The sequence below is a fragment of the Pseudomonas sp. NFACC32-1 genome, from assembly GCF_900101215.1.
Classification (GTDB): domain Bacteria; phylum Pseudomonadota; class Gammaproteobacteria; order Pseudomonadales; family Pseudomonadaceae; genus Aquipseudomonas.
In genome coordinates, this window is sequence record NZ_FMUL01000005.1 from 55,292 (window position 1) to 112,433 (window position 57,142).

Consider the following 57,142-nt stretch of genomic DNA (forward strand, 5'->3'; position numbering starts at 1 on the left):
ATGCTCTGTGAGCGCTTGTCCGGGCGCAAGGTCGAGATCGGCCTGGTGCCGTTCGGTTCGTTCGGCCTGACAGTGTTCGGGCTATTGCTATGGTGGCATTCCGGTGCGATCCCCGACAGCGTCGACGGCCACGGTTGGCTCCAGGTACTGGGATTCGGACACGCCTGGCTGGTGCTGATGGACATCCTTGGCCTCGGCATCTTCGGCGGTTTCTACATTGTGCCGCTGTATGCCCTCATTCAATCGCGAACCGTTGAAAATGAACGGGCACGGGTCATCGCCGCCAACAACATCCTCAATGCCTTGTTCATGGTGGTTTCGGCGATTGTATCCATCGTCCTGTTGAGTCTGGCCAAGCTGTCGATACCGCAGCTGTTTCTCGTGGTTTCGCTGCTGAACGTCGGCGTCAACGCCTACATCTTCAAGATTGTCCCCGAGTTCAGCATGCGCTTCCTGATCTGGCTGCTGAGCCATTCCATGTACCGCGTGGAGCATCGCAACCTGGAGGCGATCCCCGATGAGGGGGCGGCGCTGTTGGTCTGCAACCACGTGTCTTTCGTCGATGCGCTGTTGATTGGCGGTGCAGTGCGTCGGCCGATTCGCTTCGTGATGTACTACAAGATCTACAACCTGCCGGTGCTGAACTTTATCTTCCGTACCGCCGGGACGATTCCGATTGCCGGGCGTCAGGAAGATATCCACATCTACGAAAAGGCCTTCACCCGAATCGCGCAGTACCTGAAGGACGGTGAGTTGGTGTGCATTTTCCCTGAAGGAAAACTGACGGCTGACGGTGAGATCAATGAGTTCAAGAGCGGGCTGACACGCATCCTCCAGGAAACCCCGGTGCCGGTGATTCCCCTGGCATTGCAGGGCCTGTGGGGCAGCTTCTTCAGTCGCGACCCGGCCAAAGGGCTGTTTCGTCGGTTCTGGTCGCGGGTGACGCTGGTGGCGGGTTCGGCGGTCGCGGTCGAGGCGGCAACGCCTTCGAGTTTGCAGGCGTTGGTGGGCGATTTGCGCGGCACTGTCCGCTAGGGCAGAAAAACTGTGGGAGCGAGCTTGCCCGCGATTGCAATCTGTCTGGCGTTGATGTCACAGGCAAACCGCTATCGCGAGCAAGCTCGCCCCCACGGGTCGATCAGGCGCTGACCTTGAGCCCGATCAACCCCGCAACGATCAATGCCACGCTGGCCAGGCGAACCAGCGCCATTGATTCGCCGAACAGAATGATCCCGGCGATCACCGTGCCCACGGCGCCTACGCCCGTCCAGATCGCATAGGCTGTGCCCAGAGGCAACTCCTTCATGGCAAGGCCGAGCAGGCCCAGGCTGATGGCCATGGCGGCAATTGTCAGTGCCGTGGGGAGAGGACGACTGAACCCGTCGGTGTACTTCAGGCCTACGGCCCAGCCGACTTCGAACAGGCCAGCAAAAAATAGAATGATCCAAGACATCAGACACCTCATCGATGGATGGGGTCGTCCCCGGATTCAAGACTCAATCGAGTAGCGGGGTCGTCCCCGCAGTGGAAGGATAGAGTGCCCATGATCGGGCACTCGATCAAGCCTGACTTAATCGGCTGTTTGCCGGGTGCCGAGGGTTTCGCCGTCGCGCTTTTCGCTCATGCGCCGGAAGTACGTCGAGAGCAGCGCTCCGGAAATATTGTGCCAGACGCTGAACAGCGCACTGGGGACCGCCGCCAGTGGCGAGAAATGCGCACTGGCCAGGGCCGCGCCGAGGCCGGAGTTCTGCATGCCCACTTCCAGCGCCAGGGTCTTGCGCTGGGCCAATGGCAGGCCGAACACGCGGGCGGTGAAATAGCCCAGCAGGTAACCGAAGCTGTTGTGCAAGATCACGATAGCCATGATCAGCAGGCCGGATTCGGCAATCTTCGCCTGGCTGGCTGTCACCACCGCCGCCACGATGATCACGATGCTTACCACGGATATCAGCGGCAGCACTTCTACGGCATGGCGAACCCGGGCGCCTAGCAGGCGTTGCGCAACGATGCCCAACGCGATCGGCAACAGCACGATTTGCAGGATCGACCAGAACAATGCCGAGAACGATACCGGCAGCCAGGCCGAGGCCAGCAACCAGATGAGCGCTGGGGTCAACACAGGTGCGAGCAGGGTTGTGATCGCGGAAATCGCCACGGCCAGGGCCAGGTCCCCACGAGCCAACCAGGTCATGACATTGGACGACGTGCCGCTTGGGCAACATCCCACCAGAATCACGCCGACCGCGATCTCCGGTGGCAGGCTGAACACCTGGCACAGCAGCCAGGCGGTACCGGCATGATCACGAACTGGGCAATCACCCCCAGGGCCACACGGCCTGGATGACGGGCCACTTCGGCGAAATCCTCCAGCTTCAGGGCCAGGCCCATGCCGAACATCACCAGGCCCAGCAAGGGGACGATGGCAACTTTAAGGTCGACGAACCATTGCGGTTGGAAGAATGCCAGCACCGCGAAAAACAGTACCCAGTAAGCGAAGGTATTGCCGACAAAGCGACTCAATGCAGCCAGTGCGCGCATGACCTGATCCTTATTATCAAGAGCATCGAATACTGATGTGGGAGCAAGCTTGCTCGCGATTACGGAGTGTCAGTCAACATATCGGTGACTGCCATGTCGCTATCGCGAGCAGGCTCGCTCCCACAAGGGTAAGCCGTTGCGTTTTAGATCCCCTGCGCAATCTCTTCCCCGCCCAGGGCTTCGACCAGGGCCGGCAGGAATTCGCCGAACGTCAGCATCATCAGTGTGAAACTGGCATCCAACTGGCCCAGGGCTTCGTCGCCGCCGTCCTGTTCCGCCTGGTCTTGCAGCAGATCCTCGAACTTCAGGCGCTTGACCACCATCTTGTCGTCGAGCACGAAGGACAGCTTGTCCTGCCAGGCCAGCGACAATTGGGTCACCACCTTGCCAGTGTTCAGGTGCAGCTGGATTTCGTCGCTGGTCAGGTCCTGGCGCTTGCAGCGCACGATGCCACCGTCCTCGTGGGTGTCGCGCAATTCGCATTCGTCCAGCACGAAGAAATCGTCCGCGGCTTTCTGGGTCTTGACCCAGTCGGTCATGATGGCGGTGGGGGCTGTCTTGACCGTCAATGGACGCACTGGCAGCGAGCCGATGACTTCGCGCAGGGTGGAAAGCAGGTCTTCGGCGCGTTTCGGGCTGGCGGAGTTGACCAGGATCAGGCCCTGCTTCGGTGCGATGGCGGCGAAGGTGGACGAACGACGGATAAAGGCGCGAGGCAGGAACGCCTGGATGATCTCGTCCTTGAGCTGGTCCCGCTCTTTCTTGTAGACCTTGCGCATCTGTTCGGCTTCAATTTCCTCGACCTTTTCCTTCAGCGCATCGCGCACGACGCTACCGGGCAGGATGCGCTCTTCCTTGCGCGCGGCGATCAGCAGGAAGTCCTGGCTGACATGCACCAGCGGCGCGTCCTCGCCCTTGCCGAATGGCGCGACGAAACCGTAAGTGGTCAACTCCTGGCTTGCACATGGACGCGCCAGTTTGCTGGCCAGTGCAGTTTCCAACGCCTCGGCATCAAAAGGCAGATCTTGGGTCAGGCGATAGATAAGCAGGTTCTTGAACCACATGGGGTGAATCTCTCCTTTATACAAAGGGGGGCATTATTCTCTTCGCGGCGCCATAGGCCAACCCTTCGCTAAGCCTTTGGAAGGCCTGAGAAAATTAATTTAAAAAGTGCTTGCCAGTCGTGAGGGCGCTCCGTAGAATGCGCGCCACACCGAAAGCGAAGGGTGATTAGCTCAGCCGGGAGAGCGTCTGCCTTACAAGCAGAATGTCGGCGGTTCGATCCCGTCATCACCCACCATTTCGCTTCAAGTGTTACGCGCAGCGGTAGTTCAGTCGGTTAGAATACCGGCCTGTCACGCCGGGGGTCGCGGGTTCGAGTCCCGTCCGCTGCGCCATATTCGGTTACCTGGAACACTGAACGCCAGGTCACCACGAAAAGCCCGCTAACGCGGGCTTTTTGCTGTTTGCAGTTCCTGTGGTGCGCATCGATCGCGGTTTTTATTTTTTGCTAATTAAATCAGCACATTACGAAAAACTGTGAGAAAATGCGCCCCGCATCGAAAGTACAGGGTGATTAGCTCAGCCGGGAGAGCGTCTGCCTTACAAGCAGAATGTCGGCGGTTCGATCCCGTCATCACCCACCAAGCTTTCAATGTTACGCGCAGCGGTAGTTCAGTCGGTTAGAATACCGGCCTGTCACGCCGGGGGTCGCGGGTTCGAGTCCCGTCCGCTGCGCCATATTCGATTACCTGGAACGCTGAACGCCAGGTCATCTGCAAGAAGCCCGCTTAACAAGCGGGCTTTTTGTTGCCTGGCGTTTGGCGCGACCGGCCCTTATTGCTCGGCATTACGGGTGTGACGGTAATCGCTGACCGCCTCGTATACCGCCTTGCGCAGCCGATTGATCCCGCCGATGGGGCGATGGGCCTCGATGCCGAACCAGGGATTGAAGGACAGGTTGTCACAGGCCAGGTTCTGCTTGGGGGTGTCGAAGTCCTGGGCGGGCACCTTGATCCGTGCCACCGTCTCGAACGGGGCGTCGCTCTCCCGCCATTCGATACTGGTGTCTTCGATCGGCATGTATTTGCTTGGGTCCTGGCGCTGGATCTGCAGGACGAAGCACGCTGGCACACGGTCCGTGGACAGTTGCTGGTTCAATGCACTGCGTAGAAAGTTCGGCAGGTCCTGGTTTTGTGGCGGCAGGGTGTATTCCGGGCAGTTGCCTGGATCCGGCGCGACACGGAACTTCGCGTTGGCCTCGCCGAACTTGTAGGGCGATACCGAGAAATACGTTGTCTGGGTCGGGCTGGCGGGCGGTGGCGAGAGGGTTGCCAGGGCGATGAACAGATGGCGAATCTGCCACGTGCGTGGATCGATGCTTGGAAAAAACGCCATGGCCTTTTTGCCGTCGGCCTGGGCGGCTACGTTCTGACGGTATTCGGCGACATCGCTGACGAAGAAGTTCGGATGATTGAACATCACGAAATCCTGTTCAGCCTGGGATTGCCGTTCTGCCAGCAATTGCCTGCCCGGCACGTTCAGCAATTTGATGGCCATTCCGCGGGCATCGCGCAAGCTGTCGAACTGAGGGTAGGCGTTGCCGTTGGACAGCCGCATGGTTGCCTGCCAGACCTTCCCCGGTTCGGCGAATACGCCCTGGCGCAAGGGGGCGGCCAGGTCGGTCGGTACCTGGACTTCGGCCATCACGCAGCCGTGGGCCTTGGCATGGGCGTCCCGCAGATAACGAGTGCCTTCGCGATGCTGATCGACGATGCGAATGGCGGTCTGGATGATGTCCTGGGTCATGGCGGTTTCGCCCGGCGGCATCTGTTCCTTGTCCGGGACCGGTCCGCTGTGTTGCCAGGCGAACCAGGCCGTGGCCAGGGCCCAGCCGAGCAGTCCCATGCCCAGCAGCCACAGGAGCATCTTGCCCAGAAAGGCGCCGAGGCGCAGCCAGAGCGTGATCAGCATGGGTCAATCCTTTTGCCTGAAAAGTTCATCATCACAATTGCGACTCCAGTGGCCCGCCGAGCACCTTGAGGTATTCCAGCAGCGCCCAGCGCTCTTGCGGCTGCAGCAGGCGGCCAATCACACCGTTGCCGCGTTCGCCTGCGCGGAATTCGTGGCCGCTGTTGTGGTTGCCGGTGATCCGGGTATCGAAGACAAAACCGTTGGTGAAGGCCTCGGTGCGATAGCCCAGGTGCCGTGGATCGTATTCGAAGCTGCCTTTATAGAAGGTGGTCGCCCGCTCGGCCTGGGGCGAGAGCAACTGATAGATCGTCGGTACCGAGCCGTTGTGCAGGAAAGGCGGCGTGGCCCACACGCCGGCCAGCGGACGAGCCTTGTAGGCGCGCAGTTCGCGCACGCCAATGGGCAAGCCGAAGCCATCCAGTGCCGGACGCTCCTCTGGAGTCACGCCGGCGTCGCGGTAAGCCCGGTTTTCGACGAATGCCGTGACGTAGGCCAGGCCCTTGGCGACCGAGAGCTGGCTCATGTCCAGCGGTTGCGTCGGGGTAGGGTGCAGTTGCACTTCCAGTTTCGCCAGTTCGGCCGGGTCCCATTGCAGGCTGGTCAGGTCGAAGCGGTGATCGGCGATATTGTTGGCGGTGCCCGGGTCGGTGCCGATGACCTTCACGGGCAGCATGTGCAGTTGCTGGACCGGCCTGTCGGGACCCTGGACCACTTTGGGCACGTGGCAACCGGCGCAGTTTTCGGCGAACAGGGCCCGGCCTTTGGTGGCCAGGGGTTTATCGACCGGGCCCAGCAATGCTTCCGGCCAGACCGGCGGCTTGAGCAGTTGCAGCGTCTCTTCGATGGTATGCAGGTCGCGCACGCGCACGCTGGACGGGTAGCGCGCATCGCCCTGCAGCGGCTTGCCCTGGGCGTCGAAGAAATTCAGCGTGGCACCGACGCCCAGGGCTTCGCCGACGTTGCGGGCCATTGGCTGCTGGGCCGAGCCATTCCACTGCACCCAGTCGAATGTCCACATTTCCCACAGTTGCGGGTAATCCACCGGCGCGTCCGCGACGCGGTAGTTCTTCGCCGAAATGGCATCGCCGAAGCTGGCGTTGGCGATACGGCCAAAGGCGTCGGTACGGCCGGGCCCTTCCTCGGTGGGATAGAGGCCACGATGGGTGTCGTTCCATGCGGTGCGCACGAAAGTGTCCAGGGAGTCCTTGAAGGCCTCGCGTAGTTCGTCCTTGCGGGCATCATAGTCCTGGCCCAGCACCTTTCGGGCGAAGCGTTCGAATTTCCAGGGGTTGTAGTAGGTCGACGCCAGGCTGGCGACCAGGGCCTGTCCAAAACTGCCGCCGCGCAATGTCGGGACGCTGGAGGGCAATACGTGCTGGGCCGAGCCGCCATCGATCCTTATTGCCTGGCCCTTGAAATGCAGTTCACCGGTGTGACACGCGGCGCAGGTGATATCCAGGAACTGCTCGCTGCTGCCAGCGTTCTGGTGCCGGGTGAAGCCCACCGGCAGATTGCCTGGGTTTTGCGGCGAGGGCTTCTGCGCCGGGTCCACCAGAAAGCCGAAGCGCGCCAGGTATTGCGGCGAGGCGAAGCGCTCTTGCGAAAACGGCAGCTCCAGCGCGGTGAACCAGTCGTAGCGCAGGCCTTTGACCTGGGTTCCCTGCGGAGTGAAGTAATACGTCTGGCGCTCGGCGGCGCTCCACTGGTCCAGGTAATGCACCTGTTCGACCGGGGTATAGAAGGGGAGGCGAGGGTTGGCGACGTAATAAAGCACTACGGCCACTGCGACAAAAAGCAGCACGAGGATCAACAATAGGATGCGGGAGAGAAGGCGCACGGTAACGTCCTTGTTTTTTTGATAAGCCCTTATGCCTCAGAGGCGCGTGGCCGGCAAGTGGCCATTATCGTAGGGTTGCGAGTCGCGGTGATTTGTCGCTATGCGCCCTGGATAACGGAGCCTTAATCGGCCCAGGATCAAATTGCGTTTGCACGCCTGAACTTATCACTGGTTTGTGGCTCACATGCCGGTAGCCATTGGTCGTGGCCGCCTGATAAGCTCGCGGCTTTACTCGATTGCCCTTTAGGCGCATGAACAAGGAAATAGCATGAAACAGCATCGGTTGGCGGCGGCGGTTGCCCTGGTTGGCCTGGTCCTCGCAGGTTGCGACTCGCAGACCAGCGTAGAGCTGAAAACCCCGGCGCAGAAAGCTTCCTACGGTATTGGCCTGAACATGGGCAAGAGCCTGGCTCAGGAAGGCATGGATGACCTGGACTCCAAAGCGGTCGCCCAGGGCATCGAAGATGCCGTCGGCAAGAAAGAACAGAAGCTGAAAGACGAAGAACTGGTCGAAGCCTTTGCCGCGCTGCAAAAGCGTGCCGAAGAGCGCATGGCCAAGATGAGTGAAGAGTCGGCGGCCGCCGGCAAGAAATTCCTCGAAGAGAACGGCAAGAAGTCGGGTGTAACCACCACCGCTTCTGGCCTGCAGTACGAAGTGGTCAAGAAGGCCGACGGTCCACAGCCCAAGCCGACTGACGTGGTGACTGTCCACTACACCGGCAAGCTGATCGACGGCAAGGTGTTCGACAGCTCCGTTGAACGTGGCAGCCCGATCGACCTGCCGGTCAGCGGCGTGATCCCGGGTTGGGTCGAAGGCCTGCAACTGATGCATGTCGGCGAGAAGTACAAACTGTACATCCCGAGCGACCTGGCTTACGGTGCCCAGAGCCCGAGTCCGGCCATCCCTGCCAACTCCGTCCTGGTGTTCGACCTGGAACTGCTGGCAATCAAGGATCCGGCAAAAGAAGACGCAGCCAAGTAACCGCGTCTGATCTCAACGAAAACGCCTCGCTCATGCGGGGCGTTTTTGTATGCGGGCGCCGGCAACATCAAAAAAACGAACGCATGCCGCAGGCGGCAGTCATAGGCATTACAGGCGCCGCGCTAGCCCCAGTCGGCCGGTCAAGTCAATGAAATATTGGGTTTTTTTAGTGAGTAAAAAACGCCCGATCTAAGCCGGGCCCTTGTGCAACGGGGGCTTCAGCGGTGAAATGCAGGTCTGTTCACAAGGTTATCCACAATTTGTGTGGATAACATTTCAGTGGGAAGAAGAAATGAAGGCACCGTGGAATTTTGCCCGATTCCTGCCTTTGGCGGGGCGCTTGCTGGCTCGCGGTCGATTGCCGACGCTGTTGTTTGCCGTGGCCAGCAAGAGTGCCCGGGAGGGCGGTCGCCTGGGTCGGCTCAAGGATGACCTGCGTCTGCTGCAGGCCTTGTGCCTGGCTTACTGGCGTGGTGAGTACCGGGCCGTGAGCGCCAAATCGCTGCTGTCCATCGTGGCAGGCCTGATGTATTTCCTCAGCCCCCTGGACGCCATACCGGACCTGCTGCCTATGTTCGGCATGTTCGATGATATCGCCGTGCTGGCATGGATCATGAAAAACCTCGATGCCGAGCTCAGTGCCTTTCGTGCCTGGCGTGATCGACAACTGCCCGAGAAGCTCGTGCGGGTCGAAAGGCTTCCGGACACCCCGGAGCAGCTTCAACTCGAAGGTCAGAAAAAAAACTGATCCTGTTGCATTTTCCTCATGGATTCATCGCCCCGCGACCTTAGCCACTATTTAGGATTACACTTCCTAGGAAAAAAGCTGACTCGCTAAGTGTTGTTGTCCTACGGGGTAGTCATGGATATTCAGATAATCACGCGCGACGGAGAGCCCGAGTATGCGGTTTTACCGTGGGATCAGTACCAATCATTGTTGAAAGCCGCAGGCATCCATCAAGCACCGCCGCACGAAGCCACGGTCCATCCGGCGGCGACACCCGGTCAGGACCTTCCTGGTCTGGATCAATTACGCAGTTTGCGCGAAGGGAAGGGCATCGCCATCGAGGCGCTGGCCCGCACGGTAGGAATCAGCCCGTCTTATCTGGCCATGATCGAAAGCGGCGAGCGTCAGCCCGATGCCGCGATTCGGCGTAGTCTGGCCTGGGAGTTGACGGTGCCAGGTTGGAGGGATGAATCGTGAGTGTACGCATCAGTCGACAGCATTGGGATGGATTGCTGGGGGAACTGGACCAGGCGCGCCGCCAGCGCCATCTGTTGACGTATCGGGCGTTGCTGGAGCGCTTGCAATTGCCCAGCCCGGCCATGCAGACCCTGACCGCGGCCCTCGAGCATCTGGCAGCGCTGGATGCCCGGGCCGAGCAGCCTCTGCGCAGTTCGCTGGTCATCAGCCAGGGCGCCAGCCGGTTGCCACGCACGGGGTTCTTCGAGTGCGTCGAGCGCCTTGGGCGCTTCTCCGGTCCTTCCGATGGTGTGGCCGCTGCCTCATGGCATGCCTCCGAAGTGGTCCGGGTGTTCGAATACGAGTATCCCGAGTCGGCGGAGGCCTGATGTTCTGGCGTATCAAGGCACGGGCCGGTTACTGGCTGGCGCGCCGACTGTTCCACTGGCCATGGTTCGTCCGCCAGCCTCGCGGCTGGGCGTGGCTCGAGGGGCAATTTTCCCGCATGGCGAACCTGGGCGATGTCGGTGCCCAGAGTTTCTATGGCCATATCCTCACCTTTCGCGGCCAAGGGCTGGGCGCCCGGGCCGAAGGTATTCGCCTGTTGCGGCTGGCGGCCTTGGCGGGGGATGGCAAGGCGGCCTATCAGGTCGGCGTGCTCAGCATGACCGGAACGGTCGGCAAGGCGCCGGACCCGGTCGAAGCGGCGCGCTGGTGGGCGCTGGCGGCGAAGGCCGGACATCCGTTGGCCGAGGACCGGCTCCAGAAGCTCGAAGGCCACGACCTGTAGACTTATCCACAAGGCAGGCGCAGCGTGCGAGCCTCGGTGGATGGGTCGTTGTTCGCTCTGGTGAATTTAAAGAATCGCCCTACATCCACCGCTTCTTTCGCTGACTTATTTCCCCTGTTATCCACTGCAAAGTCTCGCCCTTCCTGAGTGCTGCGAGACCTTTGCCCATGTTCGACCGGTTTTCCCTGCGGGCCCTTTTTCGAGCCGCGTCCTGATGGAACAGATGCGTCGTATCGAGGAAGCTGTCGACAGTTCCCAAGGCACCCTGACGGTTTGCCACGAGCAGCCTTCGCTGATGGGCATGGAGCGGCTGATCCGTTTCGCTGGACGTCCCCCGATAATCAGCACGGCGGCCTTGCCTTGCACCCGCGGCGGCCAGCTGTCCTTGGTCACGGGCGAGGGATTGCTGAGCCTTGACGACGGTCAGCTCGATGGCCGGATGCCGTTTGTCTTCACTCGCATGTACCGCAGCGGTGCCGCCGATCAGGACCTGGGCCTGGGACGTGGCTGGAGCCATGCCCTGGCGCATCGCTTGCGGCTTGAAGACGGGCAAGTCATCTGGATCGACCACGAAAACCGTCGGACGACCTTTCCCCTGCCCAGCGTCCAGCGCCCGGCGATTCAACATGGCCTGGTCCACGCGGCGATTTACCTGGGGGGCGAACCGGATGAGATGATCATTGCCCAGCCGGGTGGGCAAGCACCTTTCCTGCATTTTCGCGACGGCCAACTGATCGCCCTCAGCGACCGCTACGGCAACCGCCTGACCCTGCAGCGCAACATCCATGGCGATATCAGTCGCCTCGACAACGGTGTCGGACGCTGCCTGCGCCTGCGTTACGAGCAGCGCCACCTGGTGGCCATCGACTACCAGAGCTTCCATCCGGCCCTGACCCTGGACGACGCCTGGCGTACCGAGCAGACCTTGATGTCCTACCGCTATGACGGGCGCCTGCGACTCATCGAAGCGACCAATGCCGCCGGTGAGAGCGAGCGCTACGACTACGACGACCAGCACGTCATCCTCCAGAGGCAACTGGCCGGTGGCGCGAGTTTTTTCTGGGAGTGGGAGGGGGCCGGGAAGTCGGCCCGCTGCGTGCGGTATTGGGCCTCGTTCCCGCAGTTGGACATCCGTTATCGCTGGGGCGAGGGCGGTTGCGTCACGGTCCGACACCTCGACGGCAGCGAAGAGGCGTACATCCACGACGAGCAGGCGCGTCTGGTGCGCAAGGTCGATCCCGATGGCGGCGAGCACCTCAAGGCCTACGACGAACAGGGGCGTTTGATCGCTGAGCAGGATCCCCTGGGCGGCGTCACCGAATACCGTTACGACGAGGACGGACGGCTGGCAGCGCTGATTCCACCGAACGAACTGCCTACGACCTACGAATACCGCAACGGTGTCCTGTACGCCAAGGCGCGCGGTGATGCGAGATGGACCTACCGGTGCAATGCCCAGGGTGACGTGATCGAGGTCATTGACCCGGGTCGACAAAGTACCGGTTATGCCTATGACGCTCACGGACAGTTGTCGGCGATCCGCTATCCGGACGGCGGCGAACACCGCTTCGCTCGCGATGCTCTGGGGCAGTTGGCTGAAGAAACCTTGCCAGATGGCAGTCGACGGGCGTTTACCTACGACCTCCTCGGGCGTTTGCTGACCTGCCAGGACGAACACGGTGGCTTGACCCATTATCAATGGGACGCCGTGGGGCGCCTGCTTCAGGCGACCTCGCCAACCGGTGCCAGCCGCGCCTGGCACTACAACGCCTACGGCAAGATCACCCGTGAACGCGACGAACAGGGCCGCATCACCCATTACGAATATGCCGATGATTGGCCCTTGGTCAGCCGACGCATCAACCCCGATGGCAGCGAGCTGCACTACCGATATGACTCGGCGCGGTTGCTACTGACCGAAATCGAAAATGAATCCGGGGAAAAATACCAGCTGGACTACACCCCCGGCGGCCTGATCCGACGGCAAGTCGGCTTCGACGGCCAGCGTACGGACTACGTCTATGACCTCAACGGAGGCCTGCTGGAAAAAACCGACTTCGGCGTCGATGGCAGCCAGTGGCTGACGACCTACCAGCGCGACGCGGCCGGGCGGCTTCGGGTCAAGACCTTGCCCGACGGACAGTCGATCCAGTACCGCTACGACAGGCTGGGACGGCTGGCGGAGGTCAGCGATGGCAGCGATCACCCGCTGGTCTTCGAGTACGACGCCCAGGACCGGCTGGTCGCCGAACATCAAGGCCAGGGCACCCTGCGTTATCGCTACGATACCTGCGGGCGGCTCGATCGCATGGGCTTGCCGGACAACAGCCAGGTCGATTTCCATTACGCCGCAGGGGGGATGCTCACTGCCATCGACCTCAACGGTGAGCGCCTCACCGAACATCGTTACCGGGCCGGTCGCGAATGGCAGCGTCAACAGGGACTGCTGCTCAGCCACTATGACTACGATGACCAGGGCCGTCTCAGGGCTTGTACGGTGCAACAGAACCGGCAGTCCTTGTTCTGGCGCGCTTTTACCTACAGTGCCAAGGGAAACCTTGAGGTCATTTCCGACAGCCATGATGGACAGTGCACTTATCGGTACGATGGCTCGGATCGGCTGATCCGCATCGAGCGTGGCCAGGATGAGCCGCCGCAACCCTTCGGCCACGGCCCGGTTGGCAATCTGCCGCAGGGCCCTTACCCGCCCAGCCTCGAGGACAACCGCCTGCCCAGCGAAGGCGACCACCACGCCGACTACGACGCCTTTGGCAACCTGATCCGCGAGCGTCACGGTGAGGCTCACGTCCTCCTCACTGAATACCGGTATGACACTCAGCATCGCCTGATCGGCGTCACCACGCCGGAAGGTCGCGAAATGTCCTACCGCTACGACGCGTTTGGCCGACGCATCAGCAAGACCGTCGAAGGCCTGACCACTAGGTTTTTCTGGCAGGGGGATTTCCTCGTCGCTGAAAGCAGTCCGCGCCACTACCGCAGCTACCTCTACGAGCCCGGCACCTTCCGCCCACTGGCGATGCTCGACGGCAAAGGCCTGAACAGCTGCCCGTTCTACTACCACCTCGACCATCTGGGGCTGCCCCAGGAACTGACCAACTATGGCGGCCAGATCGTCTGGTCGGCGCGCTACACCGGCTACGGCAGGGCCTGTGCGATCGAGCACGGCGGCGGCGAAGAGCTGGAGCAGCCGCTGCGTTCGCACGGCCAGTACTTCGACCCCGAGACGGGTCTGCACTATGATCGGCACCGCTACTGCAATCCTGAAACCGGCCGCTACCTGACAGCCGATCCGAGCCAACTGGCGGCTGTGTTCGGTGGGGTGTCGCTATACGGTGGCCACGTCCACATCCTTCGCAGGCTCTGCCTCGACCAGGTACACGCTGCCTCCGGCCATGTCCTTGGCATGATGCTTGGCCTGTGAAGCCAGTTCCGCCAGCTGGCTGGCGTCCAGCTCCTCGCACGCCTCCGACCGCAGATACACCACCCCGATGGACAGTGACAACAACGCAAACTCCTGGCGGACCCCTTGCCGGTTCAGTGCGGTAAAGCATCCCGCTTCCAGGTGTTCGGGGCGATAGAAGCGCCGGCAGTGGGTCTGGAAGTCGCTCAGAAGCTGGTCCAGGCGCTTGCGCCAGTCTTCCGGGCCAAGGACCAGCAGGAAGTCGTCGCCGCCGATGTGGCCGACGAAGTCGCGGCTGGGGTCGATGCGTTCGTTCAGGCATTGGGCCAGGCACAGCAGGACTTCATCGCCTCGGCCGTAGCCATAGATATCGTTGAAGGGTTTGAAACTGTCGATGTCCACGTAGCAGATCACCGATTCCTGCCGTTGCTGCAGCAGGCGGGTCAGGCATTGCTGGATGGGGACGTTGCCCGGCAGCAGGGTCAGGGGGTTGGCGTAGCGGGCCTGCTGGATTTTCAGCTCGGTGATGAGCTTGAGCACGTCGATCACCCGCCCCAGTCCCAGGTAACCGCCGTTGAGGGTGATGATGAAGTCTTCTTCGATGCGTTGCCGGGCGCGGCTGGTGATGAGGCGGCTGACCTGCTGCAGCGACTGGTTCAGCTCCACGGCCAGGAAGTCATCGCTCATCAGGCGGCTGATGGGTTTGCGGGCGAACAGGTCGGTGGCGAAGGGCTTGAGCAGGGCGTCCGAAAGCGAATGGCGATGGACGATGCCACAGGGGTGGTTCTGGTTGTCCAGTACCGCCAGGGAATTGAGGTTGGCCTGGCGCCGAAAGGCCTCCAGCACTGTGGCCGTGGGAGTGTCGTGAGCCACGGCCGGTTGTTCGTTGAGCAAGGCCCCGAGGTCGTTGACCTCATCGTTCAGCGATACTGCGCCGCTGTCCTGCCTGGGCATGAGCGCCCTGGCGTCCCGGGACGGCTGCTCCTGGGGGCGGGCCAGCAGGTAACCCTGGACCAGGTCGACGCCCATCTCGATCAGTACCGCCAGTTCCTCGGGCAGTTCGATGCCTTCGGCGATGACCTGCGACCGTGAGGTGCGGGCGATCTTCAGGATCGAACCGACGAATTCGCGCTTGAGAGCGTCCTGGTGAATGCCATCGATGAAATGCCGATCGATCTTCACATAGTCGGGCCGCAATTCGGACCACAGTCGCAGGCTCGAATAACCAGCCCCCAGGTCGTCCAGGGCGATGGAAAAGCCCATGGCGCGATAATGATGCAAGGCGGTCTGCAGGAGCTGGAAGTCGTCGATGGGGGTTTGCTCGGTCAGTTCGATCACCACCTGGCTGGGTGGAATGCCGAAATCCTGCAACAGCTGCAATGTGCGGCCGGTCTGGTGCGCCGACTCCAGCAGCGATTCGGGCGAGACGTTCAGAAACAGTTTGCCCGGCAGTTTCTGCTCGTTGAAACGCTGGCAGGCGCTGCGCCGGCAGGCCAGTTCCAGTTCACTGAGCCGTCCGGCCTGGCGTGCCACGGAGAGCAGGGCGATGGGGGAGTGCAACGGGCTGTTGGACGGTCCGCGGGTCAGGGCCTCATAACCCACGATGCGTCGTTCGGAAAGGCAGATGATCGGTTGGAACAGGCTGTGCAAACCGCTTTGAGTCAGGATTGAACTCAAGGCACCCAGCTGTTCGGTCGTGGTCATGGCTATCTCTGGCGAAAAAAAAGGACTGGGCGCCTCCCGCTGGGGGCGCCCGGTCCTGTATTTCACGACAGAATGATGTCAGTTTGATGACGCTCCGAGGAGCGGTAGCATTAAATGGCTATCACCTTAATGTTTCGCGACCGCCGTGTTGAGTTTCAGGTAATCCAACAGGATTCGCCCGGTCTCGCTCAGGTAGGCATCGTCTTCCGGCTTGGTTTTTTCCGGCTCGGTGATGAGGTCTTCGTCCTCTTTCTTCAATTCCTTGAGCGGTTCTTCACCCTTGGCCTTGCGGCGCAGGTTTTCCATCGCCAGTTGCTTGGCCTCGATGTCGGTGTGTTGCGCGCGACGCTCGGTTTCGTTGAGGGTGACGGTCTTCTCGGTCATCAGTTTCTGCGCCAGGGCCAGCTTGTCGCGGATGAACACGAATTCCGCGTCCTGGGCCGTGCGGGCGTCATGCTCGGACTTGAGCTGGGCCAGGAACGGCTTGAACGGGTCCACCGCCGGTTTGATCGCCGGCCGGATGGTGTCCCACGGCATGGCTTCGGGCAGGGCGCTTTCGCCGATTTCCTTGGTGTCGATGATCGACGGGTAATCGATATCCGGCAGCACGCCCTGATGCTGGGTGCTCTGCCCGGAAACCCGGTAGAACTTGGCCAGGGTCAGTTTCAGCTCGCCATGGTTGAGCGGCTGGATGGTCTGCACGGTGCCTTTGCCGAAGGTCTGGCCACCGATGATGAGCGCCCGGTGGTAGTCCTGCATGGCGCCGGCGAAGATCTCCGAGGCCGAAGCCGACAGGCGATTGACCAGCAATGCCATCGGGCCCTTGTAGAACGCGCCCGGGTTTTCGTCTTCGAGCACATCCACCCGGCCATCGGCGTTGCGTACCAGCACGGTCGGGCCCTTGTCGATGAACAGGCTGGTCAGCTCGGTTGCTTCCTGCAGGGAACCACCGCCATTGTTGCGCAAGTCGATGACCACGCCGTCGACCTTTTCCTTCTGCAATTCGGTCAGCAGTTTCTTGACGTCGCGAGTGGTGCTCTTGTAGTCCGGGTCACCGGCGCGGAAGGCTTTGAAATCCAGGTAGAAGGCCGGGATCTCGATGATGCCGAGCTTGTAGTCCTTACCGTCCTGCTTGAGTTTGAGGATCGATTTCTTCGCGGCCTGTTCTTCCAGCTTCACCGCTTCACGGGTAATCGACACGACCTTGCTGGTCTGGTCGTTCGGGGCATTGCTGGCCGGGATGACTTCCAGGCGCACCACCGAGCCTTTCGGACCACGGATCAGCTTGACCACTTCGTCCAGGCGCCAGCCGACCACATCGACCATTTCCTTGTCACCCTGGGCGACGCCGATGATCTTGTCCGCCGGGCTTACCTGCTTGGTCTTGTCGGCGGGGCCTGCCGGCACCAGGCGCACGATTTTCACCTGGTCGTTGTCGCTCTGCAGCACCGCACCGATGCCTTCCAGGGACAGACTCATGTTGATGTCGAAGTTTTCCGCGTTATCCGGCGACAGATAATTGGTATGCGGGTCGTAGGACATGGCGAAGGTGTTGATATACGCCTGGAAGATGTCCTCGGCGCGGGTCTGGTCCAGGCGTGCCAGCTGATTCTTGTAGCGCTTGATCAGGGTTTCCTGGATCTGCTTGGGTTCCTTGCCAGCGATCTTCATGCGCAGGACTTCGTCCTTGACGCGTTTGCGCCACAGGTCGTCCAGTTCGGCGGTGTTTTTGAGCCAGGGGGCGTCCTTGCGATCCACCAGCAAGGTTTCCTTGGCATTGAAGTCGATTTTGTCGACGCCTTTGTTCAGTTCGGCAAGGGCGTAGTCCAGACGCGCTTTCACGCGATCCAGGTAACGTTTGTAGATGATGAACCCTGCGTTCAGGTCGCCGCTCTTGAGGAAGTCGTCGAACTGGGTTTTCCACTTGTCGAATTCGGCGATGTCGCTGGCCAGGAAATAACTGCGCGACGGATCGAGCAGCTTCAGGTAGCTGTCATAGATGATGACGGAGCGTGCATCGTCGAGGGGAGGCTTGCTGTAGTGATGGCGCTTGAGCAACTCGACGACGTTAAGGCTGGCAATGACCTCGTCGCGATCGGGTTGAAGCTTGTCCCAGCTGTTGGCTGCGAACGTATCGCTCGACAGCGGCAACAGACCGAGGCCAATGACAAGCGCAAGGGCGGTGCTGGGGAACAGGTGCTTCATACTGATTCGACGCAGGGACAATTGATAACGCATATTAGGCCGTCTTTGAAGTCGCCGGTTCCATGTGGCCCGGGCGCATAATGCAAGAAAGCCCGGCGTTGCGGCAACGGGCCCAGTCGAGACTCACTATGGAGGCACCGTGAAAGCATTGCAAGGCGTTGAAGGCCAAGTGGTATGGGCTGATGAGCCAAGTCCGGCATGTGATGCCGGCCAAGTTCGCATCCGCGTGGCGGCTGCCGGCCTGAATCGGGCCGATTTGTTACAAAAGGCCGGGCATTACCCGCCGCCGCCCGGTGCCAGTCAGGTGCTGGGGCTGGAGTGTTCCGGAGTGATCAGCGAGGTAGGGCCGGGCTCGTCCTGGCAGGTTGGCGACCGTGTCTGTGCCTTGCTCGCCGGCGGCGGCATGGCGCAGGAAGTGGTGGTCGATGGCCGGCATGTCCTGCCCGTGCCCGAGGGCCTTTCCATGGCTGAAGCCGCCGCGCTGCCTGAGGTCTACAGCACCGCATGGCTGAATCTGTTTCAGCTGGCTGCGCTCAAGCCGGGCGAGAAAGTGCTCCTGCACGCCGGAGCCAGTGGCGTCGGATCGGCGGCTATCCAGCTGTGCAAGGCGTTCGGCAACCCGTGCTGGGTCAGTGTTGGCTCGGCGGATCGGTTGGCCTATTGCGAGGCGTTGGGCGCTCAGGGCGGCGTGGTTCGCACCGATGGCATGGACAGCCTGAACGACTTCGGTCCCTTCGACGTGATTCTCGATCCGGTGGGCGCCAGTTACGCCCCGCTCAACGTGAAACTTTTGTCAGTTGACGGGCGTTGGGTATTGATCGGCCTGATGGGCGGGCGGGAAACCCAGCTGGACCTGGCGCAGGTACTTGCCAAGCGCATCCAGTTGCTGGGCTCGACCCTGCGCAGTCGCGATGGGCAGTTCAAAGCCGATCTGCTGCGAGAGTTGGGCGAGCATGTCTGGCCGCTGTTCAGCGAGAAACGCCTGAGTCCGCAACTGGCCGGGACCTTTGCCATCGAGGATGCCGAAGCGGCGTTTGCAGAGCTGGCGAGCAACAAAGTGTCAGGGAAGTTGGTGCTGGTAATCGATGAAAGCCTGAGCTGATCCCTGGCCCATGGGAAGCAGATTGTCCGATAAGCGGGGTCTGTTTCCCCCCTGCACTGTTCTGACGACACTCCGGCGAGGAAGCGAACCTCCGTCGTGGATCGGTGAACACGCCAGGCTGTTCGCTCCGCTGGAAAGCCCATGCACCTGTCAGGTCTGACAGTAGACACCATGGAGAAAGCCGCCCTAGAGTGGGTTCGAGAGTAATAGTTGTCTCTCTGTTCAGTGTCACTAACAGAAGAGGTGATGTGATGGCTACAAAAGAACTCCGCATGAGCCAAGAGTACGTTGACGACAATAGATCGCCCGACGTTGTCCTGGAGATCTACAAAGGCAGGAAATTGCAGTTCGCGACCTTTGTCACGGCTTCGAAAAAGAACGGACCCTACGACACCGTCAACGTCAAAACCGACATTGATGGCGACGGTGATATGGACAGGCAAGACGAAAAAACAATTCTGGATCTGGCAAAAGCCTTTTCCAAGTTCAAGTAGGGCGCTGTCATGTCAGGCCATGTCGCCTTGCACGCGTCGGTTTGTGCACTCTTGCTGATAGTTGTCGAGGCTGTCTGGGGGCAAGTGCCTTCGGATACATCGGAACAAGGGCCGTGGGGAACTTGGGGAGCGGCTGCCTACTGCCCCCAGGGGCAGTATGTCTGGGGATTGCGCCTCAAGAGTGAGCCCGATCAGGGCAGTGGGGATGACACGGCCCTGAATGCGATGCAGGTGTATTGCGGGCTGTAGGCTTTTCGTACAAACCCCAGGCTTTGTCTGAACCTTTCGCCACCCAAGCCTGGGAGCTGGCTTCATGTCCAGCTATGGATCGGCCAGCCGGCCGATTCGGCATAGGCCTTCAATTCCGGATCCGGGTTCACCACATGCGGGTGATCGATCTTGAGCAGCAGCGGCAGATCATTTCGCGAATCGGAATAGAAACTCGCGCCTTCGAGATTCTCTTCTTCGGCATCCAGCCAGTCCAGCAGCCGCGTGATCTTGCCTTCGCGGTAGGTCAGGACGCCTACGGTCTTGCCAGTGTATGCCCCATGAGCGACCTCGAGATCGATCGCCAGGATCTCATCGATGCCCAGGCGTTCGGCAATCGGCTTGACCAGGTGCGTGCCCGAGGCGGAGATCACCAGGATCCGGTCGCCGGCCTTGCGGTGTTCGGCGATGGCCTTGGTGGCGTCGCTGAAGATGATCGGTTCGATGAAATCTTCCACCCATGGTGCCACCAGATGCTCGATTTCTTCCGGCGTGCGGCCGATCATCGGCTCCAGGCTGAAGTCCATGTACTCTTCCATGCGTAGCTTGCCGTGACTGTAGGCGTCCATCAGCTCATTGTTGCGACGCATGAACGACTCGGGGTCGACCCACCCCAGTCGGCCCATCTGCTCGCTCCAGAGGGTGGCGCAGTCGCCGTGGATCAGGGTTTCGTCCAGATCAAAAATTGCCAGGGCCATCAGCGCGTTTCCCTTTTCAGTATCAGCTTCAGAATCGACAAAGCCATCAGGCTACCTCACACAGCGCCGACGGATCGATGGAAAGTGCCAATCGAGCGCCATCAGGGTACAGGTCGGCGGCGGAGCGGTTGAGCACATCCACCACCAGTTCCACGCCACGGGCCTCGATCCGGTAGCGGATGACATTGCCCAACAGGCTGTGGCTGCGGATCAGCGCATCGGCCTCGCCGCTGCGGTTCAGCTCGATGGCTTCCGGACGGATCGCGATGCGGCTGTTCACAGGCCGTTGCAGCAGCCGGGTGGCGCTGTCGGCGTCCAGCAGGTTGTAGTTGCCGATGAAGCCGGCGGCAAAGACATCCACTGGCGCAGTGTAAAGGGTCTCGGCATCGCCGCTTTGTACGATCTTTCCTTGGTTCATCAGGAAAATCCGGTCAGACATGGTCAGGGCTTCTTCCTGATCGTGTGTGACGAAAATCGTGGTCAGGCCCAACTCGCGCTGGATCTGACGGATCTGTTCGCGCAGGTGTTTGCGAATCCGCGCATCCAGGGCCGATAACGGCTCGTCCAGCAGCAACAGGCGTGGCCGGGTCACCAGGGAGCGGGCGAGGGCGACGCGCTGGCACTGGCCGCCGGAGAGTTGATGGGGATAGCGGGCGGCAAAGTCGTGCAGCTCCACCAGGCGCAGGATCTCCGACACACGCTGGTGACTGTCCGAGGCGTCGACCTTCTGCATGCGCAGCCCGAAGGCCACGTTCTGCTCCACGGTCATGTTGGGAAACAGGGCGTAGCTCTGGAAGACCATGCCGATCCCGCGCTTCTGTGGGCTCAGCGGGACGATGTCCTGGCCGTCCAGCAGGATCTGGCCGGCGTCCACCGCCGTCAGGCCGGCGATGCAACGCAGCAGCGTGGACTTGCCACAACCGGACGGGCCCAGCAGGGTGACGAATTCGCCCTTGTGGATCTCGCAATTGATGTCGCTGAATACCGGGGTGCCGGCGTAGCTTTTCTGCAGGTGTTGGACGCTGACGTAGCTCATTGGCTTTTGTCCTTGTTCAAGATATTGGCCGCCCAGGTCAGGACCAGTACGAAAAAGAAGTAGGAAATCACCAGCGCACTGGTGAAGTGGCCGCTGCTGTTGCGCATGTTGTTCAGGTAGACCTGCAGGGTTTCATAACGGGTGCCCACCAGGATATTGGCGAAGACGAACTCGCCGAACAGGAACGAGAACGACAGCAGCAGTGCCACCATCAGGCCCTTGCGCAGGTTCGGCAGCACTACCAGGAACGCCGCCTGGAAGGTGCTGGCACCGAGCAATTGGGCGGCATCCATCAGGTCGCGCAGGTTGATGGCCTGCAGGTTGTTGGTGATCGCCCGGTACATGAACGGCAGGGCGACCGTGAAATAGCAGCCGATCAGGATCCATGGCGTGCCCACCATCGCCAGTGGCCCGGAGCCGTAGAGCTGAAGCAGCCCCACCGAAGACACCACCGGCGGTACCGCGAAGGGTAGCAGGATGAGGATATTCATCAGCGCGTCGAGCTTCGGGAAGTGGTAATGCACCACGAACAACAGCGGCAGGATCAGCACCACCGAAAGCACCAGCGCTGCGACGCACACCACCAGCGATTGGCCGAACGCGCCGAGAAACCGCGGATCGCTCCACAGTTGCACATACCATTTGAACGTGAAGCCGCTGGGCAGCACGGTGGCCGACCAGCTGCTGGCGATGGAGTAGACCAGGGTGCCGACCAGGGGCAGCAGCAGGATGGCGAACAGCACGTATACCACCACCCGGTGATAGAGCCCGGCAGGGCCCGAGTCAGCGCGCGACATGGTAGCTCCTCTTGAGCAGCAACTGATGGACGATGGTCACCAGGGTCATCAACGCCACCAGGACCACGGCCAGGGCGCTGGCCATGTTCGGGTCGAGGGAGATATCCCCGGACACCATGGCGGCGATGCGGATGGGCAGGACGTTGAAGTTGCCGGTGGTCAGGGCGTAGACCGTTGCGTAGGCCCCCAGGGCGTTGGCCAGCAGGATCACGAACGTGCCCAGCAGCGCCGGGGTCAGCACCGGCAGGCCGATGTGCCGCCAGAACTGCCAGCCACTGGCCCCCAGCAGGGCGGCGGACTCGCGCCAATCTTCGCGCAGGGCGTCGAAGGCCGGATAGAGCAGCAGCACCCCCAGGGGAATCTGGAAGTAGGTGTAGAGGATGATCAGCCCGGTTTTCGAATACAGGTTGAAATCCTCGATCACGCCGGCCTGTTTGAGCATCAGGGTGATGCTGCCGTTGAACCCCAGCAGGATGATGAACGCGAAGGCCAGGGGCACGCCGGCGAAGTTGCTGGTCATGTTGGCGAAAGCGTTGACGAAATTGCGCAGGCGCGAATCGACCCGGCGCAATGAATAGCTGCCCAATACAGCGATGACGATGCCGAACACGCTGGACCAGAAGCTGATTTCCAGGCTGTGCTGGATCGCCTGGCGATAGAACTTGGAGTTGAAGATCTTGCTGAAATTGGCCAGGCCCCAGCCGAACTCTTCCGATTCCAGGCTATTGACCAGTACCCAGAGCAGCGGGGCGATCTGGAACACGATGAAGAAAATCGCGAAAGGCACCAGGCACAAGGCTGCCAGCCATTTGCCGCGTGTCATGGCATTCACTTGAGCAACTCCTGGCAATAGGGTTTGTCGTGCTCGACACCCAGCAACTGGCAGACGGTGCCGCACAGTTCGACCTGGCGAGGCGTTGCCTCGGGGTCGAGGCTGAAGCTGTCGCCCAGGACAAACAGCGGCACCTCGCGTTCCTCGGCCAGCATGCCGTTGTGGGAGCGGTCGTTGTTCATGCCGTGGTCGGCGGTCACCAGCACCTGGTAACCGGCGTCGAGCCAGGCTTGCAGATAGACCGCCAGGTTGATGTCGGCCGAGCGGGCGCTGTTGCGATATTGCGGGGTGTCGAGGCCGTGCTGGTGACCGGCATCGTCGATGTTCATCGGATGAACCAGGAGGAAATTAGGCTGGTAGCGCTGACGAAGATGTTCGGCGTCGGCGAACAGGTGGGAATCGGGATAGTGGTCGTTCCAGTAGAAATGCCCGTACTGGATGGGCAGGTCGGGATTTTCGGTATGCCGGTCGCGGGCCGATATGAACGGTGAGGCGTTGTAGAGCTCGCTGATCCAGTGATACGCCGCCGCTGCCGTGCTCAACCCGCCGTCGGTGGCGTAGTGGAAGACGCTGCGCTGGTTCGACAGGCGCGAGACGTTGTTGTGCACGATGCCGCTGTCGATGGGCTCGACGCCGGTGAGGATGCATTCATAAAGAGGACGGGACAGGGCCGGCAGTTCACATTCCAGTTTGTAGAGCGCCGCGCGTCCTGCGCCGACATACGCCTGCAGATGTCCCATGGCATGGCGCGCGACTTCGTAGTTGAGGCCGTCGAGCACTACCAGGATGACATTGTGTTTCATAGGGACCGGGACTCCGGATGGAAACCAGAAAGCTCGGATTCAGCGCAGATCAGATGTGAGAGCGAGCTTGCTCGCGATGAGGGCGTGTCAGTCGACATCAATGTTGGCTGATACACCGCTATCGCGAGCGAGCTCGCTCCCACAAGGGGTCTTCGTTGGATGTCCAAGCGGGGCTGACTACCGCCTCACTTCATTTCGACGATGACTTCTTCATTCCACTTCTGCGGCAGTGCCTTGGAGGTTTTTTCCCACGCATCGGCGTCCTTGATTGGCGTCACGCCCTTGTACTGCTCGTTGGGCAGCAGCTTGGTCTTGACCTCTTCCGGCAGTTTCAGGTGCTCGGCGCGGATCGGACGGGCGTTGCCCTTGGCCAGGTTGATCTGGCCGGCGTCGCTGAAGATATATTCACGGGTCAGCTTGGCGGCGTTCGGGTGCTTGGCGTATTTGTTGATGATGGTGGTGTAGCCGGAGATGACCGAGCCATCGGAAGGAATCAGCACGACGTAGTCATCCGGGTTGGCCATCTTGGCCTTGTAGCTCAGGCCGTTGAAGTCCCAGACCACACCGACTTCCACTTCGCCTTTTTCCATGGTGGCGATGGTCGGGTTGGCCATGGACAGGCGCCCTTGCTTGGCGATGTCGGCGAACATCAACAGGGCCGGTTGCAGGTTCTTCTCGTCACCGCCGTTGGCCAGGGCCGCCGCCAGCACGCCATTGGCGGCCTGGGCCGCGGTGCTCACGTCGCCGATGGAGACTTTGTACTTGCCGGTTTTCAGGTCGGCCCATTTGGTCGGCACTTCGGAGCCGTGCAACAGCTTCTTGTTGACGATGAATGCGATGGTGCCGGTGTAGGCCAGTGCCCAGTTGCCGTCCTTGTCCTTGGCCCAGTCCGGAATCTGTTCCCAGGTGCTTGGCTTGTAAGGCTGGACCACGCCCTGCTTGACCGCGATCGGGCCGAAGGCCGCGCCGACGTCGCCGATGTCGGCGCTGGCGTTGTCTTTCTCGGCGGCGAACTTGGCGATTTCCTGTGCCGAGCTCATGTCAGTGTCGATGTGCTTCAAGCCATAGAGCCTGGCCAGGTCGTCCCAGGTGCCTTTCCAGTTCGCCCAGTCATCAGGCATGCCGACGCTATTGACGGCGCCTTCCGCTTTCGCAGCGGCTTCCAGTGTTTTCAGATCGGTATCAGCGGCCATGGCGGCGGTACACATGGCGATGGTCGAGCCTAACAGTGATGCCAGGAAAAGCTGTTTCATCCGAAGCTCCTATGGGCGTATTCAACGCTGCGATTGCGGTTGTGTTGGTCTAGGTCAGCAATACCTGAGCCAATTTAAGCGGGCCCTGTGACAATTTGATGTCGATGCGAAAGGGCGCCACGGCTGCGAGACTCGAGCAAAGCGCCTGGGATTTAAGCGTAGACCATGGTTAAACATCTGATCTGAAAGGACTTGGCTATGATTTTGCAGGGGGTGTGAAGTGACCGTTCGGCGGCTCTGTCATCTAGCAGTCATATGCCGTGCCTAGGCTTGCAGGCATGAGAACAGGATCGATGGTCCATCGATTTCTGCCCGGAAACAGTGCTGGTCTAGTCCAGATAGGTAACGTTTGATGCGCATCGATGCAACCAAGGCGGTGACAACCATCGGCCAGGTCCTGCAAGAGCAGCTCGACCACGGATTGCTGGCCCCCGGCAGCCAGCTGCCGGCCGAGCGCAAGCTCAGTGAGTTATTCGGGACAACGCGAATCACCGTGCGTGAGGCCTTGTTGCAGCTCGAGGCCCAGGGACAGATCTATCGCGAGGAGCGCCGGGGCTGGTTCGTCTCGCCGCCACGGCTGGCCTACAACCTGATGCAACGCAGCCATTTCCACGCCATGGTGACGGCCCAGGGGCGGGTGCCTTCCACCCAGGTGATTTCGGCGCGGATGCAGCCGGCTTCGGCGGCGGTGTGCGCATGGCTACAATTGCCGGCGCTGTCGAGGGTGATCCAGATCTGCCGCGTGCGGCGTATCGATGAGCGCCTGGTGCTGTATGTCGAGCATTACCTGAATCCGCAGTATTTTCCCGACATCCTCCAGCTCGACCTGAACCAGTCCATGACCGAGTTGTATGCCCGCCATTACGACTTGCATTACGGCCGGGTGAAATTCGAAATCGTTCCCACGTCCTTGCAGCCGGAGGCTGCGGCAGCGTTGAAGGTGTCAGTGGGCAGCCCCGGGCTGCGCATTGCCCGGGTCAATTACGACCAGCACCAGCGCCTGATCGACTGCGACCTGGAATTCTGGCGGCATGATGCGATCCATGTCGGTGTGGATGTGCCGGAACAGACAACCTGACCCGGCGCTACAGCGACTCGTTGAGCTTGGCGAGAATCCTGAACAGGACCGTGGCCAGGATCAGCAGCATGCCGATCCACATGGCGAAGACCCCGACATTCTTGTCGCGGAAATTGAAGCCGATGCCCAGCAGGACCATGCCGGCCAGAATGGGCACCAGCATGGCGTTCAACGAAGACATGGAAATCATGGCGACAGCCTTGTCCAGGGAGGGATAAGGTCAGTCTAGTTGGGGATTGGCCGGGGTGTGATGATGTACATCACATGAGCCGCGATCCGGAGGCGAACACATTTGTGGCGACTGGATCTATCCCCGCAGGACTGCGAAGCAGTCCCAGGATTCGTCGGTCGCCGCGATCATCCGGTAGGGCATAGGGTTGCTGTACAACCCTGCGGGGATAAATCCCCTTGCCACAGGAGTCTGCTGGTCTCTGCTGCGGATCTCCGGTCCGGACAGGTTCGGCGGTTCAGGGCAGCTCACGAGAGGCATAGAACGCGCTCAGCACCTTCACCAGGTGCGCCAGGTCATGGCTGCCGCACAGCTCGCGGATCGAGTGCATGGCGAAGGTCGGCAGGCCGATGTCCACGGTACGCACCCCCAGCTGGCTGGCGGTGATCGGGCCGATGGTCGAACCGCAGCCCATGTCGCTGCGCACCACGAAGCTTTGCACCGGTACTTCTTCGGCCATGCACAGGTGACGGAAGAACCCGGCGGTTTCGCTGTTGGTGGCGTAGCGTTGGTTGGAGTTGACCTTGATCACCGGCCCTGCATTGAGCTTGGGGCCATGGTTGGCGTCGTGCTTGTCGGCATAGTTGGGATGTACGCCGTGGGCGTTGTCGGCGGAGACCAGCAGCGATTTCTGAATGGTCCGTACGAACTCTTCGCCTTCAGGCAGCAGACGGCGCAGGGTCTGCTCCAGCATCGGGCCATCGGCCCCGCAGGCCGAGCAGGAGCCGACTTCCTCGTGATCGTTGCACACCAGTACGCAGGTTTCTTCGGTATCGGCGTTCAGCAAGGCCTGCAGCCCCGCATAGCAGGACAACAGGTTGTCCAGGCGCGCGCCGGCGATGAAATCGCCATGCAGGCCAACGATGGCGGCGCTCTGGGTGTCGTAGAAGCTCAGCTCGTAATCGAGCACCACATCGGCATTCAGGCCGTGTTCGCGGGCCAGTTGGTCGGTGAGCACGGCACGGAAGTCGACGCGTTCGTCACCGGCGAACTGGGCGAGGATCGGCGGCAATTCGTTCTGTGGGTTGATGGCCCAGCCCTGGTTGGCTTCACGATTGAGGTGGATGGCCAGGTTCGGAATGGTGGCGATCGGCGCCTTGAAATCGATCAACTGGCTCTCGACCTTGCCATCGCGGCGGAAGGTCACGCGCCCGGCCAGGGACAGGTCACGGTCGAACCACGGCGCCAGCAACGCGCCGCCGTAGACTTCCACGCCCAACTGCCAGAACCCGTGGCGCTGCAATTCAGGTTGGGGCTTGACCCGTAGGCAAGGGCTGTCGGTATGGGCACCAACCAGGCGGATGCCGTCGTGCAGGGGGGCGTTGCGGCCCAGTTTGAAGGCGATGATCGAAGAGTCGTTGCGCGTGACGTAGTAGCGACCGTTGGCCTCGGTGGCCCAGGTTTCGCGTTCGTCAAGACGCTGATAACCCGCCGCCTCAAGGCGCTTGGCGAGGCTGGCGGTGGCATGGAACGGGGTAGGAGAGGCCTTGAGGAAATCGATCAGGCCCTGGTTCAACTCTGCGCGCATAAATAACTCCAGACAGCAATGGGCGCGAGTTTACCCCATCGACAGCCTGCATTGCAGATCCAATCCCGTTGCTCAGGGCCTCGCGTCCCCGGTATCGATCAGGCCGAAGGCGTGACCTGCCGATTCAGCTGCGCCAGTATCAATGACTTGTCTTGAGCTCTGGAGGGCGCAGGCATTTGCTGCGGCCATTGTTCCAATTGGCCGAAGGACTTCTTTCGGCGTTCGGGTTCCAGGCGATTGATCTCTCGCGATGCCGAGTCCCACCAATGATGTCGGCAAAGGTTGAAGTAGGGATTCTGCGGCGCCTCGCTGCCATACAGCAGGTCACGACCGATTCTATAAAAGGCGCCGCGTTGATTGCGCAACTGCCATTTTATCTTCAGGCGTCTCCAGATAGGCGGGAGTGGTCGGCTTCGCGGTACGTCGCGGCTGCGTTCTATCAATTGCGCATCGAACGTTTCCCCATGCTGCGCGAAGAAGTGCGCATGCATGGTGTGGAAAAACTGCTTATGCCCAAAATAGTGATAGACGTGTCTGTCGGTTTTCCTGATGGTCTGGTTGCGCAGCGTGAATGAGATCGCGATCTGCTCTATGGTGTGGATGTCAAAGCCACCTTCGGTCCATTCATCGATCCGCTCGATGGCCTGCTCCAGCAACGACGCGTCGTTATCGTTAACGCCGCACAGCCCGCTGTTATAGAGCTTGAAGCCGTTCCCCCGACTGACGCCGTGGGCACGCAGGCAGTTACCCAGGCGGAGGTAGGTCTCGCGTTCGCACACCTGGTCCCAGTGATATTCAAAGCTGTCCATCAGGTTCTGTCCTGGCTGGATCTGTTGGAATAATGACCCCGGGTGGGCGAGGAACAGTGTGTCGGTGTCGACGAACAGGGTCTTGTGCGCCAGCTTCAACCCTGCGGCGATTGCACAGGCCTTGCGTCTGTGAATGTAGCCATTGTTGCCTTGCCATTCGCTCAGCAACTGTGGCGTCAGGGCAAGGGTCTCGACGGGCCAGCCAAGGTAGTCCTCGGGCCTGTCGGTCAGGATTCTGATATGCGGCATCGTCGATGACTGACCATGGCTCAGGGCTGTCAGGATGCTGAACTTGGCTTCGTGCCGGTACACCTGCTTGTCGCCATAAATCAGGTACAGCAGTTGGTGACGGACTTTCTTGACGGGTGTTCCTTGGAAATCAATGACCTGCATTCAGGGGCTTCTCGGTTGAAAACTCATGTCTCGGCCAGGGACGATCAGAAGGGCGCCGGGCACTCGAAACGCAGGCGTTCGCCACTTTGCGGATGAGTGAAACTCAGCATGCTGGCATGCAGGCAGAGGCGGGGCCAGGCAGCCAGGGCCTGAGGGTGGGCATAGAGCCCGTCGCCCAGCAGCGGATGGCCGATGCAGAGCATGTGTACGCGCAACTGGTGCGAGCGCCCGGTGATCGGCGTCAGTTCGACCCGGCACCAGTCACCGCAACGTTCCAGCACTCGCCAGAAGGTCAGGGCGTGCTTGCCGTGCTCATGGTCCACCACGTGACGTGGCTTGGTCGGTGGGTCATAGCGCAAGGGCAGGTCGATGCTGCCGCTGTCCAGTGCTGGCTGGCCCCAGCACAGCGCCGTGTAGGCCTTCTCGGTTTCACGGTCATGGAACTGCCGGGACAACTCGCGATGAGTGTCGGGATCGCGGGCCAGCAGAATGATGCCGGAGGTCTCCCAGTCCAGCCGGTGTACGATCCGGGCTTCCGGATAACCGTTTTCCTGCAGGCGGGTGATCAGGCAGTCCTTGTTGTCATCGGCCCGGCCGGGGACCGACAGCAACAGGGTCGGCTTGTCGACCACCAGGATAGCGGCGTCCTGATGAATGATACGGATGTTGGACAGGGGCATTGAAAACAGTCTCGGTACAAACGCCAACGGCGGCTCGGACCCGGCCCTTGAGGGAGCTGCTTGCTCGCGAAAGCGGTTTTGAAAGCACATCGATGCTGGATGTGCTGCCGTCTTCGCGAGCAAGCTCGCTCCCACAAAGGCAGTGGGGTCCGAGCCGCCGTGGCTCCCGCAGGATCGATCAGCGATCCGGCAGGGTGATATTGAGTTCCAGAATCGAGCAGCTGCCCTGGCTTTCCAGTGCGACATGCACGTCATCGTTGCCGATATTGACGTACTTGCGGATCACTTCGACCAGTTCCTTCTGCAGGGAAGGCAGGTAGTCCGGGGTGCTGCGTTGGCCGCGTTCGTGCGCCACGATGATCTGTAGACGCTCTTTCGCGACCGAGGCGGTACTGGGCTTTTTGTTGGCACGAAAGAAGTCAAAAAGGTTCATTACCTACCTCCAAACAGGCGCTCGAAGAATCCCTTCTTCTCGACGTTGAGGAACCGGTGTTCCAGGTCTTTGCCCAGCAGGCGGTCAACGGTATCGCTGTAGGCCTGGCCGGCGTCGCTCTGGTCGTCGAGGATCACCGGGACGCCCTGGTTGGATGCCTTGAGCACCGCCTGGGATTCAGGGATCACGCCGAGCAGCCGCACGGCGAGGATTTCCTTGACGTCTTCGACGCCGAGCATTTCGCCCTTCTCGACACGCTCCGGGTGGTAGCGGGTGATCAGCAGGTGTTCCTTGATAGGCTCCTCGCCTTTCTCGGCGCGACGGGACTTGCTCGCCAACAGGCCCAGCATGCGGTCGGAGTCACGCACCGAGGAGACTTCCGGGTTGGTCACGACGATCGCTTCGTCAGCGAAGTACATGGCCAGGTGGGCACCTTTTTCGATACCGGCCGGCGAGTCGCAGACGACGAATTCGAACTGCTCCTTGAGCTCCATCAGGACTTTTTCCACGCCTTCCTGGGTCAGCGCGTCCTTGTCACGGGTCTGGCTGGCGGCCAGCACGTAGAGGTTCTCAAGGCGCTTGTCCTTGATCAGGGCCTGTTGCAGGTTCGCTTCACCGTTGACCACGTTGACGAAGTCATAGACCACGCGGCGCTCGCAACCCATGATCAGGTCCAGGTTTCGCAGGCCGACGTCGAAGTCGACGATGACTGTCTTGTGGCCGCGCAGAGCGAGGCCGGTACCGATAGCGGCGCTGGTGGTGGTCTTACCCACACCACCCTTGCCGGATGTAACCACGAGAATCTTGGCCAAGGTGTTTCACCCCTAAGGAAAAAGGACTTTGTCAGCCCCTGAAAAACATCTCTAGAGAACGGCGGCAATTGGACAGGCTTGGCTGGAACAGGGTGCAGGGCCGAGTCTACCTCCGGTAAACACTGCCTGGTCCTGTTTCCTACGTCGTTTCAGCCGTTTTCGCTACGTTTCAGAGATGCTTGGAAAATGCGGCAGTATCCGTTAAAGCCGAATGATGTTCAACACGTCGCCCGACAGGCTGACCTGGACGCCGGCCCCCCATAGCGGATCGCGGCGCAGATCCTCGGAAACCTTGTACTGTCCGGCGATAGAGAGCAGTTCAGCGCTCAATTGCTGACAGAAGATCCTGGCTTTCGTATCGCCCTTGACGCCGGCCAGCGCTCGGCCGCGCATCGGGCCGTATACATGGATGTTGCCATCGGCCAGAAGTTCCGCTCCCGGGCTGACCGAGGACACCACCACCAGATCGCCACCCTGGGCATAGATCTGCTGGCCACCACGTACTGGTGAGGTGATCACGCGGGTCGGCTTGACGGTGGGCTCCGGCGGTTTTTCCGGCTTTTTCGTCGCTTCGGCCGGGCCTGGTTCCAGCAGCCGTTCCCGGGCACCGGATGGTGGCAGCACGGGAATGTCCACGGCGATTGCCGCGGCGATGTCCTCGATGCGGCTGGCACGGATAGCCAGGGTGCGCAGGCCGTGCTGGCGACAGACGCGCATCAGGCCGGGCAGGTCCACCGCACCTTCGCCAGGAGGCAACTTGTCCAGGGCCAGCACCAGTGGAGCGTTGCTGAAGAAGTTCGGGGCTTGCGCGACTTTCGCCGTGAGCTGTCGGTCGAGGCCCTCCAGGTCGTTGCGGGCCAGCTCCAGCACCGTAATGGCGAGCATGCTGCCCTTCAGCTGGAACACGGGATCTTGGTCTAGCGGTTCGGTTTGGCTCATGGTCGGCGTACAACGGCTTGTCACTAAAAGTGCCGAGACTTATAACGAGATCGTCCGCGAGCCGCAAGCCGGGTCGAACGATGTAGAATGCGCGGCCCATGTCTTTATGGAAGCTGTAATGGATCGCCCGCGTTTTCAAACCGCTTTTTTTCATCCGCGTTTCTGGTTGCTCTGGTGCGGCCTGGGGCTGTTGTGGCTGGTCGTCCAGCTGCCTTATCCGTGGCTGCTGCGGGTCGGACGCGCATTGGGGGCGCTGATGTACCGGGCGGCAGGCGACCGGCGGCGCATTGCCCGGCGCAACCTGGAGCTGTGCTTCCCGGAAAAGTCCGCGGCCGAGCGCAAGCGCCTGCTCAAGGAGAACTTCGCTTCCACCGGCATCGCTTTTTTCGAAATGGCCATGAGCTGGTGGTGGTCGCGCTCGCGCCTGGCGAAGCTGGCTCATATCGAAGGCCTGGAGCATCTCAAGCAGGCCCAGCGCGAAAACCAGGGCGTGATCCTGATGGCCTTGCATTTCACCACGCTGGAAATCGGTGCCGCATTGCTTGGCCAGCAGCACACCATCGACGGCATGTACCGCGAGCACAAGAATCCGCTGTTCGATTATATTCAGCGCCAGGGTCGTGAACGGCATAACCTCGACTCGCTGGCGGTGGAGCGCGACGATGTGCGTGGCATGCTCAAGCTGCTGCGCGCCGGTCGGGCGATCTGGTATGCGCCAGACCAGGACTACGGTGCCAAGCAGAGCATCTTCGTGCCGCTGTTCGGCATCCAGGCGGCGACAGTCACGGCCACCACCAAGTTCGCGCGCCTGGGCAAGGCGCGGGTCGTGCCGTTCATCCAGGAGCGCCTGGCCGATGGCAGCGGCTATCGCCTGGTGATCCAGGCGCCCCTGGAGGATTTCCCCGGCGAGACCGAGGAAGCCGATTGCATTCGTATCAACCAATGGGTGGAGCAATCGGTGCGCGCTTGCCCCGAGCAATACCTGTGGGCCCATCGCCGGTTCAAGAGCCGCCCGCCGGGTGAGCCGAAGCTGTACGACAAGCGCGGTTGAACCTGTAGTCCACATTCATGAGCACGGAGCGTTGCGATGACCCCAGCTGAACCGGTGACAGGTTTGATTCTTTCCGGCGGCGGGGCTCGGGCGGCGTATCAGGTAGGTGTATTGGCGGCAATTGCCGAGTTGTTGCCAGACGGCGCGCAGAACCCGTTTCCGGTGATTGTCGGCACCTCGGCCGGAGCGATCAACGCGGTCAGCCTGGCCAGCGGGGCGATGGACTTCAAGGCCGCCATCGAGCGCCTGACCGCGTTCTGGCAGGCGGTGCGCAGCCATCAGGTCATGCGCAGCGACTGGCGCGGCGTGATCGTCCAGGCGACGCGGTTCATCGCTCACAGTCTGCTGGGCCTGGGTGCCCGGTTGCCGGTGGCGTTGATCGACAGCTCACCCTTGCGCGAGCTGCTCCAGGCACAATTCCATGCTTCGGGTATCGAGCAGGCCATTGCGCAGCAGCAGTTGCGTGCCGTGGCGGTGACCGCGTTCGGCTATGAATCCGGCCAGGCCGTGACCTTCTACCAGGGCCGCGGCACCATCGAAGCCTGGTTGCGACATCGTCGAGTTGGCGTGCCGGCCTTGTTGTCGGTCGAACACCTGCTGGCCAGTTCGTCGATCCCCTTGCTGTTCGCGCCCGTCAAGATCGGCCCGCAATATTTCGGCGATGGTGCGGTACGCCAGTCGGCGCCCATCAGCCCGGCATTGCACCTGGGGGCGAATCGGGTGCTGGTGATCGGTGTCAGCGGCAACCCCCGTGGCCCCAGCCCCCGGGAATCGGTGGAGCGCAGCTACACCGGGCAACAACCGACGCTGGCCCAGATCGGTGGGCACATGCTCAACAGTACCTTCATTGACAGCCTGGAAAGTGACATCGAGTTGCTCCAGCGTCTCAACGGGTTCAGCCATCTGCTGCCCGATAACGTATCGCCCCATGCGTTGGGCGCCGCGCCGGTAGAGGTGCTGGTGATTTCGCCCAGCCAGCCGATCGACGAAATCGCCGCCCGCCATCGCCAGGAGCTGCCGGCCGCGTTGCGAATGTTCCTGCGCGGGCCGGGCGCGACCAAGACCAGCGGTGCCGGTGTGCTGAGCTATCTGTTGTTCGAGGCGGGGTATTGCAACGAGCTGATCGAGCTGGGACGCCAGGATGCACTGGCGCAGCGCGAGGCGTTGACCCGGTTCCTGGGGCTGGCCCAGGGATGACTCCATGCCGAGCCCCTGTGTGAGCGGGCTCGCTCGCGAATGCGTTGGATCGGCTTGCACCGATGTTGAATGCTCAGCCGCCCTTGCGAGCAAGCCCGTTCCCACAGGGGGGGCGTGGCGAGCTCCAGGGGCGGGATCGACCTGTACCGAGTCGGATCAGAAGTGGTACTTGAGCAGGAAGCTGGTGGTGCTCTGGTTGGTCTTGAATGCTTCGCTGTCTTCGATGGCGTACTTGTTCTTCCAGTAATCGTACTCCACGCCCACATACAACTGCTTGGCCCCCAGTTTCAGCGCTTTGCCCAGGTCGTACTTGATCTGCGGGACGATGTGCAGGTTGGCGTGGTAGGTGCCCTTGGCGTTGGTGTCGTTATCCACCACCCAGTCGATGAAACCGTCGATCAGGATATCGGATGAACCCACCGGGAGGGTGTAGGCCCAGACTGGCGTGATCTGCCAGACATCGTCGCCGGGGCGGGAGCCTTCGGTCTGGCGGTTATAGAAATTCAACTGGAAATAATCGAAGCCGGGGACCGCCAGGTCGAAGCCCGGGCCGATCAGGTAGGACTCGTTGTCGCCTTCACCGAACTCATAGGTCATGGCCAGCAGCACGTCCTTGATCGGCCCCACTGCCAGCTTCTGGTCGAAGAGCTTGCCGAACGACAGGCGCGGACTGAACTCGCCGTAGTAGGTATTCGGGCCGGACTGGCTGTCGTCCTGGCCGTTGTAGAAGATCCGGTCGAGGAAGAAGAAGTTGTCCCCGTATTTCCAGGCATCGGCGTGTTCGAAGGTCACGGTCTGCTGGATACGCGGGTTGATCTGGAAATCCTTGCCGTAGAGGTAGGTCAGGCTGTTGTTCTGCCACTGGAACAGATCGTCGGCCATCGCCTGGCTGCCGGCCAGCAGGGATCCCGCGACAATCAGGCTGGTGCACGTACGTTTCATTCGGTTTGCTCCCAAGGTTGGTGATTTTTTTGAAGTCAGCGCTCTGGTGTGGCGCCTTTTGCCACGGATAAACATCCGTTCGGTCAGCTTTCTGTTCGTGGCAGGGGCTGACAGGATTGAGCCGAAGCCGGCAAGGGCCATCGGCAGGATCAGGCGTTGGAAATTATTGGAGTGGGCCGGATTCGAGCGGCCGCGCAGGATACGGACTTGCCCCGAGGGGCTCAAGTACCCTGCGACGGTGAGTCTGCCGCGCTTCCGAGGCGTAACGGCGAGTCTGGGTCATCTTGCGTTCCTCTAGTTCTTATTGTTTGAGGCGCAGCAGCCCCTGACGGGCCACCGGCGGTATGTGCCGGTGCCTGTCAGTGGCATGACGGGGGCTGGGGGCTGCGGGGTTGATCGATGGACGAACGTTGGCGTCGGCCAATCAACCCACAGGCCTTAGTTGGTTCGCGCGCCCTGGCTGATCCACGCGCCGATCAGGTCGCGTTCCTGTTGGGTCATCTGGGTGATGTTGCCCAGGGGCATGATCTGGGTGGTCACGGCCTGGGCCTGGATACGCGCGGCCTGTTGCTGGATCTGTTGCGGCGTATCGAACATCACCCCGCCCGGTGCGGCGCTGAAGAGCGGGCTGGTGGGTTTGGCCGAGTGGCAGACCGAGCAGCGTTCCTGGATCACGCTGTGGACCTTCTCGAACGAGGGCCCCTGGGCGTTGCTTGCCTGGGCGGGTTGGGCGGCCGGTGCCGCTGGCGCCGCTTGCGGCTTGGCCCCACCTCCGGCTGCGGTTTCGGGCAAGGGTTGATATTCGATGGCCGCGGGTGCCTTGGTCACTTCCGGTGCGGTGGGAGGGGCCTTGGGGCCTGTGACATAGGCCAGGCAAATCATGGCCAGGGCACCGACCGGCAGCGTCCAGGCGAACCGGTTGCTGTCGTGGCGGGTGTTGAAATAGTGACGCACCAGCACCGCGGCTACCGCGATCCCGGCCAGGATCAGCCAGTTGTATGGACTGCCGTAGGTGCTCGGGAAGTGGTTGCTGATCATGATGAACAGCACCGGCAGCGTGAAGTAGTTGTTATGGCGCGAGCGCAGCAAACCCTTGGCCGGCAGGGCCGGGTCGGGGGTGCGGTTCTCGGCGATGGCGGCCACCAGGGCGCGTTGCGCCGGCATGATGATACGGAAGACGTTGCCGACCATGATCGTGCCGATGACGGCCCCGACATGCAGGTAGGCGCCGCGTCCGCTGAACACCTTGCTGAAGCCGTAGGCCGCGGCGATCAGCAGCACGAACAGGATCAGGCCGAGCAGGGTGGGGTATTTGCCCAGGGCCGAGTCGCAGAGGAAGGAATAGACGAACCAGCCGACGAGCAACGAGCCGAGTCCCAGGGCGACGCCTTCGGGCCCGCTCAAGCCGCTGCCGGGAGCCAGCAGGTAGACGGTCGGGTTCCAGTAGAACACCAGGCACAGCAGCACGATGCCCGACATCCAGGTGAAGTAGGCTTCCCACTTGAACCAGTGCAGATTCTCCGGCATGGACGGTGGCGCGAGCTTGTATTTTTCCAGGTGGTAGATACCGCCACCGTGGATGGCCCACAGGTCGCCGGCCAGGCCGCTCCTGGGGTTGACGCGATTGAGGTTGTTTTCCAGCCAGACGAAGTAGAACGACGCGCCGATCCAGGCCACGCCAGTGATCATGTGAACCCAGCGCACGCTCAGGTTCAGCCATTCCAGCATATGTGCTTCCACAGTCGTTACCTCTCGCCCGTCACGCTTGTTCTCGCGTGATCGGACCTTCTCTTATTGGTGGGGGGCGAGGATCAGACAATCATCCTCTTTGAAGAAATGCTCATCGCAGTTATTGCCTGTGCCACTGCGATCAACCACCAGGAAGTCATCCCGCTTTTCGATCGTCAGCACCGGGTGGTGCCAGACGCCGCGATGGTAATTGATGCCCTGCCTGCCGTTGGTGACGAAGGCGCGGACCAAGCCTGATACAGGTACATCGCCAAGTGGCGCGACCACGATCAGAAAGGGGTTGCCGAGCAGCGGAATGAAGGCCTGGCTGCCCAGCGGATGGCGCTCCAGCATGCGTACGGTCAGCGGCATGTCCAGCGCGTCGGCGCGGAAGATGCTGATGATCGCCTGATCGTCCGGCGTGGCGGTTTGCACCGTCGCCAGGCGATGGAAGCGCATGGTCGAGCCGTTGTTGATCATGAAGTGATCGCTGCCGTCGGTTTCGATCACGTCACCGAACGGGGCGAAGGCTTCTTTGGTCAACGGTTCGATCTTGAGTGTGCGCATGCTGGTCTTCTTGTCTTGAATTCTGTGTTGTTTGTCGTGTCGCCATCGCGAGCAAGCTCGCTCCCACAGGGGAATGCATTGCAAATGTGGGAACGGGCTTGCCCGCGATTCGGGGTCACCCTTGTTTCGATACCTTGCCCAACACCCGCAGACGACTCACACCGCCATCCGGGAAGACGTTCAGGCGGATATGGGTGATTGGCCCAAGTGCCTTGATCTGTTCGGCGAAGGTGTGTTCGGCATGCATTTCCAGTTTCTGGCTCGGCAGCAGTTCGCGCCAGAACAGCGATTGGGTTTCGATCTGGCTGTCGGTGCCGCCCTTGACGAACGCGCCCTGGATCGAGCAGCTGTCCGGGTAGTTGCCCTTGAAGTGCAGGGTGTCGACGATGACTTTCTCGACGATGCCGGCATGGCCCAGGGCGACGATGACCCAGTCGTTACCGGGGGTACGGCGGCGGGCGGTTTCCCAGCCATCGCCCATGTTCACGCCACGGCCCGGGTTGAGGATGTTGCTCATGCGGCCGAAGTGCTCGTCGGAGCAGGCCAGGGCGCGCCCGCCATTGAGGGCCGCCGCCAGATCGACCTGCTCGTTGTCGCCCACGGCCGACCAGTCGCGGTAGGGAATGCCGTGGACACGCAGGCGGGCCACGCCACCATCGGGGTAGATGTTGAAACGCAGGTGGCTGAAGGCCTGGTCGTTGGCGATCTCATGGTAGTGGTGGCTGTCGCCCTTCAATTCCACGGCCGCCAGCACTTCGGTCCACTGGGTGTTTTCGTCCGGATCGCCTTCAGCCAGGAAACAGGCTTCCAGGGAGGCCGACGGTGGATAATTGCCGGTGAAGAATGAGGTGTCGATGTCCACGCCCTTGATCGAGCCTGGCACACCCAGGCGGATCACTGCGCTGTCGTAGCCTTCGAAGCGCTTGCGGCGCGACTCCCAGCCATCCATCCACTTGCCGTTGTCGTCGAACACGCCCTCTTTCCACACGGCCGGGGTCGGCTGGAACAGACGGTTGGCGTCGGCGAACCAGTCATCGGTGACCGAGATGATCCTGGTGCCCAGGCGGGCGTCGGCCAGGTTGACGAATTTCTCGAAGGGTACGGCGTAAGCTTTCATTCTTCTTGTCTGCCTTTTGATTGATTGGCTGGGGATGCTTGCTCGGCCCTGGGTCACCAGGGCTGCTCGCTAAAGGGTCAGTAGTCGGAACAACGCGATCTTGTTGATCTCTGCCAGCGCGCATTGGAACTCGGTGTCCACCGGGTTGTGGATGCGCGTTTCGAACGCCGCGAGGATCTGATGCCGGTTGCTGCCTTTTACCGCCATGATGAAGGGAAACCTGAACTTGGCCTTGTAGGCCTCGTTCAGCTCGGTGAAGCGTTGAAACTCTTCGGCCGTGCATTGGTGGATACCGGCGCCGGCCTGTTCGTTCGTGCTGGCTTCGGTCAGTTGGCCCTGGACGGCGGCTTTACCGGCCAGGTCCGGGTGAGCGTTGATCAGCGCCAGTTGGCTGGCGTGATCGGCGCTTAGAAGGATGTCGCTCATGCGCTGGTGCAGGGTCTCGATCTCGTCGATCGAGGGATCCTGGCCCAGGTCGAAGGCTTTTTCGGCCACCCACGGCGAATGTTCGTAGATGTCGGCAAAGGCCCTGACGAAGGCTTCACGGCCCATGGTGGAAGGCTTGAGGGTCTGGAAGACGGTCATTTCGACGCTCCTGGTTTCCAAGCCCCTTGATACGGGTGGGTCTGCTGCCAGTGACGGGCGATGTCGACACGACGGCTGAACCAGACGCGTTCATGGCCCTTGACGTATTCGAGGAAGCGCTTGAGGGAGGCCAGGCGAGCAGGGCGGCCGATCAGCCGGCAATGCAACCCGATGGAGAGCATTTTCGGCGCCTCGGCCCCTTCGGCGTACAACACGTCGAAAGCGTCCTTGAGGTACTGGAAGAAATCGTCACCCTTGTTGAAGCCCTGCACCTGGGTGAAACGCATGTCGTTGGTGTCCAGGGTGTATGGGATCACCAGGTGCGGCTTGCCAGTGGGCGTGTTGGGTTCCCAATAAGGCAGGTCGTCGTCGTAGGTGTCGCTGTCATAGAGAAAGCCGCCTTCCTCCATCACCAGCCGACGGGTGTTCGGGCCGGTGCGGCCGGTATACCAGCCCAGCGGGCGATCGCCGGTGATCTCGGTGAGGATGCGGATCGCTTCGAGCATGTGCTCGCGCTCCTGGGCCTCGTCCATGTACTGGTAGTCGATCCAGCGGTAGCCGTGGCTGCAGATTTCATGGCCGGCGGCGACCATGGCACGGATCACATCCGGATGCCGCTGGGCGGCCATGGCCACGGCGAAGATCGTCAGCGGGATGTCGAATTCCTTGAACAGCTTGAGAATCCGCCAGACCCCGGCGCGGCTGCCATACTCGTACAGCGACTCCATGCTCATGTTGCGTTCGCCCTGCAACGGTTGCGCCGCGACCATTTCCGAGAGGAACGCTTCGGACTCCTTGTCACCGTGCAGGATGTTGCGCTCGCCGCCTTCTTCATAATTGAGCACGAAGGACAGGGCGATACGGGCATCGCCCGGCCAGTGGGGATGGGGAGGGTTACTGCCGTAACCGATCAGGTCGCGTGGGTAGTCAGCGCTCACTGCAGTCTTCCTTCTTGTTCGAACCATGTAGGTGGCGCCCGGGCAATGCATCTCAGGCTGGCGTCACGACGATGAAGTGATTGTATACAACTTTATGCGCGCTTTGTAAGCCTAATTTTTCGCATTTTTCATCGTCGGCACAGCTTGGTCTACGCTGCAAGAAACCTGCCCAGTCGGTCAGTCAGGTGAGGCGAAGTCATTGTATCCATTGCATTGGCTGCAGATTGAGCCATAGCGTGGCTTGGAGGGCGGGTGAAGCAAGAGTGTGATTTTTATTGTGTACAATTTCCATTTAAAGTGTCTTAATTCGCACATTGTCGTAGCGTTTCGTGCTCCGAAACGGTGCGGTCAGTCCTTATCAACCTATCAGGAGGCGCGCGCAATCAATGGGACGCTTGACTACTCACGTTTTGGATGCGGCACATGGTTGCCCGGGCAGCTCGATCAGGATCGAGCTGTACCGAGTGGAAGGTTCGCAATTGCACCTGGTCGCCAGCGCGTTGACCAACAACGATGGCCGTTGCGATGCGCCGTTGTTGCAGGGGGATGACTACCGTTCCGGGGTCTACCAGATCCAATTCCATGCCGGCGATTACTACCGCGCCCGTGGCGTCCAGCTGTCCGAGCCGGCGTTCCTGGATGTGGTGGTGCTGCGCTTCGGCATCTGCGCCGAGCAGGATCATTACCACGTCCCCCTGCTGATTTCGCCCTACGCCTATTCAACCTATCGAGGCAGCTGATCCCCCAAGCAGCTGCCTTACCCTGGAAGCGACTGCGCATAAAGCTTCTTTGGTTTTTCGCCCGCTCACACTGCGGGCTTTTTTTTGAGTGGCGCCTCTACAGCCGCGCATTGTCGTCCCGGATGATGAAGACCGTATCGGCAATGCCTGGGCGGATTTCGGACCCCCCCTTGAGCCAGATGATCTTGTTGGCACTTTGGGCGTCCCTGACGACTTTCGCGGCAGCCTCGCCCACCTGGTTTTCCAGGAGGACACCGGCGGTGTTCGGGTCCGTATACGATGGCAGGGAGATCTTCGGGATCCTGGTGCGATGCAGGCTCATGTAAAAGACGTGGTCATGACCTGTTCGTTGGAATACCAGTGCCGGGAAGCTACTGAAAGAGCTGGGCTCGATCACCGTATAGCCATTACGGGTCAGGAGGCCGGCCATGAAGCGCTTGAAATCCACTGGCGAGTAGGTGGTGAGGAAGTACAGCCATTGTTGCTGGAACCGCAGGGGATCGAAGTCCAGCCGTTCCAGCGTTCCGGTCGCGGAGGGGATGGGCAGCGCTATGGCGCGGGCAGTGCCCCTGGACGATGAGGAGGTCGGGAGAATCGGAAGCATCAGTAATGGATCGGTCCATTGCGGGTGCGGCGATGGCGTCGCGTTTTTCCAACTGTGGAAAATCTGTCGGAGCGCGGTCAAGCCCGCGCCGTCGGCGAACGATGAGTCATTGGCGAGCTCGAACTGCCTTCTCGCGATGTTTTCCAGGGTGACGGTGGTGACCTCTGGAAAGACTTCCCTTACATAGGCCGTCAGGGGCTTCTCGAAAGGGAGCCTGGGGTCGATTTCCCAGTGATTGCCCGGGGGGATGCGTACCGCGCTTCGGGGTTGTTCGTCAGGCGTATGTCGGAGAATGGCTTCGAGCAAGTCAAAATCGTAGGCGGGATGGGTAGGCGACTGGACATAGGTGATCGGATACTCACGGGCGGCGGTGCTTGACACTACCTTGTAGTGAACGTCGCCCAGGGTGATGAATTCCGACGTCGAGAACCGCGGGTCGAACCCCCAGTTCTTGGTGAATGCCGGCTCGCCCTGGGTCACCGCCTCGCTTTGAGACGCTGTCGTGCGTGGACGCTTGGGCGCGACCGCTTCCGGCGATTCCTCCACCGTTGGCCTGTCGAGTGCAGGAACAGGATCGGGATCACTGCCGTGCGTCACCTCGCCATGGGGGAGCCGTCGCCATAGGTGGCTGCCTTCCACTTGTTCCAGGCGGGGGCCGGAGGCGATGAGTTCGGTGCTGGATCGAGCGCGGTAATTCTGCTGGGAATCGCGTCCGAGCAACACCGTTCCCCCTTCCGAAAGCTCCACGTAAGTGCGTGTCCTGAACGTGCGGATGCCAGAGGTTGCGTCTGGCTCCGATAGCATGGTGACCAGCTCGGGAGAGAGGTAATAATCGTCCAGTGACACCGGGACAGACGCGTCGCGGGTGACTGCCCGGGATGCGATTTCGGCTATCTGGACGGCCGGAGGCTGGGCTTCAGGGGCTTGGGTTTGTCGTCCGGGGGACGAGGGGGGCTGGTCGATTCCTTCTCCTGGCTGGGGATTCCTGGGCAGCGCCTGCGGTGTCGTATCGCGACCGGCATGGGGTGTATCAGGGGACGACTTGGGGCTATTGAGCCGGGTGTTTCGTCTTGGACTCATTGCATTCCGCTCTTGGGTTTGAAAGTACCGATATTCATGAAGCCAGGCCTGTCGTAGCTTGCAGACCGACAGGCCAGGTGCTTTCAAGATGCTCGCGGAAAACCGGCAGGCGGGTGCACTACATATGTATGGGACCGTTGAAAAAGGAACTTTCCAAGCCACGTCAAGGCAACGGACACCGGGACTTGGCTTCACCCAGAGAAAGAAGCCAATTGAGTTGGGAAAGCCTGATGCCGAAGACTGCACTCAGTACCAGCACTTGCGCGAACCTCACCGAATTTCCCAATGTGAAGCCCTCCATCATCTCCACGCATTTTTCCCGTAGCAGACGCAGTGCATCGTCTCCCACGGGGGGCGTCTGAGCGAGGCCCTCGCGAGCCAGGCTGCGATAGGTCTTGAGGGCGTGATCGCAGAGCTCCGTTCTTTTGAGTTGCGCCGCCCCGATGATCCGGGACCTGTCGCTGTCGAGCGTCCACCTGCGGGTCTTGAGGTTATAGCTCAGGTTCCCGGCAGCCCCGTCCCTGACGGCGACGTGCAGCACCTTCAGCGCTTCGTGCTTCAGGTTGGCCAGTTCCCCGGGCAATGCTCCGTCGGGGTCGCTGGGAGGTGTGAAATACCGGCCATCGAGTGCTTCCACGTACACCCGTTCAAACAGACTATCGACAGCATGGACGACACCCTGTGCCGTGATGACGCGTATCTGGTCGAGCAGGTCGTCAGCGTCATGGACGGGAAGGTGGATGGTGATTGTGCCGATACGCAGCAGATTGGAGGACAGCCTTATCTCGACTGCGCCCAGGTGCGTGGCGTCGAGTTCCCAGGTGGAGGCATGGGGCAGTCGAGGATTGGCACTGACCAATGCGCCCGGCGTGGACAGGCGTAGGGTCATGTTCGGGCTGAGGTGCACAAGGTAGGTGGCGCCTTCGCCAATCAGGACTTCGATGCCGGTCTGTTCAGTGGGGGCTGTCAACAGGGCGCAAGTTGCCCAACTGCGCATGTAATGAGGTGTGTTATCCAGTGGGCGGAGGTAGGTGTATTTCCTGTTTGTGAGCGGGGCCGGCATTGGGACTTGCGCAGTCCATGCCACCGGATCCTTGCCGACGAAGGTTTCGTCCAGCAACAGGCCATAGTCGGGTGAAGGTTGGACCAGGCGGTAGCATACGTCGTCATTCAGGATGAGGATGACCGTATGGTGGGACGCCAGGGCGGAAAATGCGCGGCGGCCCGTCACCGCGCTTTGCGCGCTGTAGCGTTCGTCGGAACTCGCCAGGTTTTTCAAGGCCACCTGGCGGGTGCCAAAGTGGAGCGTCAGGCCGCATTCGCCATACCGTGCCACCTCCAGTTCATCCTGCCCGGTGGCCTGGGCCTGGTAGTGAGCCTCGATGCGCGTCAGCTCGGGACTGCGATAGTCCAGGTGAAGGGTGGTGCAGAAGGCGCTTTTTTGTTTGAACCTCAGTGTCGTGAGCTCATTAAGCCGCGAAACATGATAGTTCGTGTCTTTGTCATGGGCGACCTGCTGTTCGCTTCGATCGTTCAGGATGGACGGATGTCGCGGTGTGCCTTGCTGCACCACGACGACTTCAATATCGAGAGGATGGTCGTGCTCGATCATATCGGGCAGGTCGGGTATCAGATGGTAGCCGTCCCGGGTGATGAACATCAGCCGATCATTTTGCAGGGCCTTCGGATAATGGCTGTCGGTATAGACATTCCTGACGATCACTTTGCGACGCTCCCGGTCATCTGTATCGAAGCCCGACGTGATGACCAGGTGGCCTTCTTCGACAGTCCAGCTTTCAATCAGGTCGGCACGCCAGTCCAGGGCGATGACACTGTTGTCCGCACCGTCTTCGGTGATGGTGACGCAGCCTGGCTTATGAGCGATGGCATAGACATCGCTGCCAGGCCCTCCGTCGGCGTTGCGGTTGTTTCCAGTGAGAATGAAGATCCGGTCATCTCCCGGGCCGGCCTCTAGTGTGTCATTGCCCCGGGATTTGATGATGTTCGCGCTGGACGTGCCCTTGATGATGTTGGCTCCGCCCTCGGGGATCTCCACGTTTTCGATGCCTTCAAGGGCCGCATGGCGATAATGTCTGCTCCCTGTGCCATGACCTTCCTGGACGATGGTGGATACTTGCCCGGCGTCCAGGTCGACCTGGTAACCCAGCCGCGGCGCTTGGCTATTGCCGGTACGGCCCGATAGGACGAGGGTGTCGTTACCCTGGCCGCCTTCGAGACGATTCGTCGAAAGTGCCTGCTGCCCTCCGGGGGCCTGTGTCGAGCCTTCGAAAATGAAAACGTCATCCCTGGAACCACCGGTCAGTTTTTTTACGCCGCCTGCGTAGTGAAAGACATTCGGCTTGTCTGCGACGCCGACAACGGTGTCGTTGCCACCGCCGAGGTACCACTGGATGGCTTTATCTTCTCCGGACGTTTCGATGACTGCACCGGGCGTCTCGGCGGTGACGCCTTTGCTTGCGTCTATGCGATCGTCGTTGTCCATGATCCGGGGGCGTACTGTCGTCGCCTGGTACCTTTCACCGGTCCACCAATTCCAGGTGTTGTAAGTCACCGGTTCGAGTTCCACGGTGAACGTGCCGTTCACGATGGCCTCGGTGCTGTCTTTCAACGGGCCCTTGAGGAGGGCCAGGGCATCGGCTTGCAGGCGCTTGGTATGCTCGGCGGTCGCCTTGGCCACGAGATAGCGGTCCTGGATATCCTGATCGGCATCGATCGTCCAGAAGGCGAACCAACCTGTGCGCAGGCGCTCGTTGACGGTGAGGGTGATGTAGTCGTCGATCTCATCGACTTGCCGAATCGCCCCCCAGACCTGTGATCCAACCAGCAAAATCAGGCCCGCTGCCAGGCCCACGGGACCGGCTGAACCAAACCCCGCCAACGCCGCCATGCCGATGGTCAGGGTCATGGCGGCGCTGGTGACGCTCAGGGCGGCGCTGACGTAATGGTCGGTGGCCTCTTTGCCAGTGGTGTTGCCCGCGGCCTTGAAGGCATCGATGGCGGCGACGATGTCGAAGGGCAGGGTCAGCACGCTGGCAATCAGGCTGCTTCCACGGGCCAGCCGCGTGGCGAATGTCGTTTTGGAGAAATCCCCGAGGGAGCGCTGGCCGGCCTTGATCATTTGCGTGGCTTGCCTGGTCACGGCCGCCTCGACGCCGATCGACGTGACCTCGGCGGCCACGCTGCTGCCATTGAACACGGCCTGGTAGGCGTCCTTGTTGCGGATGGCGTCCTGCAGGCCCCGCAGGCCGCTATAGATTCCGAAAGCCTGGAGCCCAAGCCCTGTAGGGATGAGGACATTGCTCTTGGTTGTGCTGGCCCAACTGAATGCTTTGTGAGCTGGCCTCTGGATATCGAGCTTTTGGGCACTTGCCAGGAGCCTTTCGAGGGGACCTCGATAACGGGCGGGTGTAGCGGTGGATTCAGGTTTTTCCCTCAGCATTGAAGGTGCGGAGGACGAGCGCTGGCTCGCCATTTCAAACAGCAACGTCGACAGCCGATAGTCATCCGCATCGGCGGACAGTTTCAGACGGGTTTCGATATCAGGCGCGCTGAATTGCAAAGAGTCCACGAAGAAACGATTGGCAATGCGGAAGAACGTATTGTCCCCGTTCAGAGGCTGCCCATCAGTCGTTGCTCCCAGTGCATCGAGGGCTGAGCGGGTCACCGTTACGGAACCGATGTGCAGCGGACCATAAAGCCTATCGACGACTTCAAGTTGAGCCCGCCTGTGCAGGTGGGCCGACAAGAGCGCTACGTTATCCACAGCGTTGAAGTGGAGTGTCTCGACGGTGTGTTCGTTAACGGGAAAGCCCAGGTCCGAAATGACGACGGTAGGCTTGTCGGGAGCGGAGCTGGGCTGGAGAGCCTTGGCCATGGTGAACGTCCTTGTTCAGTGATGATAGCTACCCACCTATGAAAGGCGTTCGCCAGAGAGGTGTACATCGACTGGTTGTTGCTAGGTTTTGCAAACGCTTCAGGTGGAAAAAGAGAGTCGCCAGAGGATTTGAATATTTTCGAATCGCCTCTCATGCCCCAGTTATGTTGGGGGCTGTATTTTTATGAATATTAATCGGCAAGTGCAGTAGCAAAATGTTATAGGTGACTGTAATACCTGACAGTGCCGAGTTCTGTTTGTGTGTATTAGATTTTAGGTGTGGGCTGAATAAGGGCTTTTATTGTGTAAGTTGCTGTCAGCTTAATTCTTGTCGATCAGTCTGGTTATAGTGCTGGATTGAAGGGAGTGTATGTCATGTCTAATGCGCGTGTTGCGGCGTTGAAGGTCGTGGGTCTACTGCTAACTGGTTTTGCGCTATCTGTCGGTGCTACAACTGAAACTTTTACTCAAAGTGGGAGTTTCAATGTTCCCTACGATGTGACGCGTATCAAGTTCACTGTTATAGGCGCAGGTGGTGGCGGTGGTGGCGGTGGAGGAGCTTATGATGGTTATGTGCTCAACGGACGTGGAGCAGGCGGCGGAGGCGGTGGAGGTGGCGCCAATTTGGAGTGTGATTCCTCCGTTCCGGCAGGTGGGCAATTGACAATCGAAATCGGTACCGGGGGGGCGGGAGGAAGCGCTGGCGCTCTGAGTCAGGGCGGCGGATCAGGAGGCAACGGAGAAACCACTAACGTCAATTTTCCGTACGGAGGTGGAGTATGGGCCGGAGGAGGGGCCGGTGGAGGTGGTGGCAGTGCCGGGGGCGTGCCCAGCAATACCCCTGGCAGCGCTGGGTATGGGGCGGATCAACCGAGGGTTACAGGCTGTGTTAATGGCAAGGTAGGATTTCAGGGGAAACCTGGAGGGTCCCAAGGGGGGAGCGAAACCGGTGGTGCAGGCGGGGCGGCCGGAGCGACGATTCCTTCTTCTTGCGGCAATGCTGGTATGGGCGGTTCGGGGGGAACTGGAGGTACTATCAATACGAGCAGCCAAACGGGGCATGGTGGACTTGCGGGCAATAAAGGCTCGGATGGTTGTGTGGTCCTCGAATATTGAATTTCTGGTGCTGTTGACTACCTGGTGTTGTGTGTTAACAAATACCATCCCGTTTTGACTATGGCTGTTGCCGTCATGCTGGGTCTAAGCCTATCGTTATAATGAGTCACGACCCGTCGTGACACCTTGCCTGGCGGCAATCGCTATTTTCAGGAAAGACACTTTATTTACAGGAGTCGGGCGTTGGAATGAAACTTTAGTTAATGTGAAGAGGGTATTCATTAAGGCGTAAACCAAAGCGAGTACCCGTCGATTGTATGGTGATAAGACGCCCACCGCGTGAGGTTCTCAGAAATATCCTGTTAACGATGGAGGAACAGTGTGCGAGCCCGCTAGGATGCTTTTACTGTTTAACGGCTCAACAACGAAGCCGTCCCTGCACCACCAAACAACCCGGCACTGATGCGATTGAACCAGCTCTGGCCCTTGCCCGTTCGCAAGTACCTCGCCGCACCGTGGGCGCCGAGGCCGTAGGCCAGCTTGCAGAGCAGGTCCAGGAGGGTCCAGGTGACGATCATCACCAGCAGTTGCGGCAGGAACGGTTGTTCGGCGCTGAGGAATTGTGGCAGGAATGCGGCGAAGAACAGGATGTCCTTGGGGTTGCTGGCGCCCAGTACGAACGCTCGGCCGAACAGCGCGCGGAAACGCGGAACGGCAGCAGCCTGGGGAACCTCGGCCCCTTGGGACGGCTGGCGCGATTGCTGCCAGCTCTGCCAGGCCAGGTAGAACAGGTACAGTGCGCCGACGATTTTCAAGGCACTGAACAGTTGTTCCGAAGCCAGCAACAACGCACCGAGTCCCAGCGCCGATGCGCTCAACAGACAGATAGAGGCACTCACCCCGCCCAGGAAGGCGGGGTACGAGCGACGCAGGCCATAGTTCAGGCTGTTGCCGATCATCAACAGCGACAGCGGGCCCGGAATGAGGATCACCACCAGGGCGGCACCGCTGAACAACAGCCAGGTTTCCAGATTCATTGCTTTGCTCCTGATATACAAAAGCCCCACCCGAAGGGGTGAGGCGGGTGGATCGATGTATCGCCTACAGGAAAATGAACTTGGCGATGAAAATCGCGCAGAGCGCCCACAGGCTGACGGAAATGTCCTTGTGTTTACCGGTGCAGGCCTTGAGCACCACATAGGTGATGAAACCCAACGCGATGCCGTCGGCGACCGAAAAGGTCAGGGGCATCATGATGGCGGTCACGATGGCCGGGATGCTGTCGGTCGGTTCGTCCCATTCGATATGGGCCATACCGCCCATCATCAGCATGGCGACATAGATCAACGCTCCGGCGGTGGCGTAGGCAGGAATCATCCCGGCCAGCGGCGCGAAGAACATCGCGGCAATAAATAGCACGCCGACGGTCACCGCGGTAAGCCCCGTCCGGCCACCGGCCGCCACGCCGGCGGCGCTTTCCACGTAGCTGGTCACCGGCGGCACGCCGACCATGGCGCCAAATACACTGGAAGCGCTATCGGCCTTCAGGGCGCGGGACAGGTTCTCGATCCGGCCATCGGCCTTCACCAGGCCGGCGCGTTGGGCGACGCCCATCAAGGTGCCGGCAGTGTCGAACATGTGCACAAACAGGAAGGCCAGCACCACGCTGATCATACTGACGTTGAACACGCCGGCCACGTCCATTGCCATCCAGGTCGGCGCCAGGCTCGGCGGTGTCGACATGACCCCGTTGTACTGCACCAGCCCCAGGCCCCAGCCGGCCAGGGTCACGGCGATGATGCTGATCAGGATCGCGCCGAACACGCGGTGGTAGCTGAGCACGGCGATCATCAGGAAGCACACCGCGGCCAACAACGGACCGGGTTCACGCAACGAGCCGAGCTTGATCAGGGTGGCGGGGCTGTCCACCACGATCCCGGCGGTCTTCAGGCCGATCAGTCCCAGGAACAACCCCACCCCCGCACCCATGGCGAACCGCAGGCTCACTGGAATGCTGTTGAGCAGCCATTCCCGGATGCGTGACAACGTCAGCACCATGAACAGCACACCGGAAATGAACACTGCGCCCAAGGCGGTTTCCCAGTTGTAGCCCATGGTGCCGACCACGGTGTAGGTGAAGAACGCGTTCAAGCCCATGCCCGGGGCCAGGCCCACCGGCCAGTTGGCGTAGAGGCCCATCAGCAGGCATCCCAGGGCGGCGGCGATGCAGGTGGCGACGAAGGCCGCGCCATGGTCGATCCCGGCATCGGCCATGATGTTGGGATTGACGAAGATGATATAGGCCATGGTGATGAAGGTGGTCAGGCCGGCAATCAACTCGGTCTTGACCGTGGTGCCATGCAAGCTGAGTTTGAAGAGGCGATCCAGCCAGCCACTGCGTAGGGGCGGCGAAAGGTCTAGCGTCCGGGCGTCGGGTTTGCGGCTTTCCACAGCGAGTACTCCTCAAGAGTTTTATTTTTATTTCCAGCTCCGCAGGCCCTGGGGGGTGGTTGCGCAGCGTTGAGGCAGGTAAGGCTGGCGACGTTTGTTGACCTGTTGGTCAGGAACTCGCACGAGGCGAATTATGCTTTTGTATACAAATAAAGCAAATAATGTTTTCTATGTTGTCGACGAAAAGTCGGACGATAGGGATATATCGCTGAAAAAACAGCAAGCCCGCCCCGCAACGAGAGATGGATATGACGAGAGGCTTGCATGCGCCGCCAAGCCTCTTGGTAGCGGTCTTCGTGCGAAGGCATTGACGCAGGCGATGGGAATTTGCCTCAGTCGCCAGACTTGCCCAACGCCATATTCACCGCCAACCACCCGTCCACCGCCGCCTCCCCAGCCTCGGCAAACACCCGCTCCAGCAGTTTCACCTGTTCACGCCGCAACGCCTGTTCGAACCGCTCACCTTCGGCGGTCAGCTCCAGCAGCCGCTTACGCTTGTCGGTCTGCGAGGCGACGCTGTTCACCAGGTGCATCTCCATCAACTGCCGCAATGGCATGTTCAGGGCCTGTTTGCTCACCCCAAGCAATCCCAGCAGTTCTTTCACGCTCAGTGTCGGGTAGCGGGCGATGAAAAAGACGATCCGCTGATGCACCCGGCTCAAGCCACGTCGTTCGAGCATCTCGTCAGCCTTGGCGGTGAACGCCTGGTAGCCGAAGAAGAACGCTTCCATGGCCATTTGCTGGGAAGTCGGGTTTTTAAGGTCAAGCATATTGACGTATCCAGAAAGGTCGGGGTAATTTCGGTCAAGCAGTTTGACTTATTTCCCTAACACCTCGCTACAGGGTGATCCCATGGCTTTTTCCGAACGTGTCTCGCGCCTCAAAAGTTCGTTGATCCGAGAAATCCTCGCCGCGGCCCAGCGCCCTGAAGTGATGTCGTTCGCCGGTGGCCTGCCGGCCGAAGCCATGTTGCCGAAGGTGGAGTGGGAGGCCATGCCGTCGGCCATGGGTCAATATGGCATGAGCGAAGGGGAGCCGGCCCTGCGTGAGGCCCTGGCGGCCCAGGCGCGGTCGTTGGGCCTGGCCTGTGAAGCGAGCCAGGTGCTGGTGGTCAGCGGTTCCCAGCAGACCCTCGACCTGGCGGCGAAACTGCACATCGATGTCGGTACCGAAGTCATGCTGGAGGCGCCGACCTACCTGGCGGCGTTGCAGATCTTCCAGTTGTTCGGCGCCGATTGCATCACCGTACCGTTGCAGGCCGATGGTCCGGACCTGCAGCAGTTGCGGGCACGGCTGGAGCGGCATCGACCGGCATTCATCTACCTGATTCCCACTTTCCAGAACCCTTCGGCGGTGCGCTACAGCGAGGCCAAACGCGATGCGGTGGCGGCGCTCCTGGATGAATTCGGCGTGACCTTGATCGAAGACGAACCCTACCGCGAACTGACGTTCGACGGTGCTAGCGCCACGCCGATTGTCAGTCGCCTGAAAAAGGCCAGCTGGATCTACACCGGCACGGTGTCGAAGACCCTGCTTCCCGGGCTGCGGGTGGGCTACCTGATCGCCAGCCCGGACCTGTTCCCGCATCTGCTGCGGCTCAAGCAGTCGGCGGACCTGCACACCAATCGCATCGGACAATGGCAGGCCTTGCAGTGGATCGGCAGCGAGAAGTACCAGCGGCATCTTGGCGTGTTGAGGGATTTCTACCGGGATCGTCGCGACCGTTTCGAAGCGGGCCTGCAAAAACACTTTGGCGACATCGCGGATTGGAACGTGCCCCAGGGCGGGCTGTTTTTCTGGCTGACCCTGAGGCAGCCCCTCGACACCCGCACCTTGCTCGCCGCCGCGCTGGCGGCCGACGTCGCGTTCATGCCGGGGGAGCCGTTCTTTCCCGAGCCGGACAAGCACCCGGGACACTTGCGCTTGAACTTCAGCCACATCGACCCGACCCGCCTGGATGAAGGGCTCAAGCGGCTGGCGGGGGTGGTGCGGCAGGCTCTGGCGGCAAAGGCGGCCTGAGGTGGGAGCATTTGCACTGATCTTGCTGGCCACTTCGCAGGCAAACCCCACATAGGTTGCATGGGACTCTGTGGGAGCGGGTTGCCCGCCCCCAGGCTAGCGAAAACTCAGACCACCGAGAAGCGCTTGTCCAGGTAATCGATGATCACCTTGGACTCATACATCCAGGTGGTCTCGCCCTTTTCTTCAATACGCAGGCACGGCACCTTGATCCTGCCGCCTTGCTCCAGCAGCGTCTGGCGATCCTGGGCGTTGTTCTTCGCATCGCGCAGGGCCACCGGTACGTTGAGGCGGTGCAGGGTACGGCGGGTCTTCACGCAGAACGGGCAAGCATGGAACTGGTACAGCGTCAGGCTGCGTGCCGCCTGGTCCACTTGCGCCTGGGCCTCGGCCGAACGCCGCTTCTTGGCGGGACGGGTGATGAAATCGATGAAGATGATGAGCTGGCCCAGGCCAACCCGAAGCGCTTTGACGATCACGTGACAAGCCTCACGGCAGGGAAGAAGAGGGGGCGCAGCTTACCTGATTTTTCGCGGACGAAAAAAAACCGGCGATCACTGCCGGTTTTCTTCGTGAGACGGATTACTTGATGAGGCTGAGGAATTCGCTGCGGGTCGCGGCGTTTTCCCGGAACTCGCCCAGCATCACCGAGGTGATCATGGAAGAATTCTGCTTTTCCACACCACGCATCATCATGCACATGTGCTTGGCCTCGATCACCACGGCCACGCCCAGGGCACCGGTCACCTGCTGGACCGCGTCGGCGATCTGGCGGCTGAGGTTTTCCTGGATCTGCAGGCGACGCGCATACATGTCGACGATGCGCGCCACCTTCGACAGCCCCAGCACCTTGCCGCTGGGGATGTAGGCGACGTGGGCCTTGCCGATGAATGGCAGCAAGTGATGCTCGCACAGCGAGTACAGCTCGATGTCCTTGACCAGCACCATTTCGCTGTTGTCGGAGCTGAACAAGGCTCCATTGGTGACCTCTTCGAGGGTCTGTCCATAACCGCGGCAGAGGTACTGCATGGCCTTGGCAGCGCGCTTGGGCGTGTCGAGCAGGCCCTCGCGGGAGACGTCCTCGCCCAGTTGGCCGAGAATCGCGGTGTAATTCTGTTCCAGAGACATGAAACTACCTGTGGGATTTTACGCAAAGGGCAAGGGTACGGTGGCGGACACGGCGCTGCAAGCTCGGCAATCGAGGGCTACTCGTCGCGGCCTTCCATCATGGTGCGCTTGAGCATCACGTACACCGCCCCGGCGCCGCCGTGTTTCGCCTGGCAGGACGTGAAGCCCAGTACTTGCGGGTGCTGGCGCAGCCAGGTGTTGACGTGGCTCTTGATCATTGGCCGCTTGCCGTCCAGGCGCACGGCCTTGCCGTGGGTGACGCGTACGCAGCGGATTTCGAACCGGGTGGCCTCGGCCAGGAAGGCCCAGAGGGTTTCCCGAGCTTTTTCGACGCTCATGCCGTGCAGGTCGAGGCTGCCTTCGAAGGGGATCTGGCCGGCCTTCAGCTTGCGCATCTGGCTTTCCTGGACGCCATCGCGGGCCCACATCAATTCGTCTTCCGGCCCGACGTCGATCACGAACTGATCGGACAAACCGTCCACGGTGGTGGCGTCGGCGCGTACGGTGGCGGCCTGGCGCAGCTTGGCGATCTGGGCGCGATCGGTCTTGGGTTTGCCGGTTTCGGCGCGATCGTGCTTGATCGGTTTTACGCCCTGGATCGCACTCTTGAACAGGGAAAAGTCGTCGTCTTGCATGTCAGCCTCCGCGAAGGCCGGCCAGTTTACCCAAGTCCGGCGGGATCGGGCGCGAGAAAAACGTCGGGCGGTGGTTCAGTCGTGTTTTTTCATCAGGTGGGGAGCCATGGCCAGCTCCAGGGATTGGCGGGCGCGACGGCGGCAGCGGCGCCAGAGCCAGATGCCCAGCAGCAGCACCAGCAGGCCGACCGCCAGGATGATCGCCGAGCCCAGGGGGGTGGCGTTCAGCTCGCCCAGTGCGGGCGGGCGTCCCAGCAGGCTGGCGGCACCGGCCATGGCCAGCAGCACACCGAGTGTTGCCAGCAGCGCAGCGATCGCCGCGCCGAAACGAAATCGCCAGTTGCTCGGGCCCTTGGGCCGCAGGCGACGTGCGTCAAAACCATCGGATAACTTCATTCCGACCTTCCTCAATGGGTATCGGCCCTTCGACCGGAAGATGTTCGGGTTGTTCCTGAGGCCTGGCGAGTGAGTGGCTTTTGCGGATGAGCGGCGGAACAGGGCCGCTCATCGAGGCAGGGTCAGATAAGGTCCTGGGTCAGGGCCAGGGTGGCGAAGTTGTCCGCCATGATCGCCATTTCGGTCTGGTGCACGTGTTCGGCGCTGAGGACGGTGCCCTTGTGCGGCAGGTCGCGGGTGGCGCAGGCGTCTTCCACCAGCGTGCAGCGAAAGCCCAGGTTCTTGGCGGCGCGTACCGTGGTGCTGACGCTGGAGTGGCTCATGAATCCGCAGACGATCAGGTCGAGGGGGCCGAGCTCTTCCAGGCGTTTCTTCAGGTCCGTGCCGTGGAATGCGCTGGGCAGCAGCTTGCCGATGACGATCTCGTCACCCTCAGGTTCCAGGCCCGGAATGAACTCGCCGCGTTCGCCCTGGGGGTCGAACAGCCCGCCGTGGGTGCCCAGGTGGCGCACATGCACGATCGGTCGACCGGCGGCACGGGCCGCACCGAGCAATTGCTTGATGTTCGCGACCGCTGCATCCATGCCGCTCAGGGCCAGGGGGCCGGCGAGGTATTCCTTCTGGGCATCGATGATGATCAGGGTCGCTTGACTCAGGTTGGCCGCCGCGTAACCACGGCCACTGAGTTGAAACATCGTTTTTGGAACGGACATTCTGGGGCTCCTTCGAGTGGGGCTTTTGCGACATTCTCCTCTGGCTGAGCGGTTCTGTGAATCGCTTCCATCGCAAGGGCCGCCGTTGCTGGCCTACAGCCTTGTCAAGATGCCTGTATTGTTCAATGGGGGCAGTCGAAAAACGGAAGGATCCTACAATCTCTTCGGGAATTTCTGTGGTCCCCGAGGCGGGTTTGGGCTGGGACGTGTTTGGCTGTTAGACTCGCCCGTCGTTTTTTCTGGAGTTTGCCGCCGTGATCACTTCCCGCCTTCGTACCCTGCGCGACCATATCCGTTGGGCCGTCAGCCGTTTCCACGGGGAGGATCTGTTTTTCGGCCATGGCACTGACAACGCCTGGGACGAAGCCCGGCAACTGGTGTTGGGGGCATTGCATCTGCCTTGGGAAATCTCCGACAGTTACCTGGACTGCCGCCTCGAAGACGAAGAGCTGGTCCATGTACAACGCCTGCTGCATCGGCGTATCGCCGAGCGCATCCCGGCGGCCTACCTGCTGGGCGAAGCCTGGTTCTGCGGGATGTCTTTCATTGTCGACGAGCGCGTGCTCATTCCGCGCTCCCCCATCGGCGAGCTGATTGAAAAACGCTTCGAGCCCTGGCTGGGCCAGGAACCGACACGGATTCTCGACCTTTGCACCGGTTCCGGCTGCATCGGCATCGCCTGTGCCCAGGAATTTCCCGAGGCCGAAGTGGTGCTGGCCGACCTGTCGTTCGAGGCGTTGGAAGTGGCCAACCAGAACATCGAGCGCCATGTCGTCGACGAGCGGGTCTTCACGGTCCAGGGCGATGGTTTCGATGGCCTGCCGGGGCAGCGCTTCGACCTGATCGTGTCGAACCCGCCCTATGTCGATGCGCAAGACTTCGCCGACATGCCCCAGGAATACCAGCATGAGCCGGAGCTGGGCCTGGCCTGCGGCGATGATGGCCTGAACCTGGTCCGCCGGATGCTGGCCGAGGCGGCCGATCATCTGACCGAAAAAGGGCTGTTGATCGTCGAGGTGGGCAACAGCCAGGTGCACGTCGAGGCACTCTACCCGGAAGTGGATTTCGCCTGGCTGGAGTTCGAGCGTGGCGGCCATGGCGTATTCATGCTCAGCGCCGAACAGTGCCGCCAGCATCAGGCGTTGTTTGCTTCGCGGGTTTGACCCGAGTGAGCTGACGGAACTGTCCTTGTGGTGAGGGGATAAATCCCCTCGCCACGGGGTTATGTTTCAAGCGGCCCTCTATCAGTGCCGCGTCGCAATCCAGATCAGCAACCCCGCCTGGAACATGGCGAAAGCCACCAGGCAGGTGATGGTGAAGCGCAGGCCGGTGTCTTCGCGCTTGAACTTGCTGACCCTCTCTTCCTGCTGCTTGATCTTGACTTCCTGTTCCGCCAGGTTCTGCTCGGCTTGCTGCAGCATCTGCGCGGCTTCCAGGATGGTCACGAACTGCAGCTTCTCGGTGTTCCAGTCTCCCACCAGGTCGCCGACCTGGACGGCCTTGACGCTGCCCTTGAGGTGCTGGGCGTCGGCGTAGACCACCTCGAAACCCTGGGCCTTGAGGAAGTGATCGCGGCGCAGGCGGGTGTCTTCGTTCAGCGCGTCCTTGTTGTTCAGGTCGGTGCCTTCCACCCGATAGCTCGACCAGCGCTTCTTGGCCCAGGCAATACCCTGGGCCCCGAGGAAGCGGCCAATGCCACGATTCATCGGCTCGACCTGCAGGCTCTCCGGGGAAAAATGCAGGCGTTTTTCCACGTGGTCGGCCCAGACGTCCAGGTGGTTCTGTTCCTTGCGCACCCGCTGGCCCGGCAACTGGATGCTCATGCGCAGCAGGCTGCGCTCCTTGCTGTGCCGCTCGGCATAGCTGAATTCGACGAACCGCAATGGCCGCGCACCCGTGGCGCGATCGGTCTTGAGCGGTGCCAGCCGGAGCATCTTGTGGTGTTCGGCCTGCACGTCCGCCCAGGGCAGCTCCGCGCTTGGCGGGGCAGCGGTCTCGGCGGTGGTGTCGGGTGAAGTTTCAGTTTCAGTCATAGCGGCAAAATCCTGTCCAGGCCGGCTCCTCGGCAGCCAATGCGCTGTCCGACACCGGTTTATCGGCCGTTTTTGCCAGGACTGGAGCGTTAATCGCTTAACGGGAAGTGATCGAGTCGATAAAACCCACGATCCGGATGCCCAGTTCCGCTGCCAGGGGCAGGTTGGGGTCCTTGTAGGATTGCAGTTGGCGTCTCTCATCGTTGGGCACGATGCGCAGCACATGATTCATGCCATTGACCAGCGCCAGTTCGGCGTCGGGCTTGGCGGCCTTCAACTGCCTGGCGTCATCGACACCGACCTGAATGTCGTGAGTGCCCTGGACGATCAGCGCCGGCATCTTCAGTGCGGCGAAAGCCTGGGCCGGATCCTGGCGGAACAGCGAGATCAGGTACGGCTGGACGCTGGGGCGGAAGATGAACTGCAGTTGTGGCGGCACATTCAGGTCGAC

General features: G+C 60.9%; 52 protein-coding genes, 4 tRNA genes and 2 pseudogenes (2 of these 58 cut by a window edge). 20 read left to right on the top strand and 38 right to left on the bottom strand.

The window, feature by feature from the left end:
• Positions 1-1,035, top strand: the 3' portion of a protein-coding gene (locus BLP99_RS10080; RefSeq protein WP_092180256.1) for an MFS transporter. It extends 840 nt beyond the left edge of the window; 1,035 of the gene's 1,875 nt are visible here — the last part of the coding sequence; the start codon falls outside the window, past its left edge; it ends in the stop codon at positions 1,033-1,035.
• Between the two features lie 103 nt (positions 1,036-1,138).
• Here the strand turns inward: BLP99_RS10080 and sugE are convergent, their stop codons facing one another.
• From sugE to rdgC, 3 genes and pseudogenes are all read right to left on the bottom strand, one after another.
• Positions 1,139-1,453, bottom strand: a complete 315-nt coding sequence (gene sugE, locus BLP99_RS10085; RefSeq protein WP_003204587.1) for a quaternary ammonium compound efflux SMR transporter SugE — start codon at positions 1,451-1,453, stop codon at positions 1,139-1,141.
• A 117-nt stretch (positions 1,454-1,570) separates the two neighbouring features.
• Positions 1,571-2,538 (bottom strand): annotated as a pseudogene (locus BLP99_RS10090) (bile acid:sodium symporter family protein).
• Positions 2,539-2,681: 143 nt separating this feature from the next.
• A complete protein-coding gene (rdgC, locus tag BLP99_RS10095) occupies positions 2,682-3,602 on the bottom strand; it encodes a recombination-associated protein RdgC (protein WP_072393949.1) in 921 nt (306 codons plus the stop codon).
• Between the two features lie 160 nt (positions 3,603-3,762).
• Between rdgC and BLP99_RS10100 the strand changes: the two genes are divergently transcribed.
• The 4 genes from BLP99_RS10100 (at position 3,763) to BLP99_RS10115 (ending at position 4,278) form a co-directional block, all read left to right on the top strand.
• Positions 3,763-3,838, top strand: a tRNA-Val gene (locus tag BLP99_RS10100).
• A 20-nt stretch (positions 3,839-3,858) separates the two neighbouring features.
• Positions 3,859-3,935: transfer RNA gene (locus BLP99_RS10105), tRNA-Asp, on the top strand.
• A 173-nt stretch (positions 3,936-4,108) separates the two neighbouring features.
• Positions 4,109-4,184, top strand: a tRNA-Val gene (locus BLP99_RS10110).
• Between the two features lie 17 nt (positions 4,185-4,201).
• Positions 4,202-4,278 (top strand) — tRNA-Asp (locus BLP99_RS10115).
• A 96-nt stretch (positions 4,279-4,374) separates the two neighbouring features.
• Here BLP99_RS10115 and BLP99_RS10120 read toward each other — a convergent pair.
• Together BLP99_RS10120 and BLP99_RS10125 are read right to left on the bottom strand one after the other, a co-directional pair.
• Positions 4,375-5,511: a catalase family protein gene (locus tag BLP99_RS10120; protein WP_076406444.1), complete on the bottom strand. Its 1,137-nt coding sequence runs from the start codon at positions 5,509-5,511 to the stop codon at positions 4,375-4,377.
• A 31-nt stretch (positions 5,512-5,542) separates the two neighbouring features.
• The gene (locus tag BLP99_RS10125) at positions 5,543-7,348 is read right to left on the bottom strand and encodes a di-heme-cytochrome C peroxidase (RefSeq protein WP_092180258.1); all 1,806 of its coding nucleotides are present in this window, start codon (positions 7,346-7,348) and stop codon (positions 5,543-5,545) included.
• A gap of 268 nt (positions 7,349-7,616) precedes the next feature.
• Between BLP99_RS10125 and BLP99_RS10130 the strand changes: the two genes are divergently transcribed.
• The 6 genes and pseudogenes from BLP99_RS10130 to BLP99_RS10155 all read left to right on the top strand — a co-directional run.
• Complete coding sequence (locus BLP99_RS10130) at positions 7,617-8,330, top strand: BamJ family beta-barrel-assembly machinery protein (protein ID WP_072393940.1); 714 nt, start codon at positions 7,617-7,619, stop codon at positions 8,328-8,330.
• A gap of 292 nt (positions 8,331-8,622) precedes the next feature.
• Positions 8,623-9,078 carry a YkvA family protein gene (locus BLP99_RS10135; RefSeq protein ID WP_072393937.1) on the top strand — a complete coding sequence of 152 codons (456 nt, stop codon included), beginning with the start codon at positions 8,623-8,625 and terminating at the stop codon, positions 9,076-9,078.
• A gap of 114 nt (positions 9,079-9,192) precedes the next feature.
• Entirely contained in the window at positions 9,193-9,534 is a 342-nt protein-coding gene (locus BLP99_RS10140; RefSeq protein WP_072431647.1) for a helix-turn-helix domain-containing protein, read from the top strand.
• Positions 9,531-9,902, top strand: coding sequence for a hypothetical protein (locus BLP99_RS10145; RefSeq protein WP_003179080.1), 372 nt, complete (start codon positions 9,531-9,533; stop codon positions 9,900-9,902). Before BLP99_RS10140 ends, BLP99_RS10145 begins: the two co-directional genes overlap by 4 nt.
• A complete protein-coding gene (locus tag BLP99_RS10150; protein WP_072393934.1) occupies positions 9,902-10,303 on the top strand; it encodes an SEL1-like repeat protein in 402 nt (133 codons plus the stop codon). The genes BLP99_RS10145 and BLP99_RS10150 overlap by 1 nt, the downstream gene beginning before the upstream one ends.
• Before the next feature lie 361 nt (positions 10,304-10,664).
• A pseudogene (locus BLP99_RS10155) lies at positions 10,665-13,643 on the top strand (DUF6531 domain-containing protein); the annotation flags it as partial.
• 6 nt (positions 13,644-13,649) lie between these two features.
• Here BLP99_RS10155 and BLP99_RS10160 read toward each other — a convergent pair.
• A complete protein-coding gene (locus BLP99_RS10160) occupies positions 13,650-15,428 on the bottom strand; it encodes a bifunctional diguanylate cyclase/phosphodiesterase (RefSeq protein WP_072393931.1) in 1,779 nt (592 codons plus the stop codon).
• Positions 15,429-15,554: 126 nt separating this feature from the next.
• Complete coding sequence (locus BLP99_RS10165; RefSeq protein ID WP_176776501.1) at positions 15,555-17,633, bottom strand: carboxy terminal-processing peptidase; 2,079 nt, start codon at positions 17,631-17,633, stop codon at positions 15,555-15,557.
• A 139-nt stretch (positions 17,634-17,772) separates the two neighbouring features.
• On the opposite strand from BLP99_RS10165, the gene BLP99_RS10170 reads away from it, so the two are divergent.
• The 3 genes from BLP99_RS10170 (at position 17,773) to BLP99_RS26820 (ending at position 19,478) form a co-directional block, all read left to right on the top strand.
• Positions 17,773-18,735, top strand: coding sequence for a zinc-binding dehydrogenase (locus tag BLP99_RS10170; protein ID WP_072459328.1), 963 nt, complete (start codon positions 17,773-17,775; stop codon positions 18,733-18,735).
• Positions 18,736-19,007: 272 nt separating this feature from the next.
• A complete protein-coding gene (locus tag BLP99_RS10175; protein ID WP_072393922.1) occupies positions 19,008-19,229 on the top strand; it encodes a hypothetical protein in 222 nt (73 codons plus the stop codon).
• Between the two features lie 9 nt (positions 19,230-19,238).
• Positions 19,239-19,478, top strand: coding sequence for a hypothetical protein (locus BLP99_RS26820; RefSeq protein ID WP_072459327.1), 240 nt, complete (start codon positions 19,239-19,241; stop codon positions 19,476-19,478).
• A gap of 62 nt (positions 19,479-19,540) precedes the next feature.
• Here the strand turns inward: BLP99_RS26820 and BLP99_RS10185 are convergent, their stop codons facing one another.
• From BLP99_RS10185 to BLP99_RS10210, 6 genes are all read right to left on the bottom strand, one after another.
• The gene (locus tag BLP99_RS10185; protein WP_072393919.1) at positions 19,541-20,194 is read right to left on the bottom strand and encodes an HAD family hydrolase; all 654 of its coding nucleotides are present in this window, start codon (positions 20,192-20,194) and stop codon (positions 19,541-19,543) included.
• A gap of 46 nt (positions 20,195-20,240) precedes the next feature.
• Entirely contained in the window at positions 20,241-21,230 is a 990-nt protein-coding gene (locus BLP99_RS10190; RefSeq protein WP_092180262.1) for an ABC transporter ATP-binding protein, read from the bottom strand.
• On the bottom strand, positions 21,227-22,027 hold the full coding sequence (locus BLP99_RS10195) for an ABC transporter permease (protein ID WP_092180264.1): 801 nt from the start codon (positions 22,025-22,027) through the stop codon (positions 21,227-21,229). Before BLP99_RS10195 ends, BLP99_RS10190 begins: the two co-directional genes overlap by 4 nt.
• Positions 22,014-22,850: an ABC transporter permease gene (locus BLP99_RS10200; RefSeq protein ID WP_168199554.1), complete on the bottom strand. Its 837-nt coding sequence runs from the start codon at positions 22,848-22,850 to the stop codon at positions 22,014-22,016. Before BLP99_RS10200 ends, BLP99_RS10195 begins: the two co-directional genes overlap by 14 nt.
• 5 nt (positions 22,851-22,855) lie before the next feature.
• Positions 22,856-23,662: an alkaline phosphatase family protein gene (locus BLP99_RS10205; protein ID WP_072459326.1), complete on the bottom strand. Its 807-nt coding sequence runs from the start codon at positions 23,660-23,662 to the stop codon at positions 22,856-22,858.
• A gap of 185 nt (positions 23,663-23,847) precedes the next feature.
• Complete coding sequence (locus tag BLP99_RS10210) at positions 23,848-24,915, bottom strand: ABC transporter substrate-binding protein (protein ID WP_072393904.1); 1,068 nt, start codon at positions 24,913-24,915, stop codon at positions 23,848-23,850.
• A 352-nt stretch (positions 24,916-25,267) separates the two neighbouring features.
• Between BLP99_RS10210 and BLP99_RS10215 the strand changes: the two genes are divergently transcribed.
• Positions 25,268-25,993, top strand: coding sequence for a UTRA domain-containing protein (locus tag BLP99_RS10215; RefSeq protein ID WP_072393901.1), 726 nt, complete (start codon positions 25,268-25,270; stop codon positions 25,991-25,993).
• Positions 25,994-26,000: 7 nt separating this feature from the next.
• Here the strand turns inward: BLP99_RS10215 and BLP99_RS10220 are convergent, their stop codons facing one another.
• The 7 genes from BLP99_RS10220 to minC form a co-directional block, all read right to left on the bottom strand.
• Positions 26,001-26,183, bottom strand: coding sequence for a hypothetical protein (locus BLP99_RS10220; RefSeq protein ID WP_072393898.1), 183 nt, complete (start codon positions 26,181-26,183; stop codon positions 26,001-26,003).
• A 277-nt stretch (positions 26,184-26,460) separates the two neighbouring features.
• Complete coding sequence (locus BLP99_RS10225) at positions 26,461-27,750, bottom strand: M18 family aminopeptidase (protein WP_072393895.1); 1,290 nt, start codon at positions 27,748-27,750, stop codon at positions 26,461-26,463.
• 98 nt (positions 27,751-27,848) lie between these two features.
• Positions 27,849-28,952 carry a hypothetical protein gene (locus BLP99_RS10230; RefSeq protein WP_072431614.1) on the bottom strand — a complete coding sequence of 368 codons (1,104 nt, stop codon included), beginning with the start codon at positions 28,950-28,952 and terminating at the stop codon, positions 27,849-27,851.
• A gap of 44 nt (positions 28,953-28,996) precedes the next feature.
• The gene (locus tag BLP99_RS10235) at positions 28,997-29,632 is read right to left on the bottom strand and encodes an RluA family pseudouridine synthase (RefSeq protein ID WP_072393889.1); all 636 of its coding nucleotides are present in this window, start codon (positions 29,630-29,632) and stop codon (positions 28,997-28,999) included.
• A 178-nt stretch (positions 29,633-29,810) separates the two neighbouring features.
• Positions 29,811-30,065: a cell division topological specificity factor MinE gene (minE, locus tag BLP99_RS10240; protein WP_007960071.1), complete on the bottom strand. Its 255-nt coding sequence runs from the start codon at positions 30,063-30,065 to the stop codon at positions 29,811-29,813.
• Positions 30,065-30,877: a septum site-determining protein MinD gene (gene minD / locus BLP99_RS10245; protein ID WP_024779631.1), complete on the bottom strand. Its 813-nt coding sequence runs from the start codon at positions 30,875-30,877 to the stop codon at positions 30,065-30,067. Before minD ends, minE begins: the two co-directional genes overlap by 1 nt.
• Positions 30,878-31,078: 201 nt before the next feature.
• Positions 31,079-31,816, bottom strand: coding sequence for a septum site-determining protein MinC (gene minC, locus BLP99_RS10250; protein ID WP_072393886.1), 738 nt, complete (start codon positions 31,814-31,816; stop codon positions 31,079-31,081).
• Positions 31,817-31,934: 118 nt separating this feature from the next.
• Here minC and BLP99_RS10255 point away from each other — a divergent pair, with 118 nt between their 5' ends.
• The gene (locus BLP99_RS10255; protein WP_072459323.1) at positions 31,935-32,867 is read left to right on the top strand and encodes a lipid A biosynthesis lauroyl acyltransferase; all 933 of its coding nucleotides are present in this window, start codon (positions 31,935-31,937) and stop codon (positions 32,865-32,867) included.
• 36 nt (positions 32,868-32,903) lie between these two features.
• Positions 32,904-34,064, top strand: a complete 1,161-nt coding sequence (locus BLP99_RS10260; protein WP_072393880.1) for a patatin-like phospholipase family protein — start codon at positions 32,904-32,906, stop codon at positions 34,062-34,064.
• 156 nt (positions 34,065-34,220) lie between these two features.
• Here BLP99_RS10260 and BLP99_RS10265 read toward each other — a convergent pair whose 3' ends face one another.
• From BLP99_RS10265 to puuE, 6 genes are all read right to left on the bottom strand, one after another.
• Entirely contained in the window at positions 34,221-35,006 is a 786-nt protein-coding gene (locus BLP99_RS10265) for an outer membrane protein OmpK (RefSeq protein ID WP_072393877.1), read from the bottom strand.
• A 438-nt stretch (positions 35,007-35,444) separates the two neighbouring features.
• Complete coding sequence (locus BLP99_RS10270; protein WP_072393874.1) at positions 35,445-36,746, bottom strand: urate hydroxylase PuuD; 1,302 nt, start codon at positions 36,744-36,746, stop codon at positions 35,445-35,447.
• A gap of 51 nt (positions 36,747-36,797) precedes the next feature.
• A complete protein-coding gene (locus BLP99_RS10275; protein WP_072393871.1) occupies positions 36,798-37,301 on the bottom strand; it encodes an ureidoglycolate lyase in 504 nt (167 codons plus the stop codon).
• 115 nt (positions 37,302-37,416) lie between these two features.
• Positions 37,417-38,418 carry an allantoicase gene (gene alc, locus BLP99_RS10280; RefSeq protein ID WP_072393867.1) on the bottom strand — a complete coding sequence of 334 codons (1,002 nt, stop codon included), beginning with the start codon at positions 38,416-38,418 and terminating at the stop codon, positions 37,417-37,419.
• A 69-nt stretch (positions 38,419-38,487) separates the two neighbouring features.
• Positions 38,488-39,003, bottom strand: coding sequence for a 2-oxo-4-hydroxy-4-carboxy-5-ureidoimidazoline decarboxylase (gene uraD / locus BLP99_RS10285; RefSeq protein ID WP_072393863.1), 516 nt, complete (start codon positions 39,001-39,003; stop codon positions 38,488-38,490).
• Entirely contained in the window at positions 39,000-39,941 is a 942-nt protein-coding gene (gene puuE, locus BLP99_RS10290; RefSeq protein ID WP_072393859.1) for an allantoinase PuuE, read from the bottom strand. The genes uraD and puuE overlap by 4 nt, the downstream gene beginning before the upstream one ends.
• Before the next feature lie 386 nt (positions 39,942-40,327).
• On the opposite strand from puuE, the gene uraH reads away from it, so the two are divergent.
• The gene (uraH, locus tag BLP99_RS10295; RefSeq protein WP_092180266.1) at positions 40,328-40,681 is read left to right on the top strand and encodes a hydroxyisourate hydrolase; all 354 of its coding nucleotides are present in this window, start codon (positions 40,328-40,330) and stop codon (positions 40,679-40,681) included.
• Positions 40,682-40,778: 97 nt separating this feature from the next.
• On the opposite strand, the gene BLP99_RS10300 is transcribed toward uraH, so the two are convergent.
• From BLP99_RS10300 to BLP99_RS10325, 5 genes are all read right to left on the bottom strand, one after another.
• Positions 40,779-42,131 (bottom strand): hypothetical protein, encoded by a 1,353-nt coding sequence (locus BLP99_RS10300; protein WP_143007943.1) that lies wholly within the window; start codon positions 42,129-42,131, stop codon positions 40,779-40,781.
• Positions 42,132-42,528: 397 nt separating this feature from the next.
• Entirely contained in the window at positions 42,529-46,260 is a 3,732-nt protein-coding gene (locus BLP99_RS10305; RefSeq protein WP_092180268.1) for a calcium-binding protein, read from the bottom strand.
• A 1,466-nt stretch (positions 46,261-47,726) separates the two neighbouring features.
• Positions 47,727-48,353, bottom strand: coding sequence for a LysE family translocator (locus BLP99_RS10315; RefSeq protein WP_072393850.1), 627 nt, complete (start codon positions 48,351-48,353; stop codon positions 47,727-47,729).
• 64 nt (positions 48,354-48,417) lie between these two features.
• Entirely contained in the window at positions 48,418-49,767 is a 1,350-nt protein-coding gene (locus tag BLP99_RS10320) for an NCS2 family permease (protein ID WP_072393848.1), read from the bottom strand.
• A 332-nt stretch (positions 49,768-50,099) separates the two neighbouring features.
• Positions 50,100-50,537 (bottom strand): MarR family winged helix-turn-helix transcriptional regulator, encoded by a 438-nt coding sequence (locus BLP99_RS10325; protein ID WP_072393846.1) that lies wholly within the window; start codon positions 50,535-50,537, stop codon positions 50,100-50,102.
• An 82-nt stretch (positions 50,538-50,619) separates the two neighbouring features.
• Here BLP99_RS10325 and BLP99_RS10330 point away from each other — a divergent pair, with 82 nt between their 5' ends.
• On the top strand, positions 50,620-51,786 hold the full coding sequence (locus BLP99_RS10330) for an aminotransferase-like domain-containing protein (protein ID WP_092180270.1): 1,167 nt from the start codon (positions 50,620-50,622) through the stop codon (positions 51,784-51,786).
• Between the two features lie 107 nt (positions 51,787-51,893).
• On the opposite strand, the gene BLP99_RS10335 is transcribed toward BLP99_RS10330, so the two are convergent.
• The 5 genes from BLP99_RS10335 to BLP99_RS10355 all read right to left on the bottom strand — a co-directional run bounded on the left by BLP99_RS10335 (position 51,894) and on the right by BLP99_RS10355 (position 54,658).
• The gene (locus tag BLP99_RS10335) at positions 51,894-52,265 is read right to left on the bottom strand and encodes a glutathione S-transferase N-terminal domain-containing protein (RefSeq protein ID WP_072459319.1); all 372 of its coding nucleotides are present in this window, start codon (positions 52,263-52,265) and stop codon (positions 51,894-51,896) included.
• A gap of 103 nt (positions 52,266-52,368) precedes the next feature.
• A complete protein-coding gene (gene folE, locus BLP99_RS10340; RefSeq protein WP_072431607.1) occupies positions 52,369-52,914 on the bottom strand; it encodes a GTP cyclohydrolase I FolE in 546 nt (181 codons plus the stop codon).
• A 77-nt stretch (positions 52,915-52,991) separates the two neighbouring features.
• The gene (locus tag BLP99_RS10345; RefSeq protein ID WP_072393683.1) at positions 52,992-53,549 is read right to left on the bottom strand and encodes a Smr/MutS family protein; all 558 of its coding nucleotides are present in this window, start codon (positions 53,547-53,549) and stop codon (positions 52,992-52,994) included.
• Between the two features lie 75 nt (positions 53,550-53,624).
• On the bottom strand, positions 53,625-53,945 hold the full coding sequence (locus BLP99_RS10350; protein WP_072393681.1) for a hypothetical protein: 321 nt from the start codon (positions 53,943-53,945) through the stop codon (positions 53,625-53,627).
• A gap of 122 nt (positions 53,946-54,067) precedes the next feature.
• Positions 54,068-54,658, bottom strand: a complete 591-nt coding sequence (locus tag BLP99_RS10355; protein ID WP_072393679.1) for a cysteine hydrolase family protein — start codon at positions 54,656-54,658, stop codon at positions 54,068-54,070.
• Positions 54,659-54,912: 254 nt separating this feature from the next.
• Between BLP99_RS10355 and prmB the strand changes: the two genes are divergently transcribed.
• Positions 54,913-55,821 carry a 50S ribosomal protein L3 N(5)-glutamine methyltransferase gene (prmB, locus tag BLP99_RS10360; RefSeq protein ID WP_072393677.1) on the top strand — a complete coding sequence of 303 codons (909 nt, stop codon included), beginning with the start codon at positions 54,913-54,915 and terminating at the stop codon, positions 55,819-55,821.
• Positions 55,822-55,902: 81 nt separating this feature from the next.
• Here prmB and BLP99_RS10365 read toward each other — a convergent pair whose 3' ends face one another.
• Both BLP99_RS10365 and BLP99_RS10370 read right to left on the bottom strand, forming a co-directional pair.
• Positions 55,903-56,691, bottom strand: coding sequence for a hypothetical protein (locus BLP99_RS10365; RefSeq protein ID WP_092180273.1), 789 nt, complete (start codon positions 56,689-56,691; stop codon positions 55,903-55,905).
• 97 nt (positions 56,692-56,788) lie between these two features.
• Positions 56,789-57,142: the 3' portion of an alpha/beta hydrolase gene (locus BLP99_RS10370; RefSeq protein ID WP_072459317.1), read on the bottom strand. It continues 612 nt past the right edge of the window; the window shows 354 of its 966 coding nt (coding positions 613-966); its start codon lies beyond the right edge, outside the window; its stop codon occupies positions 56,789-56,791.

Coding starts and splice junctions, on each gene's coding strand:
- BLP99_RS10325 (WP_072393846.1), bottom strand. CDS start 50,537: ATGCTTGACCTTAAAAACCCGACTTCCCAGCAAATGGCCATGGAAGCG.
- uraD (WP_072393863.1), bottom strand. CDS start 39,003: ATGACCGTCTTCCAGACCCTCAAGCCTTCCACCATGGGCCGTGAAGCC.
- minE (WP_007960071.1), bottom strand. CDS start 30,065: ATGAACCTTTTTGACTTCTTTCGTGCCAACAAAAAGCCCAGTACCGCC.
- sugE (WP_003204587.1), bottom strand. CDS start 1,453: ATGTCTTGGATCATTCTATTTTTTGCTGGCCTGTTCGAAGTCGGCTGG.
- BLP99_RS10135 (WP_072393937.1), top strand. CDS start 8,623: ATGAAGGCACCGTGGAATTTTGCCCGATTCCTGCCTTTGGCGGGGCGC.
- BLP99_RS10350 (WP_072393681.1), bottom strand. CDS start 53,945: ATGAAGTTATCCGATGGTTTTGACGCACGTCGCCTGCGGCCCAAGGGC.
- BLP99_RS10210 (WP_072393904.1), bottom strand. CDS start 24,915: ATGAAACAGCTTTTCCTGGCATCACTGTTAGGCTCGACCATCGCCATG.
- BLP99_RS10330 (WP_092180270.1), top strand. CDS start 50,620: ATGGCTTTTTCCGAACGTGTCTCGCGCCTCAAAAGTTCGTTGATCCGA.
- BLP99_RS10345 (WP_072393683.1), bottom strand. CDS start 53,549: ATGCAAGACGACGACTTTTCCCTGTTCAAGAGTGCGATCCAGGGCGTA.
- BLP99_RS10150 (WP_072393934.1), top strand. CDS start 9,902: ATGTTCTGGCGTATCAAGGCACGGGCCGGTTACTGGCTGGCGCGCCGA.
- BLP99_RS10130 (WP_072393940.1), top strand. CDS start 7,617: ATGAAACAGCATCGGTTGGCGGCGGCGGTTGCCCTGGTTGGCCTGGTC.
- BLP99_RS10315 (WP_072393850.1), bottom strand. CDS start 48,353: ATGAATCTGGAAACCTGGCTGTTGTTCAGCGGTGCCGCCCTGGTGGTG.
- BLP99_RS10165 (WP_176776501.1), bottom strand. CDS start 17,633: ATGAAGCACCTGTTCCCCAGCACCGCCCTTGCGCTTGTCATTGGCCTC.
- rdgC (WP_072393949.1), bottom strand. CDS start 3,602: ATGTGGTTCAAGAACCTGCTTATCTATCGCCTGACCCAAGATCTGCCT.
- BLP99_RS10175 (WP_072393922.1), top strand. CDS start 19,008: ATGAGCCAAGAGTACGTTGACGACAATAGATCGCCCGACGTTGTCCTG.
- BLP99_RS10355 (WP_072393679.1), bottom strand. CDS start 54,658: ATGTCCGTTCCAAAAACGATGTTTCAACTCAGTGGCCGTGGTTACGCG.
- BLP99_RS10140 (WP_072431647.1), top strand. CDS start 9,193: ATGGATATTCAGATAATCACGCGCGACGGAGAGCCCGAGTATGCGGTT.
- folE (WP_072431607.1), bottom strand. CDS start 52,914: ATGTCTCTGGAACAGAATTACACCGCGATTCTCGGCCAACTGGGCGAG.
- BLP99_RS10260 (WP_072393880.1), top strand. CDS start 32,904: ATGACCCCAGCTGAACCGGTGACAGGTTTGATTCTTTCCGGCGGCGGG.
- BLP99_RS10305 (WP_092180268.1), bottom strand. CDS start 46,260: ATGGCCAAGGCTCTCCAGCCCAGCTCCGCTCCCGACAAGCCTACCGTC.
- BLP99_RS10275 (WP_072393871.1), bottom strand. CDS start 37,301: ATGCGCACACTCAAGATCGAACCGTTGACCAAAGAAGCCTTCGCCCCG.
- BLP99_RS10205 (WP_072459326.1), bottom strand. CDS start 23,662: ATGAAACACAATGTCATCCTGGTAGTGCTCGACGGCCTCAACTACGAA.
- alc (WP_072393867.1), bottom strand. CDS start 38,418: ATGAAAGCTTACGCCGTACCCTTCGAGAAATTCGTCAACCTGGCCGAC.
- BLP99_RS10200 (WP_168199554.1), bottom strand. CDS start 22,850: ATGACACGCGGCAAATGGCTGGCAGCCTTGTGCCTGGTGCCTTTCGCG.
- BLP99_RS10220 (WP_072393898.1), bottom strand. CDS start 26,183: ATGATTTCCATGTCTTCGTTGAACGCCATGCTGGTGCCCATTCTGGCC.
- BLP99_RS10215 (WP_072393901.1), top strand. CDS start 25,268: ATGCGCATCGATGCAACCAAGGCGGTGACAACCATCGGCCAGGTCCTG.
- BLP99_RS10160 (WP_072393931.1), bottom strand. CDS start 15,428: ATGACCACGACCGAACAGCTGGGTGCCTTGAGTTCAATCCTGACTCAA.
- BLP99_RS10195 (WP_092180264.1), bottom strand. CDS start 22,027: ATGTCGCGCGCTGACTCGGGCCCTGCCGGGCTCTATCACCGGGTGGTG.
- BLP99_RS26820 (WP_072459327.1), top strand. CDS start 19,239: ATGTCAGGCCATGTCGCCTTGCACGCGTCGGTTTGTGCACTCTTGCTG.
- BLP99_RS10235 (WP_072393889.1), bottom strand. CDS start 29,632: ATGCCCCTGTCCAACATCCGTATCATTCATCAGGACGCCGCTATCCTG.
- BLP99_RS10225 (WP_072393895.1), bottom strand. CDS start 27,750: ATGCGCGCAGAGTTGAACCAGGGCCTGATCGATTTCCTCAAGGCCTCT.
- BLP99_RS10365 (WP_092180273.1), bottom strand. CDS start 56,691: ATGACTGAAACTGAAACTTCACCCGACACCACCGCCGAGACCGCTGCC.
- BLP99_RS10120 (WP_076406444.1), bottom strand. CDS start 5,511: ATGCTGATCACGCTCTGGCTGCGCCTCGGCGCCTTTCTGGGCAAGATG.
- minC (WP_072393886.1), bottom strand. CDS start 31,816: ATGAGCCAAACCGAACCGCTAGACCAAGATCCCGTGTTCCAGCTGAAG.
- uraH (WP_092180266.1), top strand. CDS start 40,328: ATGGGACGCTTGACTACTCACGTTTTGGATGCGGCACATGGTTGCCCG.
- BLP99_RS10265 (WP_072393877.1), bottom strand. CDS start 35,006: ATGAAACGTACGTGCACCAGCCTGATTGTCGCGGGATCCCTGCTGGCC.
- BLP99_RS10255 (WP_072459323.1), top strand. CDS start 31,935: ATGGATCGCCCGCGTTTTCAAACCGCTTTTTTTCATCCGCGTTTCTGG.
- BLP99_RS10190 (WP_092180262.1), bottom strand. CDS start 21,230: ATGAGCTACGTCAGCGTCCAACACCTGCAGAAAAGCTACGCCGGCACC.
- BLP99_RS10185 (WP_072393919.1), bottom strand. CDS start 20,194: ATGGCCCTGGCAATTTTTGATCTGGACGAAACCCTGATCCACGGCGAC.
- BLP99_RS10230 (WP_072431614.1), bottom strand. CDS start 28,952: ATGCAGGTCATTGATTTCCAAGGAACACCCGTCAAGAAAGTCCGTCAC.